The following is a 48,717-nucleotide window of genomic DNA, read 5'->3' on the forward strand; positions in this document are numbered from 1 at the left end:
TCATCGAACGGGGACTCCTGTGGGCAGCACGGTGAACGAAGGGGTGCTCCGCGTCGGTGTCGTCGGCGTCGGGGTCATCAGCCAGCAGTACTTCGAGCACTTCCCGGCGCTGCCCGGGCTGTCGCTCGTGGCGGTCGCCGACCTCGACGTCGCCCGCGCCCAGCAGGTCGGTGCAGCGCAGGGCGTTCGCGGCACCACCGTGGACGACCTGCTCGCCGCCGACGACGTCGACGTGGTGCTCAACCTGACGATCCCGGCCGCGCACGCCGACATCGCCACCCGGGCCCTCGCCGCCGGCAAGCACGTCTACGGCGAGAAGCCGCTCGCGATGTCCACCGCCGAGGCCGCACCGGTGCTCGAAGCAGCCCGCGCCGCCGGTCTGCGCGTCGGCAGCGCCCCGGACACCGTCCTCGGCACCGGCATCCAGACCGCACGGGCCGCCCTCGACGACGGCGCGATCGGCACCCCGGTCGGTGCCGCCGTCGCCTGGAGCGCACCCGGGCACGAGCTCTGGCACCCCGCGCCGGCGTTCTACTACCAGCCGGGCGGCGGACCGCTCCTCGACATGGGGCCGTACTACCTGACCAGCCTCGTCACGTTCTTCGGGCCGGTCGTCCGGGTCAGCGGCAGCGCCACCCGCTCCACCCGCGAACGGACGATCGCGACCGGGCCGAACGCCGGCACGTCGATCCCGGTCGACATCGACACGCACGTCGTCGCGATCCTCGAGCACGAGAACGGCGTGGTCTCCACCGTCACCGTCTCGTTCGAGGTGTGGGCCACCCGCGCCCCGCTGTTCGAGGTGTACGGCACCGCCGGCACCCTCGGCGTCCCGGACCCGAACCGGTTCTCGGACACCGTGTCGATCGCCACCGCCGACGACCGCTCGTGGCGCGACCTGCCGGTCGCCGCCGGGTACGCCGACGCCGGCCGCGGCTACGGTCTCGCCGACATGGCCCACGCGATCGCGACGGACCGGCCGCACCGAGCCTCCGGCGACCTCGCGTTCCACGTGCTCGAGGTCATGGAGGCGGTCTCCGCCGCCGCCCGAGCCCACTCGGTCGTCGACGTGCACTCGCGCGTCGAGCGACCCGCCACCGTCCCCGCCGGGTCCGCACCCGGATCCTGGTGACGGAACCCGACCACCGCGAAGAAGGACGACGACGATGACGACGACGGACGCGAGCGACACGACGGAGACGACCCGGGCCTCCAGGCCGGTCACCCTGTTCACCGGACAGTGGGCCGACCTGCCCTTCGAAGAGGTCGCCCGGCTCGCCGGCGAGTGGGGCTACGACGGGCTGGAGATCGCCTGCTGGGGTGACCACCTGGACGTCCGGCGCGCCGCGACGGATCCCTCGTACGTCGCCGAGCGCAAGGCGATCCTGGAACGCAACGGGCTGCAGGTCTGGACGATCGCCAACCACCTGGTCGGCCAGGCCGTGTGCGACGACCCCATCGACCAGCGGCACGAGGACATCGTCCCGCCGCACGTGTGGGGCGACGGCGACCCCGAGGGCGTGCGGCAGCGTGCGGCCGAGGAACTGCAGTGGACCGCCCGTGCCGCCGCGGCGCTCGGCGTCGACACCGTCACCGGATTCTCCGGCTCGTCGATCTGGAAGACCGTCGCCGGGTTCCCGCCCGTGCCCCCGGGGATGATCGACGCCGGGTACCAGGACTTCCACGACCGCTGGTCACCGATCCTCGACGTCTTCGAGGAGGTCGGGGTCCGGTTCGCGCTCGAGGTGCACCCGTCCGAGATCGCCTACGACTACTGGACCGCTGCGCGGACCCTCGAGGTGTTCCGCGACCGGCCGGCGTTCGGGTTCAACTTCGACCCGTCGCACTTCGTCTGGCAGGACCTCGACCCCGCGGCGTTCCTGCTCGACTTCGCCGACCGGGTGTACCACGTGCACTGCAAGGAGTCGGTGAAGCAGCTCGACGGGCGCAACGGGCGGCTGTCCTCGCACCTGCCGTGGGGCGACCCCCGGCGCGGGTGGGACTTCGTCACCGCCGGCCACGGAGACGTGCCGTGGGAGCGGGTGTTCCGCGTGCTGAACCACATCGGGTACGCCGGCCCGACCAGCGTCGAGTGGGAGGACGCCGGCATGGACCGGCTCGTCGGCGGGCCCGAGGCGCTGGCGTTCGTCCGGCAGCTCGGTACCATCGCGCCGCCGGACGCTTCGTTCGACGCCGCGTTCTCGCAGTCGCGCTGACCGGCCGACCACGACCCCACCCACCACCGAGGAGGACCCATGGCACGGCAGCCCACGGCGACGCCGGGCAACGCCGCGCGCGTCCTCCGGCTCGTCCACGAGGACGGCCCCGTCACCCGCGCCGAGCTCACCCGGCGCACCGGCCTGAACCGCTCGACGATCCTCGCGCTCGTCGGGGAACTCGTCGACGCCGGGCTCGTGCACGAGGAGACCCCCGCCGCGGGGACCCCCGGTGCCGGTGTCGGACGGCCGAGCGGGGTCGTCCGGGCGTCCGCCGACGTCCTCGCCGCCGCGGTCACGGTCGAGATCGACGCCGTCGGGGTCGCCCTCGTCGGCCTCGACGGCACCGTCCGCGACCGGCTGGTCGAGCCGCAGACCACCGTGCCGACCGCGGCGCAGGCGATCGACGCCGTCGCCCGGGTCCTCGCAGCACTCCTCGCCCGCACCGGACCGGCGGCCCGGATCGTCGGGGTCGGCGTCGCCGTGCCCGGCATCGTGCGGGTCGAGGACGGCACCGTGCGCGACGCCCCGCACCTCGGCTGGCGTGACGAACCCCTCGCCGCACCGCTCGCGGAACGCCTGGGGCTGCCGGTCCGGGCCGCGAACGACGCCAACCTCGGTGCCTGGGCGGAACGGCTGTACGGCAGCGCCCGCGGCGTCGACGACCTCGTCTACCTGAACGGTGGCGCGAGCGGCATCGGTGGCGGGATCGTCAGTGCCGGTCGACCCTTCAGCGGCGCCGACGGGTACGCGGGCGAGCTCGGGCACACCTTCGTCGCGGCGAACGGGATCCGCTGCCACTGCGGTGCGGTCGGCTGCCTGGAGACCGAGGCCTCACGCTCCGCCCTCACCGCGGTGACCGGGACCCCGCCGGACGACCTCGATGCGCTCGCCGCGGCGCTCGCCGAGGGCCGCCCCGAGGTCGAGCGGGTCGTCGACCGACAGGTCACCGCACTCGCGACCGCACTGCGGAACGCCATCCACACCGTCGACCCCGAGGTCGTCGTGCTCGGCGGGTTCCTCGGTGCGCTGCTCGGACACGTCGGCGACCGGGTCGAGACCGACGTCCGGGCGCAGACGATGGCCGCCATGACCGATCGGCTCCGGATCGTCCCGGCGGCACTCGGCCGCGACGTCCTGGTCCGTGGCGCCGCCGAGATCGGCTTCGCGGAGCTGCTGCGCGACGCCACGATGCCGGCGGCACCGGCACCGGCGACCATGTCCGCGGCGCCCGCAGCCGCCCCCTCCACCACCCACACGTCCGGCCGCGACGACGCGGCCGAGGAAGCGAGAACCGCATGACCTCCACCCAGCGCACCAGCGTCCTGCTCGGCACCCAGGACCTCACCGTCGAGGACCGCCCCGTCCCGGCCGTCGACCCCGGCGACGTGCTCGTCCGGGTCGCCGCCGTGGGGGTCTGCGGCTCCGACGTGCACTACTACCGCCACGGCCGCATCGGCGACTTCGTCGTCGAGGAGCCCCTCGTCCTCGGGCACGAGCTCTCCGGCACGATCGAGGCCGTCGGCGAGGGCGTCGACCCGTCCCGCGTGGGGGAGCGCGTGGCCATCGAGCCGCAGCGCCCCTGCCACCGCTGCGCGCAGTGCCTGGCTGGCCGCTACAACCTCTGCCCGCACATGCGCTTCTACGCGACGCCGCCGGTCGACGGGGCCTTCACCGAGTTCGTCACCATCGAGGCCGAGTTCGCGCACGTCCTGCCCGACGCCGTCTCGTTCGAGGCCGGCGCGCTCCTCGAACCCCTGTCCGTGGGCATCGCCGCTGTCCGCAAGGCGGGCATCGTGCCCGGTTCGTCGGTGCTCATCGCCGGCGCGGGTCCCATCGGCATCATCTGTGCCCAGGTCGCGAAGGCCTTCGGTGCCTCGCGCATCGTCGTCAGCGACCTGGTGCCGGAGCGTCGTGCGCGGGCCCTGGAGTACGGCGCCACCGAGGTCGTCGACCCCACCGCCGTGTCCGTCGCGTCCGACATCGTCCCCGTCGACGCGTTCATCGACGCCAGCGGTGCACCCCGTGCGGTGTCGGACGGCATCAAGGCGGTCGGTCCGGCGGGTGCCGCGGTGCTGGTCGGGCTCGGCAACTCCGAGATGACGCTGCCGGTCGAGCACATCCAGAACCTCGAGGTCACGGTCACCGGGATCTTCCGGTACACGAACACGTGGCCGGTCGCCATCGAGCTGGTCGCGTCCGGGCAGGTCGACCTCGACTCGCTCGTCACCGGTCGCTTCGGGCTCGACGACGTCCGCGAGGCCCTCGAGAGCGACACCGACCCGGAGTCGCTCAAGTCCGTCGTCTACCCCGGCGGCGTCCCCGCCTGAGCGAGCACGGTGCGGGTTTCGCCGGTCCGGGCCGCGTCGCGCGCCTGGTGCGGCGTTGCCGCCGGGCACGGTGCGTGGAAGCTCGCACGGGGTGGCGACGCACGCACGGTGCGGACGGGAGGCGCGGGGCCGGGCCGCCCCGCGCCTCCCGTCCCGCACGGTGCGCGGCCTGTCGGATGGTGCGGTGTCGGCCGCCTGGTGCGGCGTTGCCGCCGGGCACGGTGCGTGGAAGCTCGCACCGGGTGACGACGCACGCACGGTGCGGACGGGAGGCGCGGGGCCGGGCCGCCCCGCGCCTCCCGTCCCGCACGGTGCGCGGCCTGTCGGATGGTGCGGTGTCGGCCGCCTGGTGCGGCGTTGCCGCCGGGCACGGTGCGTGGAAGCTCGCACCGGGTGACGACGCACGCACGGTGCGGACTGGAGGCGCGGGGCGGCCCGGCCCCGCGCCTCCCGTCCCGCACGTGACCCGGAACGGGGCCACCGCCGCGTCACCGGCACGCGCTACGGTTCGCGCATGACCGCTTCACCGGCCGCCGTCGTGCCGCAGCGCACCGACCGGCGCGCGCTCGTCTCCTGGGCGCTCTGGGACTGGGGTTCCGCCGCGTTCAACGCGGTCGTCACCACCTTCGTGTTCAGCACGTACCTGGCCAGCCGGGCGTTCGTGGACCCGGCGCTCGTCGGCGACACGTCCGCGGCCGGCAAGGCGATCGTCGAACGCGAGCTCGCACACAACGCGGCCGTCGTGTCCACCGCACTGACCATCGCGGGGATCGTCGTGGCCCTGGTGGCACCGGCCATGGGGCGGCTCGCGGACTCGTCCGGACACCGCCGCCGGTCGGTCCTCATCGCCACCATCGGCGTCGCGCTGTCGATCGGGGGCATGGTCTTCGTCGCGCCGAGCCAGCCGTACCTGCTGCTCGGAGCTGCACTGCTCGGCATCGGCACCGTCGCCTACGAGATCGCGAGCGTCGGCTACAACGCCATGATCGGGCAGGTCGCCTCCGGGGAACGCACCGGCCGCGTCTCCGCCATCGGCTGGGCGGCCGGGTACTTCGGCGGGATCGTGCTGCTCGTCCTGCTGCTCGTGCTCTGCATCCAGGACTTCCGGGGCGACGGGGTCGTCGGCGGGCTCCTGCAGTTGCCGGCGACGGTCGCCACCGGGCAGTGGGACGTCCGCGTCGCGATCGGCATCGCCGCCGTCTGGCTGGCCGTCAGTTCGATCCCGCTGTTCCTCACCGTGCCCGAGGCAGTGCCCGACCGCACCCGCGGCGGCGGCGTGTTCAGCGCCTACGCGGACCTCGGCCGGGACATCGCGCGGCTGTGGCGCGAGCGCCGCAACGTCCTCGCGTTCCTGCTCGCCAGCGCGGTGTTCCGCGACGGTGTCGGGGCCGTCTTCACGTTCGGCGGGATCGTCGCCGCGCAGGTGTTCGGGTTCACGCCGTCGCAGGTCATCCTGTTCGCCATCGCCGCGAACGTCGTGGCCGGCATCGCGACGTTCGTCTCCGGACGCCTCGACGACCGGTTCGGGTCGCGTGCGCTCATCATGGTCTCGCTCGTCGGCCTCGCCGTGTGCGGGGTCGGGGTCTTCGCCGCCGGCAACGAGACGCAGTGGTTCTGGGTGCTCGGGCTGACCCTCGCCGTGTTCGTCGGCCCGGTGCAGTCGTCGTCCCGCGCGTACCTGGCGCGGCTGACGACCCCCGGCCGCGAGGGCGAGCTCTTCGGCCTCTACGCCACCACCGGCCGGGCCGCGTCGTTCCTCGCGCCGGCGCTGTTCGGCGTCGCGGTGACCGTCGGTGGGTCGACCCGGTTCGGGATCCTCGGCGTAGTGGTCGTGCTCGTCGCCGGGCTGGTGCTGATGGCGTTCGTCAAGCGGGAACCGCAGGGCGCGCGGGCCTGATCCTCGGCGTGCGGGGTCTGCCAGTGCTCCCCGTCAGGCGGCCTGGAGGCGCGGTTCCCGTCCGTCCACAGGCTGCGGTTGTGCGCACGGTTCCGCACAGGGCCGTGGTCGCGTCGGGCGGCCCGGGTCGCGGTGCGCCAGGATGGGTGCATGACCGACCAGCGCATCGCCGTCGTCGTCCTCGCCGCCGGGCAGGGCACGCGCATGAAGTCGTCCACGCCCAAGGTGCTGCACCGGCTCGCCGGACTGCCGCTCATCGGGCACGTCCTGCGCACGGCGTCGTCGCTCAGCCCCGAGCACGTCGCCGTCGTCGTGCGGCACGAGCGTGACCTCGTCGCGGCCGAGGTCGTCGAGCGCGCCCCCGACGCGATCGTCGTCGACCAGGACGACGTCCCCGGCACCGGCCGTGCGGTCGAGGTCGCGGTCGAAGCGCTGCCCGCCGACTTCGACGGCGCCGTCGTGGTGCTGTCCGGCGACGTCCCGCTGCTCGACGCCGCATCGCTCCGGCTCCTCGTCGACGCCCACGTCGGTGGCGGCAACGGGGCGACCTTCGTGAGTGCGATCGCCCCGGACCCGACCGGCCTCGGACGGATCGTGCGGGATGCCTCCGGCGCCTTCGTCAGCGTCGTCGAGCACAAGGACGCGACAGCCGAGCAGCTGACCATCACCGAGGCGAACGCGGGCATCTACGCGTTCGACGTGGCACGCCTCCGGGCGGCCCTGCCGTCGCTCACCACGGCGAACGCCCAGGGCGAGAAGTACATCACCGACGCTCCCGCGCTGATCAGCGAGCGCGGCGGGCGCATCGACGTGGTCACCCTGACCGACCCGTGGCTCGTCGCCGGCATCAACGACCGTGCCCAGCTCTCCGACGCCGCGCGGGAACTCAACGCCCGCATCGTCCGCCGCCACCAGCTCGCCGGCGTCACCGTGCAGGACCCGGCGACCACCTGGATCGACCTCGACGTCACGATCGAGCCCGACGCAGAGGTCCTGCCCGGCACCCAGCTCATCGGCGCCACCGCGATCGCCGCCGGTGCCGTCGTCGGACCGGACACCACGCTGCGCGACACCGAGGTCGGCGCCCGCGCCACCGTGAACCGCGTCGACGCCACCCTCGCCGTGATCGGGGACGGTGCCTCGGTCGGCCCGTTCGCCTACCTGCGGCCGGGCACGATCCTCGGTGACGACGGCAAGATCGGCACCTTCGTCGAGACGAAGAACGCCCGGATCGGCCGGGGCAGCAAGGTCCCGCACCTGTCCTACATCGGCGATGCCGAGGTGGGCGAGGACTCGAACATCGGCGCGAACACCATCACCGCGAACTACGACGGCGTGCACAAGCACCGCACCGAGGTCGGCTCGAACGTCCGTACAGGCTCGCACAACGTGTTCGTCGCCCCCGTTAGGATTGGTGACGGTGCGTACACCGGTGCCGGGACCACCGTCCGCAAGGACGTTCCGGCAGGATCGCTCGCGATCAGCTACGCCCCACAGCGCAACACCGACGGATGGGTCGAGGAACACCGACCCGGCACACCGGCGGCCGAGGCTGCTCGGCTCGCGAACGGCGAATAGATCCCGGCGACCACCCGTCGCCGACATCGACCCCTCGTGGGTCAGGGAGTGAGCACCGCACTTGTCCGGAATCAAGACAACCGGCCAGAAACGACTCGTCCTCGTCTCGGGGCGAGCACACCCGGCGCTCTCTGCCGAGATCGCGGAGGAGCTCGGGGTCGACCTCGTGCCGACCGATGCCCGGACCTTCGCGAACGGTGAGCTCTACGCCCGCTTCGACGAGTCGGTCCGTGGCTGCGACGCCTTCGTCATCCAGTCGCACACCGCGCCGATCAACGAGTGGCTCATGGAGCAGCTCATCATGGTCGACGCGCTGAAGCGTGCCTCGGCGAAGCGCATCACGGTCGTGGCGCCGTTCTACCCGTACGCCCGTCAGGACAAGAAGGGCCGCGGCCGCGAGCCGATCTCGGCCCGCCTCGTCGCCGACCTGTTCAAGGCCGCCGGCGCGCACCGCATCATGAGCGTGGACCTGCACGCCGCGCAGATCCAGGGCTTCTTCGACGGCCCCGTCGACCACCTGTTCGCCATGCCGGTGCTGCTCGAGCGCTTCCGCCAGATCCTCGACCCGAAGACGCTCACCGTCGTGTCGCCCGACATGGGCCGCGTCCGTGTCGCCGACATCTGGTCCGAGAAGCTCGGCGCCCCGCTCGCCATCATCCACAAGCGCCGCGACCCGCTCGTGCCGAACCAGGTCTCGGTGCACGAGATCGTCGGTGACGTCAGCGGCCGCGTGTGCCTGCTCGTCGACGACCTCATCGACACCGGCCGCACGATCGCCAAGGCTGCCGAGGCGCTCAAGAACGCCGGCGCCACGGGAGTCGTCGTCGCCGCGACCCACGCCGTGTTCTCCGACCCGGCCACCGAGCTGCTGCAGAGCGAGTTCATCGACCGCGTGGTCGTGACGGACACCCTGCCCCTGCCGATGGACAAGCGCTGGGACCGCCTCGAGGTCCTGCCGATCGCCCCGCTCATCGCCCGTGCCATCCACGAGGTCTTCGACGACGGTTCCGTGACGTCGATGTTCGACGGCGCCGCTTGACACATCCCGCGCGTGACGCCCTCGCGGCCCGGCTCCGGGCCGCGGGGAGCGTCTTCGCCGAGGACGAAGCCGACCTGTTGCTCGAGGCAGGTGACGGTGAGCCGGTGCGACTCCGGAGCCTCGTGCAGCGTCGGCTGGCCGGTGAGCCGCTCGAGTACGTGCTCGGCTGGGCCGCCTTCGACGGGCATCGCATCCGGGTGACCCCCGGGGTCTTCGTGCCGCGAGCCCGCACCACCATCGTCGTCGAGCAGGCTGCGCGTCGGCTGCAGCGCTACGACCGCGTGGTCGACCTGTGCTGCGGTGCCGGCGCGATCTCGGTCGCCCTGTTCGGCCGCGTCGGCGCGCTCGACCTCGTCGCCAGCGACATCGACCCGGACGCCGTCGACGTCGCAGCCGAGAACATCGGCGACCGCGGCATCGTCGTCGCCGGAGACCTGTTCGCGCCGCTGCCCGATCGGTTCCGCGGGGCCGTGACGGTCATGGCGGTGAACGCCCCCTACGTGCCGACGGCCTCGATCGAGCTCATGCCGGCCGAGGCCCGCGAGCACGAACACCGCGTCGCCCTCGACGGAGGTGTGGACGGCCTCGACCTGCACCGCCGGATCGCAGCGGGTGCGGGGGAGTGGCTCCGTCCCGGTGGTGCCGTCGTCATCGAGGTGTCCGAGGCCCAGGCCGAGGCGTCCGCCGCTGCGTTCACGGCCGCCGGCTTCTCCGCCGTGGTCGAGCGGGACGCCGAGGTCGACGGCACCTGCGTCGTCGCGACCCTGCACGCCTGACCCCGGTCTGCCCGACTGGTCCTGGTCTGCCTGGCCGTGGTGCCGAGTGGTCACGACATGCCGCTCAGGTTCGTCGAGGCGGCACGAAGTGTCGCCTGCGCGTCCGCGAACCGACACCTTCTGCACCCCCGGCGTGACGCACGTGGCGTGTCGCGCGACCGGGGCGAGGGGCGGGGCGGGCCGGCACCGGGCCTCCAGGCCGTCGGGTGACCGGAGCTCGCCGGCGCCGAGTGGTCACGACATGCCGCTCAGGTTCGTCGAGGCGGCACGAAGTGTCGCCTGCGCGTCCGCGAACCGACGCTTTCTGCACCCTCGGCGTGACGCACGTGGCGTGTCGCGCGGCCGGGGCGAGGGGCGGGGCGGGCCGGCACCGGGCCTCCAGGCCGTCGGGTGACCGGAGCTCGCCGGCGCCGAGTGGTCACGACATGTCGCTCAGGTACGCCGAGGTGGCACGAAGTGTCTCCTGGGCGCCCACGAACCGACGCTTTCTGCCACCTCGACGGCAGTCAGCGGGCGTGTCGCGCGATCCCGCGCCGGAGCGTCAGCGCGCGTCGACCGTCACCGTGTGCCAGCCCGTCGCACCGTTGGGCGCCGGCGGCCGGTCCACGCTCGTCTGCACCTCGCCGTCCGCACTGGTCGCGCGCACTTCGATGCGGTGCGAGCCGGCGGTCGGCGTCCACCGCACCACCCACTGCCGCCAGGTGTCCGCGGAGACCGAGTCGGCGAGTTCGGCGCGCTGCCAGTCGCCGCCTCCGACGCGGACCTCGACGGCCTTCACGCCCTTGTGCGGCTGCCACGCGACCCCGGCGATCGCCACGGGCTTGCCCGCGGTCACCGTCGACCCGTTCCGCGGGGTGTCGATGCGGGACTCGAGCTTGACCGGGCCACGCTCCGACCAGCCACGCGGGGTCCAGTAGCCCTGCGCGTCGGCGAACCGGGTGACCTCGAGCTCGGTGACCCACTTCGTCGCCGAGACGTACCCGAACAGGCCCGGCACGACCATCCGCACCGGGAACCCGTGCTCGGTCGGCAGGGGCTCGCCGTTCATCCCGACCGCGAGCAGCGCCGCGGTGCCGTTGTCCTGCAGCACGTCGAGCGGGGTGCCGGCGGAGAACCCGTCGATGCTCCGTGAGAGCACCATGTCGGCGTCGCCCGTCGGACGCGCCCGGGCGAGGAGCTTCCGGATGGGGTAGCCCAGCCAGCGGGCCGTGCCGATGAGGTCACCGCCGACCTCGTTCGACACGCAGCTCAGGGTGGCCACGTGCTCCTCGAGTGGCAGTGCGAGCAGCTCGTCCCACGTCAGCGTGATCTCGTTCTCGACCGCGCCGTGGATGCGGAGCGACCAGTCGGCGGGGTCGACCTGCGGTACCCGCAGGGCCGTGTCGATCCGGTAGAAGTCGGCGTTCGGCGTGATGTAGGGGGTGATGCCGTCGACGTCGAGCGACGCACCCGCGGGGACCGCCGGTGCAGCGGTCGCCGCGGCGGGCAGCCGGATGGCCCGCCGGGCAGCAGCGGCCGCCTGCATCGCGGAGGACCCCAGCCGGGAGGCGGTGCCCACCACGATCGCGACGGTCGCCGTCGCGACGCCCCAGACCAGGAACGTGCGGCGCTCCGCCGAGGCGGGTCGCGGTGCCGCCGTCGGCACGGTCGCCGCGGCCTCCCACCGGCGCAACCGCTGGAGCAGCAGACGCAGGACGACCACCGCTGCCGCGATGCCGAGGACCGTCGGGGCGCCGTCGAGCGTCCCGCTGCCCGAGCGGGTGCTGACGGCAAGCAGCGCCAGCACACCACCGGCGGCGAACACGAGTGCACCGAAGGGCGGTCGTACACGTTCGAGGACACCGGCACCGGCACTGATCGCGATGACGATCACCGTCATGAGCACGAACAGGGCGACCTTGTCCCCGGTGCCGAACACGGCGACCATGAAGTCCTTCGCACCCGGGGGCGCGAGGTCGATGACGGCGGACCCGACGGCGACCAGGGGGCTGCCCGCTCCGCCGAGCAGCAGCGCGCCGAACTCGGCGACACCGAGGAACGCGGCGGCGGCCACGACGCCGACGATCGCGGCGATCAGCGTCCAACGTCGGGTCGAAGGGGCATCGGGCCCGCCCGGGCCGTCCGACGGACCCGCCGTCGGTCGACCGATCGGTTCGTCCGTCGTCTCGGTGGTCACCGCCCGAGCGTAGGTCGCCCGGCCGCTCGTGGGCTGTGTGTGCGCGCTTCCCCGCGCGTTCATCGGGTTCGGCCAGCAGGTGGCGCGCGGCTCGTGGGAGGATCGGACCGTGCTGCAGCGTCCGGATGGTGTCCCGCGGTCCGGTCGTGCCCGCGGTGCACGGCGGACACCGATGTCTCCAGCACGTCGACTCGCCACCCTGCGCTGGGTCATCGTCGCCGTCTGGCTGGTCCTCCTGATCACCCGGATCGTCGTCGTCTCGACGGCGCCGGGCGTCGACCTCTCCTGGTACGGCATCGTCGAGTTCGGCGCGATCGCGCTCGGCGTCGTGGTCATCGTGGTCGCCGTCGTGCGGACCGCGACGGCACGGCGGCGGCAGGCGGACGAGGCCCTCGCGCTCGCCATCCGGCGGATCGACCCGACGGTGTGGCTCGTCCCGGCGGCGCCGACACCGGAACTCCGTGGCATCGTCGACGAAGTCCGTCCGGACACCCACCTCGGTTCGCGCGTGACCTGGGCCTTCGGTGCCACCGAGGCCTCCCTGTGGGAACTCGACGAACGGCGGGCGACCCGGCTGCTCGTGATCCGGTGGAGTCGTGTCGTGCACGTCGGACTGGAAGACGTGGCGGACGGCGTCGACGGCTCGGACGGCTCGGGGCGAGACGGTGGCTCCGAGCGCCCTGGCGGTTCCGCTGGTGCTCGCCGCGCGTGTGCGGTGGCGATCCACCACGTACGACCGGACGACACCCCCGCGGTGGCGACGTTCTTCGTCCGGACCGCCCCCGGTTCGCGTCGGCTGCTCGGGCGCGGTCCACGGCTGGACCGGCTCGTCGCCGACCTGGCACGGGAACGCATCGTCGCCTGACGCAGCGGAGGGCCCCGGGTTCAGCGAGGCCCTCCTTGCCGAACCCGCACCGACCTCCGTGGTCGGCAGCGGGTGCGGTCGTCAGTGCGTGGACGGCTCCTGCTCGACCTCGCGGCGGTCGTCGTCGGACCACAGCGTGTGGAAGGTGCCGTCCTTGTCGATGCGCTGGTAGGTGTGTGCGCCGAAGAAGTCGCGCTGGCCCTGGATCAGCGACGCCGGCAGACGGTCGGACGCGAGCGAGTCGAAGTACGACAGCGCGGACGAGAAGCCCGGAGCGGGGACGCCCGACGCGGCCGCGATGCCGACGATGCGGCGCCAGGCGGCTTCGCCCTCGGCGACCGCGTTCGCGAAGTACGGGTCGACCAGCAGCGACTCGAGCTTCGGGTTCTCGGCGTACGCCTCGACGATGCGGTTCAGGAACTGGGCCCGGATGATGCAGCCACCCCGCCAGATCTTCGCGACGTTGCCGAGATCGATGTCCCAGCCGTACTCCTTCGCCCCGGCGATGATGAGGTCGAATCCCTGTGCGTACGCGACGACCTTCGAGGCGTAGAGCGCCGCACGGACGTCGTCGGCGAAGGTGTCCGGAACCTCGGCGATCTGCGGACGGTTCTTGACCGACTGCTGCACGGCGGCACGCTGCGTCGGCTTCGACGACACGGCGCGGGCGAACACGGCTTCGCCGATGCCCGAGACGGGGATGCCCAGGCCCACGGCGTTCTGCACGGTCCAGACGCCGGTGCCCTTCGAGCCGGCCGCGTCACGGATGACGTCGACGAGCGGCTTGCCGGTGTCGGCGTCGCGCTGCTTGAGGACCTCGCCGGTGATCTCGATCAGGTAGGACTCGAGGTCGCCCTTGTTCCACTCGTCGAAGACCTGCACCAGGTCCTCCACCGAGAGCCCGCCGACGCGACGGAGCAGGTCGTACGACTCGGCGATGAGCTGCATGTCGGCGTACTCGATGCCGTTGTGCACCATCTTGACGAAGTGCCCGGCGCCGTCGGTGCCGATGTGGGTCACGCACGGTTCACCTTCGGCCACCGCGGCGATCGACTTCAGGATCGGCCCGAGCGTCTCCCAGGCCTCCTTCGAGCCACCGGGCATGATCGACGGACCCTTGAGGGCGCCCTCTTCGCCGCCGGAGATGCCGGTACCGACGAAGTTCAGGCCCTTCTCGCGCAGGTCGTGCTCACGTCGGATGGTGTCGTGGAAGTTCGCGTTGCCGCCGTCGACGATGATGTCGCCCGGTTCGAAGCGTTCGGCGAGCTGTCCGATCACGGCGTCGGTACCCTTGCCGGCCTGCACCATGATGATGGCGGTCCGGGGCTTCGACAGCGAGGCGACGAACCCGTCGATGTCCTCGGACGCGATGAACCCGGCGTCACCGTGCTCCTGGAGCAGCTCCTCGGTGCGGGCGTACGTGCGGTTGTAGACCGCCACCGTGTTGCCTTCGCGCGATGCGAGGTTGCGGGCGAGGTTCGAGCCCATCACTGCGAGTCCGACGACTCCGATGTTCGCCTGACCGTTGTTGTCTGCCACGGGGGCCTCCTTTGTCCTGACGTTGGCGCCCAACCTACGACCGGCGGTCTGGGATCGCACAGGTGTTGCGGGAACTGGGGACCAGAGTTCACCGGATCAATACTGTGGAGGGATGAGCGAGCTCGCTGTCCACCCGCCCGTCCTCGTGATGGGGGTCTCCGGCTCCGGCAAGTCCACCATCGGCCAGGCGCTCACCGACGCCCTGGTCGCGCAGGGCGAACCGTGCGTCTTCGTCGACGCCGACGACCTGCACCCGGTCGCCAACAAGGAGAAGATGCGGCAGGGGATCCCGCTCACCGACGAGGACCGCTGGCCGTGGCTCGACGCCTGCGCCGAGCGGATCGCCGCGGTCGAATCGGACGGCTCCCGGTGCGTGATGGCGAACTCGGCGCTCAAGCGTGCCTACCGGGACCGTCTGCGCGAGTCGGCGCCGGGTCTCGTCATCGCCTTCCTCGACGGGTCGCGCGACCTGATCGCCGAACGGCAGTCCCACCGCCAGCACGAGTACATGCCGACGACGCTGCTCGACTCGCAGTTCGCGACCCTCGAGCGGCCGCAGCCCGACGAGGCCGCCGTCGCGGTGTCGATCGACGGATCGGTCGACGACACCGTGCGGGAGATCCTCGCCGCGCTCGCGGTCACCACCGCCTGACGGACGTCGACGACCTGCGACGGATCCGGGCAGTTCCTCCACAGGGCGCAGCGCGGCCGTCGCCGTCCCCAACCGATCCCCGGTCCCGTCCGCGTCGAGGGGGACGCTCGTACCGTCGCTCCATGACCACGATCACTGCCGCGCGTTCAGATACCACTCTTGATACCATCGACCCCATGGCCATGACCCTCCGACTCGACGACGACGAGGCAGCGGCGTTGCGCAAGCGTGCTGACCTCGAGGAGCGCTCGATGCAGGACGTCGCGCGCGCCGCCATCCGCGAGTACGTCGAGCAGCACAGCCGCAGCGATCTGATCGACGGCATCCTCGACCGAGAACTCCCGCGCTACGCCGAGGCGCTCGAACGACTCGGCAAGTGATCCACCTCACGACCGACGAGGCGTTGCACGTCGCTCGTCGGACCCTGGGAGCTGACTACGCGATCCGCGACGTCGGACTGCTCGAGGCGGCGGTCGCGCGACCCGCCGCGTCGGTGGGCGGGAACGACGCCTACCCGACGCTGGTCGAGAAGGCGGCGGCGCTCGTCCACTCCGCCGTCCGGAACCACGCCCTGGTCGACGGCAACAAGCGCCTCGGGCTCATGCTGCTCGTGGTCTTCCTCGGCGTGAACGGCGTCCGGCTCCACGCCTCGAACGACCAGGCGTACGACTTCATCGTCGCGATCGCCGAGGGGGAACTCGATTCCGTGCCGGAGATCGCTGCTGCTCTGACCTCGATGGTCTCGGACGCCTGATCGACAGCGCGGCGGCCGTCAGCCGTCGGCGATCAGCGGCGCACCGCACTGATCGCCCCGTGCGGCCGGTGCTCCGGAGCCGTGCGGGTGTGGACGTCCACGACGTCGAAGCCCGCTCCGTCCAGCAGCGCCGCCAGGGACGCGACCGGCCAGCGGTAGGCGGTGACGACGGCGTGGTCGAAGGCCTCGACCGCGGCGCCCTCGAAGAACCCGAGCAGCAGCCCACCGCCGGGGGTGAGCACCCGACGGAACTCGGCGAGTGCCCCACCGATCCGCGACGGTTCGTGGTGGATCACCGAGTACCAGGCCAGGACGCCGTCGACGCTGCCGTCCGCGAGCGGGAGCGCGTCGAGCGACGCGACCCGGAAGTCGATGTCCGCGTCCACGGCGCCGTGCGTCCGTCGTGCGTGCTCGACGAACTCAGGCGCCGCGTCGATGCCGCTGACACGGTGCCCCTGCCGTGCGAGGTGCGCCGTCCAGTGACCGGGGCCGCACCCGGCGTCGACCAGGGGACCGCTGCGACCGGCTGCCCAGGCCTCGACGAGGGCTCGGTCGTCGGGATGGACGGCGTCCATCGACCCGAGCAGCGCCGCGTACTCGTCGGCCCGAGCGCTGTACGCCGCCGTCACCCGCTCCGTCATGCGCCCGACCGTACCGCCGCGGCGCCGAAGCGTGCGAGGTTCCGTGTTCCGTGCGACCCGGCAACCCTCGCACCAGGCACGGAACCTCGCACCACGCGGCAGTGCGGCGCCCGCCAGCGTCAGAGCTTGAACGTCGCCTTCGGGATGTCGGACACGATGCGGCGGGCGGTGCGGACGGCGTCCTCCTCGGAGACCTGGTGCGTGACCACGAGCGACGCCAGGTACGCCGCGTCCGCCCGCCGTGCCATGTCGTGCCGCGCGGGGATGGAGCAGTACGCGCGGGTGTCGTCGATGAACCCGGAGGTCTTGGTGAACGACGCGGAGTCGGTGACGGCCGACCGGTAGCGCCCGATGGCCGCCGGGGTGTCGATGAACCACCACGGCGCGCCCGCGTACACGGCGGGGTAGAAGCCCGCCAGCGGCCCGATCTCGCGCGAGAAGACGGTCTCGTCGACGGTGAAGAGCACGAGGTGGAACCCGGGAGCGGTGCCGAAGGACTCGAGCAGCGGCCGGAGCGGCTCGGTGAAGGACCCGACGGCCGGCAGGTCGTGCCCGGTGTCCGGACCGAAGCGCTCGAGCGTCGGCGTGTGGTGGTTCCGGATCACCCCGGGGTGCAGCTGCATGACGAGGCCGTCCTCGACGCTCATCTCCGCCCAGCGGTAGAGCATGTCGTGCCGGTACGCCGTCGCCTCGGCCTCGGTGACCGACGACGCATCGCGCAGTGCCGCGGCGTGGATGCGTTCCCGCTCGTTCGACGGCAGGGGAGCGGAGCCCGCGTCGAGCACCCCGGTGTCCGTGGCGGTCGCACCGTGCTCGATGAAGTAGTGGCGACGTGCGCGGAGAGCCGCCAACAGCCCTGCGTGGGTGCCCGTGTCGATGCCGGCGGCCTCGCCGATCGACGCGACCACGGGCCTCCAGTCCGACCGCGTCGGGTCGAACACGGCGTCCGCGCGGAACGTGGGGAGCACCCGGCCGGTGAAGCCGGGGTCCGCGGCGAGCTGCGCGTGCGCAGCGAGGTCGTCCGCCGGGCCGTCCGTGGTGGCGAGGACCTCGATGCCGAAGGCGTCGAAGAGCGCGCGTGGCCGGAAGGCGGGCGACGCCAGCAGGCCGGCGATGTGGTCGTACTGGTCGTCCGCGTTCGCCGCGGACGGCGCCTGGTCGAGCCCGAACACGTCGTGCAGCTCCGTCTCGAACCAGTAGCGCACGGGGGTCCCGAGGAAGTCGTCCCAGTGCTCCGCCAGCTGCCGCCAGATGGCACGGCCTGGAGGAACGGGGCTGGTTCCCGACCGGTCCGCGCGTCCCAGCGCGGCCAGGTCCACCCCGTTCGCGTGCAGCAGGCGGAGCACGTAGTGGTCGGGCGTGATGAGCAGCGACGCAGGGTCGCTGAACGGCTGGTCCGAGGCGATCAGCGCAGCGTCGACGTGCCCGTGCGGCGAGATGATCGGGGCGTCCTTGACCGCCTCGTACACGGTGCGTGCCACGGCTCGCGCTCCGGGGTCGGCGGGGAACAGCCGGTCGGGGTGCGGTGCGAGCCGGGTGGGGGTGCTGGTGCGGGTCATCATCGACTCCTTCGAGGGCGGCGGGTTCGCCGGTGGCGAGTGCGGGATCAGTCGTTGTGGGCGCGCGGTGCCGGCCCGGTCGACTCGCGCACGGTCAGGTGGGTGGGCAGGGCGACGGCGCCGGACATGTGCTCCCCGGGCAGTTCGTCGGCGGGCAGGGCGCCGAGCCGTCCGAGCAGCATCCGGATCGCGACCCGGCCGGCCCGCTCGATCGGCGAGGTCATCGTGGTGAGCGGCGGGTTGCAGAAGTCGGCGCCGAAGATGTCGTCGCAGCCCACGATGCTCATGTCCTCGGGGACGCGGACCTCGCGCTCCCGCAGCCGGGCGAGCATCCCGATGGCGATCAGGTCGTTGAAGGCGATGCACGCGGTCGCACCGGCGTGCACGGCGGCGTCGGCGGCCGCGGCGCCGGAGTCGACGAAGGGTGCGTGCGGCCCCACTCGGGCGACGCGGATCCCCAGGCGCTTGGCGACCTGCACGAGCGCGCGCCACCGACGCTCGTTCGACCACGAGCTGTCCGGCCCGGCGACGTACAGGATCTCCCGGTGTCCCAGCGACACCAGGTGCTGCACCGCCTGCTCCACCCCGCCGGGGGTGTCGATGAGCACCGATGGCACGCCGGTGGGTCGGCGGTTCACCACGACCAGGGGGATCCGCTCGGCGAACCGTGCGATCTGCGCGTCGGACAGTCGTGACGCCGTGAGCACGACCCCGTCGGCCTTCGCCCCCACGGCGGTGAGTGCGGCCATCTCGGCGTCGGCGGACTCCTCGGTGTCGACGAGCAGCTGCGTCCAGCCGGCCCCGGCGAGCTGGTGCTGGGTGCCGCGGATGACGTCGAAGTAGAAGGGGTTCGTGATGTCGGACACGAGCACGGCGACGGCGCGGGTGCGGCCGGAGGTCAGTGCCCGGGCCTGCGAGTTGGCGACGTAGCCGAGCTCGCGGGCCGCCCGCTGGATGCGCTCCTGGGTGACGGGGTTGACCCGGTCGGGCAGGGACAGGGCCCGGGAGACGGTGGACGCGGCGACCCCGGTGGCGTCGGCGATGTCGCGGATGGTGACGCGACGCGCGGCACCAGCGGCGGTGCCGGCAGCGCGAGCACCAGCGGCGGCAGCGCGAGCACCAGCGGCGCCCGCGCCAGCGGCGCTACCAGCAGCGCCCGCGGCACCGCCCGTGCGCCCGCCGCCGTCCGTCGAGAGGTCCTTCACGAGGCCGAACGTATTCGCGTCTGGCAACAAGTGGCAACCGGTTGCCGCATGTTGCCAACGGCGGAACAGTGGTGCCACCGAGCAGCGCCGCTCGGAGGAGGTCTCGAGGAGGAAACCCCCGTGAAGACGCGAAGACTGCAAGTCCGCACCCTCGTCGGTGCCGTCGCCGTGGTCGCCCTCACCGCACTGTCCCTGCAGGGATGTGCCGTGGTGAACGGCAGCGGCGACGACCCGAACACCCTCCGCGTGATGATGGGCGCGGACACCACCTACCCCAAGGAACGCAAGCAGTGGCAGCGGGACACCGCCGCCGAGTTCAAGCGCACGACCGGTGCGGACATCCAGTGGGAGACCTACTCGTCCGCGCAGGAGGAACTGACCGCGATCCAGACGAGCGTCATCTCCGGCCAGGGCCCCGACGTCTACGCGATCGGCACGACCTTCACCCCGACCGCGTACGCCACCGGTGCCTTCGTCGAGATGGGCACGAAGGAGTGGGACGCGATCGGCGGCAAGGACCAGTTCGACCCCGCGTCGTTCGGCATCTCCGGTCCGAGTGCGTCGAAGCAGATCGGGATCCCGTTCGCCAGCCGTCCGTTCGTGATGGCGGTGAACAAGGACCTGCTCGCCAAGGCGGGGATCACCGACATGCCCACGACGTGGGACGAGCTCACCGCCGACGCGAAGGCCACCACGGGTGACGGTCGCCACGGAATGGCGATCGCCTACGCCGACGGCTTCGACCCCTGGAAGTTCGTGTGGGGGATGGCCCAGAACGCCGGCAACACGATCGTCGACGGTTCGAAGGCCGAGATCGACAGCAAGGCCGTCGAGAACGCCTACCGCACCTACTTCGACTGGGTCACGAAGGACGGCGTCGTCGACCCGGCCGCGATCGGTTGGAACAACGCCCAGGCCCTCGCGCAGTTCATTGAGGGCAAGGCCGCGTTCTTCCCGATGACCACCACCACCGCCATCAACTCCTTCACGGACACCAAGGTCGACGGCAAGTACGAGTTCGCCCTGCTGCCCACCGTCCCGCCGGGGGCGTCCGAGCGGCCGTCCGACGGGATCGAGGCCGCCAGCATCCTGTCCGGCGACAACTGGGTCGTCGCCGACTACGGCACCAAGCAGGAGCTGTCGTTCGCGTTCGTCAAGCAGCTCAGCGCCCCGAAGGCCCAGCTCGAGTACTACGACCTGTTCGGCAACCTGCCGACCAACGCGTCGGCCGCCGCCGACCTGGCAGCCGACAACCCGCAGCTCAAGCCGATCATCGACGCCGGCCGCCTGTCCAAGCCGACCGCGTTCACCGGCGCCTGGTCCGACATCCAGCTCGCCCTGGTCGACGTGGTCGTGCAGTCGATCCCGTCGCTGAAGTCCGGCGAGGTCACCGACGACCAGCTCCGCAAGCGACTGCAGGACGCCCAGAAGGACGCCCAGGCCACCCTCGACCGTCAGAAGAACGGAGGTCTGTGATGACCAGCACGCAGACCAGGCCCCGCACCGACGCGGCGCCGCCCCGGCCGGTCCGCCCGGCCGGCAAGACGCCCCTCTACAAACGCGAGCGCCCGCTGTGGATGCTCCTGCCCGGCGGGGTCCTCATGCTCGCCGTCATCGTGGTGCCGCTCCTGGTGGGCTTCTGGATCGCGATGCTCGACCTCGACCAGTACACGCTCCGCCAGTGGTTCAGCGCTCCGTTCGTCGGGTTCGCCAACTTCACCGAGGCGTTCACGAACTCGCCGCTGCTGCACTCCATCTGGATCTCGGTGTCGCTGTCGGTGCTCGTCACCGCGGTGACCGTGCCGATCGGGGTCGCCGCCGCGATCTCGACGCAGAACCGGTTCCCCGGTCGCGGGCTCGTCCGATCGATCTACCTGATCCCGTACGTGCTCCCGGCATTCGTCGTCGGCACGTTCTTCCGCACGATGCTCCAGCCGCAGGGCGTCGTGAACTCGATCCTGCACACCGACGTGCTGTGGCTGAACGGCTCGGCGTCGTACTGGGCGCTCGCCGGCGTGATGATCTGGACGAGCTGGCCCTTCGTCTACCTGCTGTCCCTGGCCGGACTGCAGGCCGTGGACAACGAGGTGCACGAGGCCGCCGCGCTCGACGGGGTGACCTGGTGGGCGAAGCTGCGGTACATCATCTTCCCGTACCTGCGCGGACCCCTCAGCCTCGCGGTGATCATCTCGATCCTGCACAACATCAACAACTTCACGCTGCCGTTCGTGCTGTTCGGCATCCCGCTGCCGTCCAGCGTCGAGGTGATGCCCGTCCTGACGTACATCGCGAGCTTCCAGTCGTTCCGCTTCGGCCTGTCCGCAGCGATGGCGATCTGCTCGCTCGTGATCGTGGCGATCCCGCTGTTCGTCTACCTGCGGGCGGTCAAGCTCGACACCGGCGACGACGCCGGCCCCAACCGGAAGCAGCGTCGCGCCGACCGCGCCACGCTCGCCGCCGCCCCGACCGCCGCCGACATCGACGGAGCACGCGCATGACCACCCCGAGCACGTCCTTCAGCACCCGCACCCGCCCCACCGCGACGCTCACCGAGAGCATCACGACCGGCAACGGCGGGCGACGGAGCAAGCGTCCCTACGACACCGACGTCACCCGGCTGCTGCCGCGCTGGCTGCTCGTCACCGTCATCGCGGTGATCATCGCGTTCATCGCCGTCCCGGTGCTCTACATCCTGTTCGGCTCGGTCAACTCCGACGTCGCGGTCGCCCGCGGCGAGTACTTCCCGTCCGAGTTCACGCTGTCGAACTACGTGGACATCTGGTCGACGGTCGCCCTCGGCGAGGGACTGGTGAACTCGATGCTCACCGCCGGTGCCGTCGCCGTCGCGAGTGCCGCGCTCGCCGTGTCCACGGCCTACGTGCTCGTCCGGTTCCGGTTCCTCGGGCGGCTGACGATCCTGCGTGGGCTCCTCGCCCTGCAGTCGATCCCCGGCACGCTCCTGCTCCTGCCGGTCTTCGTGGTGTTCTCGAACATCGCCAGCGCCACCGGCGTGCAGATCATCGGCACCCGCTGGGGCCTGTTCGTCACCTACCTGACGTTCGCCCTGCCGTTCTCGACGTGGGTCATGGTCACCTACCTGCGCGGCCTGCCGAAGGAGCTCGAAGAAGCGGCGCGCATCGACGGCGCCAGCTCGACGAAGATCCTGACGAAGATCGTCCTCCCGCTGTCGTGGCCCGGCATCGTCGTGTCCGCGATCTTCGCCTTCCTGCTCGGCTGGAACGACGTCCTGTTCTCCACGATCATGACGACCCCGAACACCCGGACGGTCGCCGTGGTCCTGCAGGTGCTCGGCACCACCCAGGAGGGCGGCGCCGTCCCGATCTACGGCCAGATGATGGCCGCCTCGATCGTCTGCGCCGTCCCCGTCGTCGCCCTGTACCTGATCTTCCAGCGCTACCTGGTCGGCGGGCTCACCGCCGGCTCCGTCAAGTAGCGCTGTGCAGTCTGCCGACTTGTCCACAGACTGCCTGGAGGCGCGGTGCCAGCCCGCCCCGCGCCTCTCCCCACCGGCACGGCCGGTCCGCCGCTGGCGCGTCGCACCGGAACCGGCTGCGGGGGCCCGGCTGCTCCACCTCATGAAGGGAATGCAATGACCCAGCCCAGTTGGGAACTCTCCGGTTTCGGCGACGAGATCGACGCCGATCCGGTCGTCCAGGTCGCGGTCCTCCAGGCGCTCGGCGCGAGCGCCATCGAGGTCCGCAGCGCCTGGGGCGTCAACGTCGTCGACCTCGACGAGGACCAGCTCGCCGGACTCCACCGGCTGCTCGACGAGCGCGGGCAGACCGTGTCCGCGATCGCCTCGCCGATCGGCAAGGTGCCCGTCGACGAGCCCGTCGAGCACGAGGTGTCACGGCTCGCCCGTGCGATCCGTGCCGCGCACGCCCTCGGCACGACGAACATCCGGATCTTCTCGTTCTACTTCGAGGGCCGCACGCCCGACGACGTCCGCGACGACGTCCTCGTCCGGATGCGGGCGCTCGCCGACCTCGCCGAGCGCGAAGGGGTGACCCTGCTGCACGAGAACGAGAAGGACATCTACGGCGACGTCCCCGCGCGGGTGCTCGACATCGTCGAGAGCGTCGGGTCGCCGGCGCTCCGCCTGGCCTGGGACAACGCGAACTACGTGCAGTGCGGCGTCCGGCCCTTCACCGACGGCTGGGAGCAGCTCGCCCCGTACGTCGACTACCTGCAGGTCAAGGACGCCCTCGCCGCCGACTCGTCGGTGGTCCCCGCGGGCGAGGGTGACGGCGAACTGCTCCAGACCCTCACCGCGCTCTGCGACGCCGGCTACTCCGGGTACGCCTCGCTCGAGCCGCACCTCAGCGATTTCACCTCCCTCGGCGGGTTCTCCGGCCCCGCGGCCTTCGGTCGTGCCGGCCGGGCCTTCCGCACCCTCACCGACCAGATCGGAGTCACCCTGCGATGACCGAACCCACCAACCCGCTCCGCCTGGCCGTCGTCGGCGCCGGTGTCATCGGACGCCACCACGCCACCGTCGCCGTCCACCACCCCGACCTGCAGGTCATCGCCCTCGTCGACGCCGTGCCCGAAGCCGCCACGAGCGCAGCCGACGCAATCGAGGCGATGGGCGTCGCCCGCCCGATCACGACGTCCACCATCGAGGAGGCGATCGAACAGACCGACATCGACGTCGTCGCGATCTGCTCGCCGTCCGGCATGCACGTGCAGCTCGCCGAGGCCGCCCTGGCCGCCGGCAAGCACGTCGTCATCGAGAAGCCGCTCGACACCACGATGCCCCGGGCCCGGCAGATCGCGGCGCTCGCCGCAGACGCTCGTGACCGCGGGCTCGTCACGAGCGTCATCAGCCAGCACCGCTTCGACCCGGCGTCGGCAGCCGTCGCCCGGGCCGCGCACGACGGCGGGTTCGGCACCGTGACCTCGGGGCTCGCGAGCGTCGCGTGGTACCGGTCGCAGGGGTACTACGACTCCGGTGACTGGCGCGGCACCTGGGCGCTCGACGGCGGCGGCGCGGTGATGAACCAGGGCGTGCACACCGTCGACCTGCTCGTCTGGGCGCTCGGTCGTCCGGTCGAGATCTCCGCGCAGACCGGCCTGCTCGCGCACGACCGGATCGAGGTCGAGGACACCGCCGTCGCCACCGTCCGGTTCGCCGGCGGGGCGCTCGGGGTCGTTCACTGCACGACCGCCGCGTACCCGGGGCTCTCCGCCCGGTACGCCGTGTACGGCACGCACGGCTCCGCCATCGTCGACGACGACCGGCTCGCGTACTTCCACATCGCCCCGGACACCGCCACGCTCGAGTCCGCGTCCACCACGTCGAACGCCACCGCGGTCGCCGGTGCGGTCGACCAGAAGGACCAGATCGTCCCGCCCGAGCACGTCGTCGGCGGCCCGGCCGAACCCGACCACTTCGCCGCGGGGCACGCTCGGCAGTACACGGACATCGTCGACGCGATCCGGCAGGGCCGCGAACCGGGTGTCACCGTCGATGCGGCCCTCGTGTCGCTCGCCACCGTCCGCGGGCTCTACGTCAGCGCGACGCTCGGACACCCCGTGCGCATCGACGACGTGATCGAGGGGAAGTACGACGATGTGGTGCCGGTCGTCGGCACACCCGCCACCGCCAGCGCGACCGAAGGAGCCACCCGATGAAGTTCTCCGTGTTCACCGCCTCCACCCCCGACTGGACCCCGTCCGAAGCCGCCGAGACCCTGGCCGCACAGGGCTGGGACGGCATCGAGTGGCGCATCGTCGACGACCGCCCGGCCGACGGCGCCGAGGTCCCCGCCGAGCGGTCGTTCTGGGCGGGCAACAACTCGACGTGGCAGTACACCGGCATCCGCGACCGGGTCGGCGAGATCGCCCGGGTCACCGAAGCAGCCGGGCTCGAGTACTCGGGCATCGGCGGCTACCAGCCGGCTGCCGACCACGACGGCGTCGAGACCATGCTGCGCGTGACCAGCGAACTCGGCGCCCGGCAGGTCCGCGTCACGATGCCGCACTACCGTGCCGAGCAGGAACGCACCGGCGAGACCTACCCGCAGCTCTTCGACCGCACCCGCGCCGACCTCGAGTGGGTCGCGTCGCGTGCGTCGGAGCTCGGCGTGAAAGCACTCGTCGAGCTGCACCACATGACGATCACGCCGTCGGCCTCCGCGGCACTGCGACTGATCGACGGTCTCGACCCCGCACACGTCGGCGTCATCCACGACCTCGGCAACCTCGTGATCGAGGGGTACGAGGACCACCTCGCCGCGTTCGAACTGCTCGGGCCGTACCTGGCACACGCCCACGTGAAGAACGCCCGCTGGGTGGACACCGGCGACACCCGTGCCGACGGCAGTTCGATCTGGCAGCACGAGTGGGCACCCCTGCGCACCGGCCAGGCGTCGGTGTCCGAGTACCTCGACGCGCTCCGCCAGGTCGGGTACGACGGGTGGGTCACCATCGAGGACTTCTCCACCGACCTCCCGCTCGAGACCCGCACCGCCGACAACCTGGCGTACCTCCGCTCCCTCGTACCGGTGTCGGCATGACCGATCGGCGTCCGGGCATCGTCCACCTGGGGGTGGGCGCGTTCGCTCGTGCCCACCTCGCCTGGTACACCGCCCACACCACGGGGGAGCCGTGGGGCATCACCGCCTTCACCGGCCGCTCGCCCGCGGCCGCGGATGCGTTGGCCGCGCAGGACTGCCGGTACACGCTCGTCACCCGAGCCGCGTCCGGCGACGGAGCCGAGGTGGTCGACACGATCGTGGCCGCCCACCCGGGCAGCGACGACACGGCCTGGAGGCACGTGGTCGCGTCCCCCGAGACGACCATCGTCACGCTGACGGTCACCGAGCAGGGCTACCGGCCCGGTTCCGACGTGCCGTCGCGGCTGGTCGCGGGGCTCGACGCCCGCCGTGCCGCCGGCTCCGGGCGCATCGCGCTGGTCAGTCTCGACAACCTGACGCACAACGGGGCGGTCCTGCGGGACGCCGTGCTCGACGCCGTCACCGACGACGCCCTGCGCGACTGGATCGAGGCGAACGTCACGTTCCCGAGCTCGATGGTCGACCGGATCACCCCGGCCACCACCGACGACGACGTCGTGCGCCTCTCGGAACTGCCGGGTGCGCTCGCCGGAGACCGGGTCCCCGTCGTCACCGAGCCGTTCGCCGAGTGGGTGCTCGAGGACGCCTTCGACGGGATCGACCGCCCCGCGTGGGAGACCGCCGGGGTGCGCATCGTCGACGACGTCACCCCGTACGAGCAGCGGAAGCTCTGGCTGCTGAACGGCTCGCACTCGCTCCTCGCCTACCTGGGATTGCAGCTCGGCCACGACACCGTGGCCGAGGCGATGGACGACCCGGTCTGCCGCAGCGCCGTCGAGCAGCTCTGGGACGAAGCCGCGCTCGAGCTCCCGCTGCCCGAGGCCGAGGTCAGAGAAGCCCGCACGGCCCTGGTCGAACGGTTCGCCAACCCGCGCATCCGGCACACCCTGCGGCAGATCGCGTCCGGCGGCTCGCAGAAGCTGCCCGTCCGTGTCGTCGACGTCGTGCGGCACCGGCTCGCCCGCGACCCCTCGGCCGGCATCGGCACCGGAGCGGCCACCGCCCTCGCCGCATGGTGGTTGCACGTCACCGAGCAGTCCGACCTGGTGGACGACCCCGGTGCCCCGGGGCCAGACTCGGACGTGCACGACGTCCTGGCCGCCATCGCGCCCGAACTCGACACCACCCCCGTGGTCGCCGCCGTGACGGCGGCGGCCGACCGCATCCGCACCGCCGCGGCACGCGCCCGCGAACGCTCCAACGGAGGAGTCCACGCATGACCGACACGAACACCACGAACCCCGCGGCCCCGGTCCCCGGTGCCACCGACAGCGGGCCGGCCGAGACCACCGCCGGCCGTCCGGACACCTGGGCCTCGGCGGACCGCGGCCAGCTGATCGAGCGGGCCGAGGTCATCGTGACCAGCCCGAACCGGAACTTCGTGACGCTCAAGCTCACCACGGCCGACGGCGTCACCGGGCTCGGCGACGCCACCCTGAACGGCCGCGAGCTCGCGGTCTCCGCCTACCTGTCCGAGCACGTCGTCCCGCTGCTCGTCGGCCGTGACGCCAGCCGCATCGAGGACGCCTGGCAGTTCCTGTACCGGTCGTCGTACTGGCGCCGTGGTCCGGTCACCATGGCCGCGATCGCGGCCGTCGACATGGCCCTCTGGGACATCAAGGCGAAGGTCGCCGGGATGCCGCTGTACCAGCTGCTCGGCGGGGCATCGCGCACCGGGCTCATGGCGTACGGCCACGCCTCGGGCAAGGAGCTGCCCGAGCTGTTCGACTCCATCCGCGAGCACCAGGAAGAGGGCTACCGCTCGATCCGCGTGCAGACCGGTGTCCCCGGCCTCGAGTCCATCTACGGCATCGCGTCGAACAGGACCACCGAGGGCAACGCCGGAGTCCGCTACGACTTCGAGCCCGCCCAGCGCGGGGCGTACCCGGCGATGGAGGACTGGGACACCCGCGCCTACCTGCGCCACGTGCCCACCGTGTTCGAGGCCGTCCGCAACGAGTTCGGCCCCGAACTGCCGCTGCTGCACGACGGCCACCACCGGATGACCCCGCTGCAGGCCGCCAAGCTCGGCAAGTCGCTCGAGCCGTACGACCTGTTCTGGCTCGAGGACTGCACCCCCGCCGAGAACCAGGAGGCCCTGAAGCTCGTCCGGCAGCACACCACGACGCCGCTGGCGATCGGGGAGGTCTTCAACACCATCTGGGACTTCAAGGACATCATCCGCGATCAGCTCATCGACTACGTCCGCGGTGCCGTCACGCACATGGGCGGCGTCACCCCGCTCAAGAAGACGATGGAGTACGCGGCGCTGTACCAGGTCAAGTCCGGCTTCCACGGGCCGACCGACATCTCCCCGGTGGGGCTCGCCGCGCAGATGCACCTCGGGCTCGCGATCCACAACTTCGGCATCCAGGAGTACATGCAGCACGGACCGCAGACCAACCAGGTGTTCCACCAGACGTTCACGTTCACCGACGGCTACCTGCACCCGGGGGACGAGCCGGGCCTCGGGGTCAGCCTCGACGTCGACGAGGCCGGCAAGTACCCCTACGAGCAGGCGTACCTGCCGTTCAACCGCCTGGCCGACGGCACCGTCCACGACTGGTAGTACCCGGCATCCTGGCTGGCACAGTGGTCGCATGGAGTTCGCCGACGTCGCCAGGGAGCTGCTGCTCGTCGCGCCGCAGGACTTCGTCGCCGAGCGCACCGCACGGCAGCGCGCGGTGCGGAAGGACGACCGCGCCCTCGCTACGGCGATCGGGAAGCTCCGGAAGCCCTCACCGGCCGCCTGGGTGATCGACCTGCTCGCCCACGACGGTGCCCTCGACGACGCCGTCGACCTCGGACCGGCGCTCCGGAAGGCGCAGGCCGACGCCGACCCCGACGCGATCCGGACCCTCCGTCGGCAGCGCGCCGAGGTCGTCGACGCCCTCGCGCAGGCCGGTGCGGACCTGGCGTCCGACGCCGGACATCCCGTCACCCCGGCGGTGCTCGAGCAGGTCCGGTCGACGATCGAGGCGGCGATGGCGGATCCGCACGCCGGCGCGGCCGTCCGGTCGGGGCTGCTCGTGACGGCGCTCGAGAGCGTGGGGTTCGACGCGGTTGACCTCGACGGGGCGCTCGCGGATCCGGACGCGGTGCCCGATGCCTGGTCCGGCAGCGATGCCCCACCCATCCCCATCTCCCAGGCGAGGGGTGCGCGGAAGGCGAGCCGTGCCTCCAGGCCCGCGCAGCGTGACGCTCCGGAACCGGACGCCGAACCCGAACCCGAACCCGAACCCGAACCCGAACCCGAACCGAAGCGCGACCCGGCTGCCGACCGGAAGGCCGCGCGCCAGGCCGAGACCGCAGCGCGCACGGAGTCCCGCGATGCCGACGCCGCACTCGACACCGCCGAGGCCGATCTCGAACAGGCGGAGGAGCGCCGCGCGGAGCTCCAGCGTGCCCTCGAGCAGGCCGAGGCCGAGATCACCCGGCTCGAGGCAGCCCGCGACGACGCTGAGGCGGCGAGCGACCGGGCGCGCGACGTCCTCCACGCCGCGCAGGAGCACCGGCGGGAGGTCGGCCGCTGAGCGTCGTCGCAGCCGGAGCGGGCAGATCACGGGACGACACGCCCGGACGGCCCTGCTAGACTCAATCCCTGACTTCGGCGAGGGCTGCGTACGCGCGGCCGTGATCGACGCGGTGGGATACCCGGCAAGACCCTGGGATCGTTCCTCACGCGTGCACGCGTTCGAGTTGCAACACCACAGACCCCCACGATGCCGGCACCCCGGCGTCGTCCCCGACACCAGGAGGCACCATGGCCGACTACACCAAGCTCGCAGCGGAAGTCCGCACCAAGTTCGGCAAGGGCGCTGCTCGCAAGCTCCGCGCGGCCGACAAGATCCCCGCGGTCGTCTACGGCCACGGCACCGAGCCGAAGCACATCTCGCTGCCCGGTCACGAGACCATGCTGCTCGTCCGTACCGCCAACGCGGTCGTCGACCTCGACATCGAGGGTGCTGCGCAGCTCGCCCTCGTCAAGGACGTCCAGCGTGACCCGGTGCGCCAGATCATCGAGCACATCGACCTCGTGGTCCTCCGCCGCGGCGAGAAGGTCACGGTCGACGTGCCCGTCGTCATCGAGGGCGAGTCCTTCTCCGGCACCATCCACGTGCAGGACCTCAACACGATCTCGCTGCTCGTGCTCGCCACCGACATCCCGGAGCACGTCTCCGTGAACGTCGAGGGCCTCGAGGACGGCGTGCAGATCCACGCCGCGCAGCTCGAGCTCCCCGAGGGCGCCGAGCTCGAGACCGACCCCGAGGCGCTGGTCGTCGCGATCGTCACCCCGCGTGGCACCGCTGACGACGACGCTGCGGACGAGGCCTCGGCCGAGGCCGGCGCCGAGTCGGGTGCCGAGGGCGCCGCGGACTCCGAGTAACACCCCTTCGAAGACATCTGGTCGACGCTGTGACGGATCGAATCCTCGTGGTGGTCGGGCTCGGGAACCCCGGGCCCGACTACGCCGGCAACCGCCACAACGTCGGCCAGATGGTCCTCGACGAACTCGCCTCCCGCATGGGAGCGACGTTCAAGAAGCACAAGACGCCGAACCAGGTCGCCGAGGGGCGCCTGGTGCCCGGCGGCACCCGACTCGTGCTGGCGAAGCCCGGGTCGTTCATGAACACCTCGGGCGGACCGGTCTCCTCGGTGCTCGGGTTCTACAGCGCCACCCCGGCCGACCTCGTCGTCGTGCACGACGAGCTCGACCTGCCGTTCGACACCGTCCGCCTGAAGGGCAGTGGCGGGCACGGTGGGCACAACGGGCTGCGCGACATCATCAAGGCCACCGGGACGAACGAGTTCATGCGCGTCCGGGTCGGCATCGGGCGTCCGCCCGGTCGGCAGGACCCGGCCGACTACGTGCTGCGTGACTTCTCCGCAGCCGAGAAGAAGACGCTGCCGATCCTGCTGGCCGACGCCGCGGACGCGGTACAGGCGATCGCCGAGGTCGGGCTGCTCGCCGCACAGCAGCGCGTGCACGCTCCGTCCTGAGCGCTCCGTGCCGGGCGTCGCGCTGTTCGCCCGTCGCGCACGTCGCGGCCGGTGTCGGTGGCGGCCGGTACCATCTCCTGAGTGACGATCTCGGGCATCATCCCTGCGCTCTCGCGCGCCTCCGCCTTCGATCGCGTGCTGCGCGCCGCACCGCGCGACGCCGACTTCTCCGTCGTGGACGGCCTGCGCGTGCCGCTGCTCGGCGCGCTGCTCGCCGAGCGCAACGGCCCGCAGTGCGTCCTCGTCATCACGGCGACCGGGCGTGAAGCCGAGGCGGTCCGCGAAGCGTTCGGCAGCTACGTCCCCGGCGCCGACGTGCTCGAGTTCCCGGCGTGGGAGACCCTGCCGCACGAACGCCTCAGCCCGAGTGCCCAGACCGTCGGCACGCGGATCGCGACGCTCCGGAAGCTCGCGGCGTGGCAGGCGGCGGACCCGGCCGAGCGCCGCCAGACCATCGTCGTCGCGAGCGTCCGCGCCGCGCTGCAGCCGATCGCGAGCAACCTGACGTCCCTGGCGCCCGTGGTGCTGCGGACCGACTCGCGGGGCAACGACCTGGCTGCGATCGCGTCCCAGCTGGTGGACCTCGCCTACTCGCGTGTCGACCTCGTCACCCGCCGTGGTGAGTTCGCGGTGCGCGGTGGCATCCTCGACGTCTTCCCGCCGACGGCCGACCACCCGGCACGCGTCGACTTCTTCGGCGACGAGATCGAGGCGATCAAGGCGTTCTCCGTCGCCGACCAGCGCACGACCGAGGACGACCTCGGCTCGGTCGAGCTGACCGCCTCGCGCGAGCTCCTGCTCAGCGACGACGTCCGGCAGCGGGCGCGCGAGATGCTGCACGAGTTCCCGAACCTGTCGCAGATGCTCGCGAAGATCGCCGAGGGCATCCCGGTCGAGGGCATGGAGTCCCTCGCCCCGGCGCTCGTGCAGGACCTCGTGCCGATGACCTCCTACCTGCCGGACGACGCCACCATCGCGGTGTTCTCGCCCGAGCGGGTGAACGGCCGCGCGAACAGCCTCGCCGAGACGAACACCGAGTTCCTGCAGGCGGCCTGGAGCGCAGCGGTCGCCGGTGCCCAGGCGCCGATCGACCTCGACGCGGGCAACTTCCTGACCGTGCAGCAGCTCAAGAACACCCGGGGGCAGCGCACCTGGTGGACGGTCTCGCCGTTCGACTCCGGCCTCGACGAAGGGGACACCGAGCGCGTCCTCACCGACGCCGAGGCCGCTGCCGAGGCCGGCGAGTACATCCGCGTCCGGGCCGAGGCCGTCCCGAGCTTCGCCGGCAGCGCCGACGGGGCGATCGCGCACGTCAAGTCGCTGACCGACGACGGGTGGGCCGTCGTGGTGACCGCGCAGGGCCAGGGCCTCGTCGAGCGTGCGGTGCAGGTGCTCGCCGACGCCGGGGTCGCCGCCCGTGCCGCAGCGGTCGACGCGCCGCCCGAGCCGGGGTTCGCCGTCGTGACGACCGCGACCGTCGAGCACGGCTTCGCGATCCCCGACCCCCGCATCGCGGTCCTGAGCGAGGCGGAGTTCTACGGCCGCAGCGTCCAGCAGGGCGCCCGCACCGTCAAGAAGCTCGCGAGCCGCCGCAAGAACGTCGTCGACCCGCTGCAGCTCAAGCCGGGCGACGTCGTCGTGCACGCGACCCACGGCATCGGCAAGTTCGTCGAGCTCGTCAGCCGCGAGGTCTCCAGCGGCGGCCGCAACGCCGTGAAGACGCAGCGCGAGTACCTCGTGCTCGAGTACGCGCCGTCGAAGCGCAACTACCCGGGCGACAAGCTCTTCGTGCCGACCGACCAGCTCGACCAGCTGTCGCGCTACGTCGGTGGCGAGTCCCCGACCCTGTCGAAGATGGGCGGATCGGACTGGTCCGCCGCCAAGTCGAAGGCCCGCAAGGCCGTCCGCGACATCGCCGTCGACCTGGTCAAGCTGTACTCGGCGCGGATGGCGTCGAAGGGGCACGCGTTCGGCCCGGACACCCCGTGGCAGCGCGAGCTGGAAGAGGCGTTCCCGTTCGCCGAGACCGCCGACCAGCTCACCACGATCGACGAGATCAAGCGCGACATGGAACGCCCGATCCCGATGGACCGCCTGCTGTCCGGTGACGTCGGCTACGGCAAGACCGAGGTCGCGATCCGTGCCGCGTTCAAGGCCGTGCAGGACGGCAAGCAGGTCGTCATGCTCGTCCCGACGACCCTGCTCGTCCGCCAGCACATGGAGACGTTCCAGGAGCGCTTCGCCGGGTTTCCCGTGCACCTGCGCGCCCTGAGCCGGTTCCAGACCGAGAAGGAGTCGAAGGAGACGATCGCCGGGCTCGCCGACGGCACGGTCGACATCGTCATCGCGACCCACCGGATCCTGTCGCAGGGCATCACCTTCAAGGACGTCGGGCTCGTCATCATCGACGAGGAACAGCGGTTCGGGGTCGAGCACAAGGACCAGCTCAAGAAGTTCAAGACGAACGTCGACGTCCTGGCAATGTCGGCGACCCCGATCCCGCGCTCGCTCGAGATGGCGGTCACGGGCATCCGCGAGATGTCGACCCTGGCCACCCCGCCCGAGGACCGCCACCCGATCCTGACCTTCGTCGGCCCGCAGTCCGACCTGCAGGTGGCGGCGGCGATCCGCCGCGAGCTGCTGCGCGAGGGCCAGGTGTTCTACGTGCACAACCGCGTGAAGGACATCCAGTCGGTCGCCGCGCACCTGGCCGAGATCGTGCCGGACGCCCGCATCGCCGTGGCGCACGGGCAGATGTCGGAGACCGCCCTCGAGCAGGTCATGGTCGACTTCTGGGAGCGCCGCTTCGACGTCCTCGTCTCGACGACGATCATCGAGACGGGCCTGGACATCGCGAACGCGAACACGCTCATCATCGACAAGGCGGACAAGTACGGCCTGTCGCAGCTGCACCAGCTGCGCGGTCGTGTCGGCCGCGGGCGGGAGCGCGGGTACGCGTACTTCCTCTACGACTCCGACAAGCCGCTCTCCGAGACCGCCCAGGACCGCCTCGAGACCATCGCCGCGAACAACGAGCTCGGCGCGGGCATGCAGGTCGCCATGAAGGACCTCGAGATCCGCGGGGCCGGCAACCTGCTCGGCGGGGAGCAGTCCGGCCACATCGCGGGCGTCGGGTTCGACCTGTACCTGCGGATGATCGGCGAGGCGGTGTCGCAGTTCCGTGGCGACGTCGCCGAGGGGCAGACCGAGCTCCGGCTCGAGATCCCCGTCGACGCGCACATCCCCGAGGACTACGTCGAGTCCGAGCGACTCCGGCTCGAGGCGTACCAGAAGCTCTCGGCGGCCTCGGCCCCGACGGCCCAGCCGAACGCGATCGACATGGTGCTCGACGAGCTCACCGACCGCTACGGGCAGCCGCCGCAGGCCGTGCAGACCCTGGTCGAGGTCTCCCGCCTCCGTCGCATGGCGCAGCAGGTCGGCCTGTCCGACGTCGTGGTGATGGGCTCGAACCTGCGGGTCGCCGGCAAGGAACTCGCCGACTCGTCGCAGGTGCGCCTGAAGCGCATGTTCCCGGGTGCGCGCTGGTTCCCGCAGCAGAACGCGACGAGCATCCCGATGCCGCGTCCGCACGACCAGGCGCTGCCGGACGATGCCCTCATCCAGTGGGTGGAGAGCATCCTCACCGCCGTCTACGGGGCGACGACCCCCGCAGAGGCGCCGGCCGCGTAGACGCGAGCGGAGACGGACAGGAGGCACGTTGCGGGCCCGCACCGTGCCTCCAGGCCGTCCGTGGCCACGTCCACAGCGCGCGCGCCGTTCGCGACGATCCACGCGTCGAACGACGCGTGCCCTGTCGCGGAACGGGTGTGAACCCCGGCCCGCGACCCGCTACTCGGTGTCCTCGGCCTCGGACAGCTCGCGGCGCGCGCGGTACGCCCGCGCTCGCAGGGTGACGACGACCGCCGACGCGACGATGGCGATGCCCGAGCCGACGAGCACGGCGAGGACGCCCTCGTCGAGGATCTCCTCGTTGCGGGCGAACGCCAGCTCGTTCATGAGCAGGGACACCGTGAACCCGATGCCGCCGAGCACGCCGACGGTGATGATCGAGAAGAACGACAGCGACGAGCGGCCGGGCGAGCGGAAGATCCGCGTGGCGATCGTGCCGAACAGCGTGATGCCGATCACCTTGCCGACCGGCAGCGCGAGGACGACCGCCCAGAACGTGGGGGAGAGCTCGCTGATGCCGACCGAGGGGATGATGACGGCAGCCGACGCGAACGCGAACACCGGCAGCACGATGGCGTTCGACCACGGCTCGACGTTCTCGTGCAGGGTGTGGCCCGGGCGGCGGGGCAGCACGAGCCCGAGGGCGACGCCGGCGATGGTGGCGTGCACACCGGAGTGGTAGACGAGCCACCAGGTCAGGAGCCCGACCACGACCATCGCCACGATGATCAACGTCTGCCCGCTGCGCCCCGGACGGAGCATCCGGCCGAGCAGCCAGAACACCGCGAGGGTGACGACAGCGCCCGCGAGGGCCAGGAAGTCGGTGTCGTGCGCGAACACCACGGCGATGATGATGATCGCGATGAGGTCGTCGAGCACGGCCAGCGCGAGCAGGAACACCCGGATGCCGCTCGGCAGCCCGCGACCGAACATGGCGAGCACCCCGAGCGCGAACGCGATGTCCGTCGCCGTCGGGATCGGCCAACCGTGCGTGTACTGCGTGCCCGCGGTGACGAGCAGGAAGATGCCGGCCGGGACGAGCACGCCGCCGACCGCCGCGATGGCGGGGATGATCGCGGTCTTGGGGTTCGACAGCTCGCCGTCGACGAGTTCCTGCTTGAGCTCGATCGCGACGAGCAGGAAGAAGACCGCGAGCAGCCCGTCGCTGATCCAGTGCGCGATCGACAGGTCGAGGCCGAGGGCACCGAGCGGCAGGTGCGCGTCGAGCAGCCGTTCGAGGCCGGGGCCGATCGGGGAGTTCGCCACGACCAGGCCGAGCACGGCGGCGGTGAGGAGCGCGATGGCGCTGAAGCGGGGGGAGCGGACGAGGGACGACATGGATCTCCGTCTCGAGGGGTCGGGTGAGTGTCCGTCGACCAGACTTCCCGACACACCACGACCAGTCTACGCGGGTGGCACGATGACCTGATGACCGCCGTACCGGACCTCGTCACCGTCGTCGACCGCCTGCTCGCCGAGGACGGCGGGTGCGTCTGGAACCGGGCGCAGACCCACGCCTCGCTTGCCCGCTACGCCGTCGAGGAGTCGTACGAACTCGTCGACGCCATCGACGACGGCGACCCGGACGACGTCCGCGAGGAACTCGGCGACCTGCTCTACCAGGTGGTCCTGCACGCGGGGATCGCTGCCCGCGCGGGGGACTTCACCCTCGAGGACGTCGCCGCCGGGGTCCGGGACAAGATGACCAGGCGGCACCCGCACGTCTTCGGCGACGAGACCGCGGACACCGTCGAGGACGTCGTGCGGGTCTGGCGTGCGGCCAAGGCGGCCGAGAAGGCGAGTCGGCGGAGTGCGTTCGACGGGGTGCCGCGGGCGATGCCGCCGCTGGAGCGCGCGGTGAAGCTGCTGGAACGCCTGGAGGAACGTGGGGACGCCGACGCAGTCGTCGCGTCCGTCGTCGGGGCCGGTTCCGGCGTCGGGTTCGGGGCTGGGGCCGGGTTCGGCTCCGGCGCCGGCCTGGAGGCCCGTGGTGCGTCCGCCCTGCCCGCTGCGGACGACGGGGTGGGCACGGTCGACGCCGAGTGGGGGCGGGCGGTGCTCGGGGAGGTCGCGGCTGCGGCGGGACGCGGGGTGGACGCGGTCGCGAGTCTGCGTGCCGCGGTGTCGGCGCTCGAGGAGGCCGGTCGCGCCGTGGAGTGATCCCCGGTCGGGAGATCGCTCCGGGCAGGGGAGAACGGGCGCCCTCCCAACCCGAAAAAGAGAGGGCGCCCGTGAGCGGGCGTCGGCTCCACCAGGGAGAGGGGCCGACAGGGAAGCCCGCTCGAACCGCGGGACGCACTGCAGCACGTCGCCCCGCGAATCGGTCCGGAGCGTGGATCAGGCACGATCCGGACCGAGGTTCTGCATGCAGTATGCCAGTGGGTCGGCAGGCGCGCAAGCCGGAGACGCCCGTCTGCCAGAATTGACCGCATGGCAACGACCGTGACGGCACCCCGTGGCATGCGTGACTTCCTCCCGGCGGACAAGGCCCGGCGCGAGCACGTGCTCGGTGTCGTGCGGGACGTCTACTCGCGGCACGGTTTCGACGAGATCGAGACCCCGGTGGTGGAGGACGCTGCGCGGCTGCACTCCGGGCTCGGCGGTGACAACGAGAAGCTGGCGTTCGCGGTGATGAAGCGCGGGCTCACCACCGAGGACCTGCAGGCGGCCGAAGCGCCGTTGGACCTCGCCGACCTCGGTCTCCGGTTCGACCTGACGGTCCCGCTGGCCCGGTTCTACGCCTCGCACCGTGCGGAGCTGCCGTCGGTGTTCCGATCCGTGCAGATCGCGCCGGTCTGGCGTGCCGAGCGCCCGCAGAAGGGCCGCTACCGCCAGTTCGTGCAGTGCGACATCGACATCCTGGGGGAGCCCGGGCAGCTCGCCGAGATCGAGCTCATCCGCGCGACGACCGCGGCCCTCGACGCCCTCGGGGTCCGCGGCACGACGATCCGGATCAACGACCGCCGGATCCTGCTGGCGCTCCTCGCGTCGTGGGGGATCACCGAGCCCGCCGCCGCGGACCGCGCGCTCATCACGATCGACAAGCTCGACAAGATCGGCGCGGACGGCGTCGCGGCGGAACTCCGCAGCACCGTGGGCGCCGACCTGACCGGGCTCGAGGACACCATCCGTGCGCTCGAGGCCGCCGACTGGACGTCGGTCGAGGGGGCGCCGTGGCTCGACGCCGAGGCCTTCGCCGACCTGCTCCGACTGCGCGAGGCGCTCCCCGGGGTGGACCTGCGCTTCGACCCGACGCTCGTGCGCGGCATGGGCTACTACACGGGCACGATCTTCGAGGTCGCGCACCCGGACTTCGGCTACAGCCTCGGTGGCGGCGGCCGGTACGACGGGATGATCGGCCGGTTCCTCGGGCAGGACGTCCCCGCGGTCGGGTTCTCGCTCGGGTTCGAGCGGCTCGTCGACCTCGTGACCCTCCCGGAGTCCGCCGAGGCCGACGCCGTCGTGCTCGTGTACGACAAGGACGTCGACCCGGTCCGGCTCGCCGCGCTGAAGACCGAAGCGCTGGCGTCCCACCGACGCGTCCGGCTCGAGCGCCGCACGAAGAACACGAAGAACCTGCTCGCCGGCCTCGCCGCCCAGGGCTTCACGGCGTTCGCGACCGTCTCGGCGGACACCGCGTCGCTCGAGGGCGTCGAGTTCCGCCCGCTCGACTGAGCACCCAGTCCTCGTTCCAGCACGGACTCGTCCACAGCGGGGCGTCACGGCCGACGTCGTGTTCACCTCCGCTCGCTAGGATCGACACCGCAATCACCACAACCAATGTGTAGGGAGTACCCCGTGGCCCTGATCGATGCCGTAGGCGCACGCGAAGTCCTCGATTCCCGAGGCAACCCGACGGTCGAGGTCGAGGTCCTCCTCGACGACGGCGTCGTGTCCCGCGCGCTCGTCCCGTCCGGTGCATCCACCGGCGCGTTCGAGGCGTACGAGCTGCGCGACGGCGACGCCTCGCGCTACGGCGGCAAGGGCGTGCTCAAGGCCGTCGACGCCGTCCTCGACGAGATCGGCCCGGCGCTCGAGGGCTTCGACGCCACCGACCAGCGCCTCGTCGACGCCGCGCTCATCGAGCTCGACGGCACCGAGAACAAGTCCCGCCTCGGCGCGAACGCGATCCTCGGTGCCTCGCTCGCCGTGGCCCGTGCTGCAGCCGACTCGGTCGACCTGCCGCTCTTCCGCTACCTCGGCGGCCCGAACGCGCACACGCTGCCCGTCCCGCTGATGAACGTCGTCAACGGTGGTGCCCACGCGGACACCAACGTCGACATCCAGGAGTTCTTCCTGGTGCCCTACGGCGCCGAGTCCTTCTCCGAGGCACTCCGCTGGGGCGTCGAGACCTACCACGCCCTCAAGGGCGAGCTGAAGAAGCAGGGCCTGGCCACCGGCCTCGGCGACGAGGGTGGCTTCGCGCCGGAGCTCGCGTCGAACCGCGCGGCGCTCGACTTCCTGCTCACCGCGATCGAGAAGGCCGGCTACACGCCCGGCAAGGACATCGCCGTCGGCCTCGACGTCGCGTCCACTGAGTTCTTCTCGGACGGCAAGTACCAGTTCGAGGGCAAGCAGCTCTCGAGCCAGGAGTTCACCTCCTACTTCGCCGAGCTCGTCGCGAACTACCCCCTCGTCACCATCGAGGACCCGCTGGCCGAGGACGACTGGGAGGGCTGGTCGCACCTGACCGCCGAGCTCGGCGACAAGGTCCAGATCGTCGGCGACGACCTGTTCGTCACCAACCCGAAGCGTCTGCAGCGGGGCATCGACGAGAAGGCCGCGAACTCGATCCTCGTCAAGGTCAACCAGATCGGCACGCTCACCGAGACGCTCGACGCGGTCTCGCTCGCGCACCGTCACGGCCTGACCTCGATCCTGTCGCACCGCTCCGGCGAGACCGAGGACACCACGATCGCGGACATCGCGGTCGCGGTCGACGGTGGTCAGATCAAGACCGGCGCCCCGGCCCGCTCGGACCGCGTCGCGAAATACAACCAGCTGCTCCGCATCGAGGAAGAGCTCGGCGACGCCGCGGTGTACGCCGGTCGCTCGGCCTTCCCGCGCGCCGCGTCGCTGTAACCAGTCGCTCAGCAGTACCCGCACCACCGAGACGCCGTCCTCCTCCAGGAGGGCGGCGTCTCGTCGTCTGTGCCGCCCCGGAGCGCCGAGCGGTCGGGACGTGCCGCGCGCGCTGCGTCGAGTGGTCGCGAGTCGTCGGCTGGCCCGGGCCCGGCCGACAGGACGTGACCACCGGACGTGCGCCGGGCGGTGTGTGGTGACCACTCCGGGTGCGGGGCGGACGGACGGGCCGGAGCCGTGCCTCCCGGCTGCCTCGATCGGACCCGGACCCGCCCGCCGTCGGCGTGACGCCGTCGTGTCAGCCTGACGCCGCGAAGTCCGTGAGACGCCGCCGAATCCGGAGGCGTCTCGAGGAGACGACGGCGTCTTCTGCTGGGCAGCACCGTGGGACGCGAGACGCTGAGAGGGCGCCGAACGGCCGCGTGCCGGGCGGCCCGACCGACCGTGCCGGGTTATCGTCGGACCGTGCCCAGCCAGAAGCCCCGCGTCCGCCGCGTCCCCGTGGCGATGCCCGACGGCAGCACACCCGCGCAGCCCTGGTACCGCTCGATCCACTTCTCCGGGTTCAGCCTGCTCATGCTCGCGATCATCGTGCTCTTCGTGGTGGTGCTCGCGCCGTCGCTCCGGACGCTCATCCAGCAGCAGGAGCAGATCGCCCAGCAGCAGCAGGAGGTCGCGAGCCAGAAGGCCGACGTCACGCAGAAGAAGAAGGACGTCGTACGCTGGGACGACCCGGCGTACATCGAGGCGCAGGCTCGTGACCGACTGCTCTACGTGTACCCGGGCGAGGAGAGCTACCTCGTGATGGGCACCGAGGACAAGCCGGCCGAGAAGACCCCCACCACCGACTCCGGCACCCCCGTGAGCGCGAAGGTGCAGACGCCCAAGGTCGACTGGGTGCAGGCCATGCTCTCGTCGGTGCTGCAGTCCGGGCTCACCGACGAGCGGGCAGCCGACCTCGTCGCCCCCGACGTCTCCGGCACGGGCGACAGCAAGTAGTCCGAACCGCGCGGCGCGGAGCCGTCCGGCCCGACGGTGCGAGGGGTTCCGCTTCTCCGGTAGGCTCACGTTCCCGTGACGACCCCTCCCTTCGACCCGCCCTCCGACCGCGACGTCCAGGTCGTGTCGGCGCAGCTCGGCCGACCGGCGCGTGACGTCATCGGGATCGCGGCACGCTGCGTCTGTGGCAACCCCACCGTCGTCTCCACGAAGCCCCGGCTGTCGAACGGCACCCCGTTCCCGACGTTCTACTACCTGTGCCACCCCGCGGCCACCGCTGCGGTCAGCACCCTCGAGGCCAACCAGGTGATGCCCGAGCTGGCAGCCCTGCTCGAGGACCCCGAAGTCGCCGCGCAGTACCGCGCGGCCCACGAGTCCTACCTGGCCGATCGCGAGTCGATCGAACACGTCGACGAGATCGACGGCATCAGCGCCGGTGGCATGCCCACCCGCGTGAAGTGCCTGCACGCCCTCGTCGGCCACGCCCTCGCCGCCGGACCCGGCGTCAACCCCATCGGCGACCTCGCGCTCGAGCGCGCGGACTGGTCGCCCTCCCGGTGTGAGTGCCGGGCGTATGATGACGGTGCAGACGCTGGAGTCGGGGCGGGTGGCGGCGAAGTCTGACCCGACTCCCGCACACCCCCATCCAAGGAGATCATCCCCCGTGCCCAAGATCCTCGTCGTCGGCGGCGGTTACGCCGGTTTCTACACCGCATGGAAGCTCGAGAAGCACCTTCGCCAGGGCGAAGCCGAGGTCGTCATGGTGGACCCGCTGCCGTACATGACGTACCAGCCGTTCCTGCCCGAGGTCGCCGCCGGTTCCATCGAGCCGCGTCACGCGGTCGTCGCGCACCGTCGTCACCTCAAGAAGACCCGCGTCGTCACGGCGAAGGTCACCAAGGTCGACCACGCCACCAAGACGGCGACGATCACCCCGACCGAGGGCGAGGCGTGGGAGGAGTCCTACGACCAGATCGTCATGACCGCCGGCGCGGTGTCCCGCACGTTCCCGATCCCGGGCGTCGCCGACGAGGCCATCGGCCTGAAGACGATCGAGGAAGCCGCGTCGATCCGTGACCGCATCCTCAGCAACTTCCACAAGGCGGCGAACCTGCCGGCCGGTCCCGAGCGCGACCGCCTGCTCACCGTCGTCGTCGTCGGTGGTGGCTTCGCCGGCATCGAGGTGTTCGCCGAGCTCCGCTCCTTCGTCACCGACCTGCTGAAGAGCCACCCGCAGCTGTCCTTCGACGACACGCACTTCCACCTGGTCGAGGCGATGGGCCGCATCATGCCCGAGGTCTCCCTCGAGACCTCGCACTGGGTGCTCAAGAACCTCGCCGAGCGTGGCGCGACCGTGCACCTCGAGACCCAGCTGGCCTCGGCCGTCGGTGGCGTCTGCGAGCTCAAGACGAGCGACGGCGCGATCGAGACGATCCCGTCCGACCTCATCATCTGGACCGCCGGTGTCATGGCGAACCCGATGGTCAAGGGCACCGACTTCCCGCTCGAGCAGCGTGGCCGCATCCGCGTGCAGCCCGACCTGCGCGTGGTCGACGACAACGGCGTGATCGCCGACGCATGGGCCTGCGGCGACGTCGCAGCCGTGCCGGACCTGACCGGTGGGGGTGTCGGCGGGTTCTGCGTGCCGAACGCCCAGCACGCCGTGCGCCAGGCCAAGCAGCTCGCGAAGAACGTCGTCGCGACCATCCGTGGCGAGGCGACGACCGACTACAAGCACGAGAACCTCGGTGCCGTCGCGGGTCTCGGCCTCGGCACCGGTGTGTTCCAGTCCGGCAAGTTCGCCATGAAGGGCTTCCTGGCCTGGGGCGCGCACCGCGGCTACCACGGCCTGGCCATGCCGTCGTGGGAGCGCAAGTGGCGCGTCATCGGCGACTGGGTCGGTGGCTTCTTCCTGGGCCGCGACATCGTGTCGCTCGACGACCGCGAGACCCCGCGCGCCGCGTTCGAGGCGTTCGCGTCCCGTCCGAAGCCCGCCGCCGAGGCCCCGGCCGCGCCCGCCGCAGCCCCGGCTCCGGAAGAGGGCAAGGTCGCCGGTGCCGCCGGTCCCGTCTACGGCGAGCCCGCGAAGGACGTCTCCAACGCCCCCGAGCCGGTGACGGCCCCGGCCGACGCCAAGTAGCACCACTCGTCACGAAGGCGGTCACCTGCGAAGGGTGGCCGCCTTCGTGCATCGGTAGGCTGTTGCGGCCCGCCCCCGTGGCCCAATCGGTAGAGGCACGCGACTTAAAATCGCTGAGTTGTGGGTTCGAGTCCCACCGGGGGTACCGCCGAGGCTCTGCCGCGGCGCCCGCCGCGCGGCGCCCGCCGCGTGCCGCTGCGAAAGCGACAGAACTCTGCGAACAGTTCGCGTCGTTCTGTCGCTCCGGCCGCACAGTCCGAGCGATGGTCCTGCCATCTGTCGCTTCGACGGTGGGATCGGGTCGCCCTGGGCATCGGACTGGAGGCGCGGGACCGGCCCGCCACGTGCCTCCCGGCCCGCGGACCGTCGCCTTCCCGCGAAGACGGCGCGACTGCACGACCGGCTCGCCGCCCAGTAGCATCGACGATCGTGGTCGGACTCGGAAGCGCACTCGCCAACCTGCAGAACGCCCTCCGCCGACCGGAGGCCCACGTCGAGGTCGTCGACGGCGAGAGCGTCCCGGTCGGCATGCTCCTCGGCACCCTCGGAGCCCTGCTCCTGGACGCCGGCAGCTCCGTCACCGACGTCCGGTCGGCGCTCGAGAAGGCCCGGGACGCCGCCGGGGTCGGACCGACGCTCGCGATCGGCGTCCTGCCCGCCCTGGTGATGGTGAGCGAGGTCTCGACGGGCGCCGCCACCATCGTCAACGCCGAGGGCGTCGAACTGTCGTCCCGCCAGGCCGCCCGCGCCAACCGCGTCGTGCTCGGGCTCGAGAGTGGCTCCATCGCCCTCGCCGAGATCCCCGCCCGCGTCCGGGCCATCCGGGCCGGCACCGTCCCGCCGCCAGCCCTGCCGTGGATTCTCGGCAACGCCCTGACCTCGGCCGGCCTGGCCGTCGTCTTCCGCTGCCCCTGGTGGGCGATCGTCCTGGCGCTCGTCGTCGGCGGCCTGGTCGGCGTGATCGGACTGGTCCTCCGGCGCTTCCGCGAAGCCGTGGCGATCATCCCGTTCCTGGCCGCGTTCGTGTCGACGGCGATCGTCGGCCTGGTCGCCGCGGGCACCGGGTTCGAGCAGGTCCCGCTCTTCGCGGTCTGCGCCCCGGTGGCGGTGTTCGTCCCCGGCGCACTCATCACCAACGCGTTGCTCGAACTCACCGCCGCGGACATCGTCACCGGGTCGTCGCGACTGGTGCAGGGGCTCATCATGCTCGGCTTCATGGCCGCCGGCATCGCGTCCGGCAGCGCCCTGACCGGGTTGCACGTCGACCCGTCGTCGGCCGCGCTCGTCGGCGAGGTCGCGGGGGTCGGCACCGACCTGGCCGGCTGGGAGTCCGTGCCCGCGTACTGGGTGTCGTGGGTGGCCGTCGTGGTGCTCGCGGTCGGGCTCGGTCTGGTGTTCCGGTCCGGGTGGCGCCTGACGCTCGTGTCGGTGGCGGTCATGGTCACCGCCTACGCCGTGGTGAGCACGACGACGCCGCTCTGGGGCAGTGTCGTCGCGACCGGCGCCGCAGCGGCGCTGCTCTTCGTCGCGACCCGGTTGCTCGAGCGGCTGGTGCCGGCGATCCCGGCGACGGTGTCGTTCTTCCCGGCGTTCCTGCTGCTCGTGCCGGGGACGGTCGGGCTGGTGGCGGTGGCCACCTTCGATCCCGAGGCCCTCGCGACCCCGCTCGCGACCTTCGTCAGCCTGTGCATCGGGACGAAGATCGGCGGGCTCCTGCCCGGCCTCTTCGCCCGCAACGCGCCCCGGCGCGCGGTGGACGCGACCAGCTGACGGACGGGAGGCCCGTGGCGGCGCCGCCACGGGCCTCCAGGCCGTCACCGGCCGGGTACCGGGCCCACTACGGCTCGATCAGCCGGCCGGCTGCCTGGTCCGCCGCGGCCGTGTCCTTCGCCAGGTAGTGCACCTTCTTGCCGGTGGCGTTGTAGGGGACGTCCGTGACGAAGCGGTACCGCCGCGGGCGCTTGTACCGGGCGAGGCCCGGGCGGGAGCCGGTCCACTCCTCGAGCACGGCCGCTGCCTCGGCGTCGTCGGTCGGCAGCCGGTCGCCGGCACGGACGACGTACGCGGTGACGACCTCGCCCCACCGCGGGTCCGGCACGCCCACCACGATGGAGTCGGCGACCCCGGGGTGCTCCTGCAGCACCGCCTCGACCTGGACGGGGTGCACGTTCTCGCCGCCGGAGATGACCATGTCGTCCTTGCGGCCCACGATCGTCACCCGCTCGTGCTCGTCCCACGTGGCGAGGTCGCCCGGGTAGAACCAGCCGTTCGCGAACTTCTCGGCCTCGAGCCCGGGGTTCCGGTACGAGTAGCCGGACTTCACGGTGCGGACGGCGAACTCGCCGATCTCGGTGCCGTCCTTCGCCACCGTGTCGGTGGGGTCGGCCAGACGGTCCTCGTGCACGCGGACGACGGCGACGTCGTCGTCGGTCGATGCGCGACCGGTGGAACCGGCGCCGTCCGGGAAGTCCTCGGGGCGCAGGAACGTGTTCCAGAAGGTCTCGGTGGTGCCGTAGCCGTTGAAGATCCGGGGCGACAGCAGCTCCTGGTACCGCAGTGCCGCGGCGCGGTCGAGCGGTGCGCCCATCGTGACGATGCCGTTGAGGCTCGACAGGTCCCGCGCCCGGCGTTCCTGCGCGTCGGCGAGCTGCACCAGGTTCGGCGGGGCCCCGATCAGGAACGTCAGGCGCTCGGACTCGACCAGGTCGAGCACCCGGTCGGCGTCGAAGTGCCGCAGCGTCGTGAGTTCCGCGCCGACGTAGAACACCGGGTTCGGGCCGCCGGAGTAGAGGCCGCCACGGTGGAACAGCGGTGACATGTTGAGCGTCTTGTCGAACGGACTGAGCGGGAAGTGCATGACCACGTCGTGCGCGCTGAGCACCTCGACCAGGCTCGGCAGCGGGACGGGCTTCGGCCGACCGGTGGTGCCCGAGGTGTAGAGCCGGGTGGACTCGTCGTAGGTGCTGCGCGGGCCGATCGCCGCGAGTTCCTCGGGGGAGACGGGATCGGACGCGAGCAGCTCGGCGAACCGGTCGTGGTCGCCGCCGACCGGGACGACGTGGTCCGGCCGGTGCGGCGAGGACTCGATCGCGGCGGCGATCGCACTCGTCCGCTCGGTGTCGTGCACGAGGACGGCGGGCGCGGAGTCCTCGATGATGAACGCGACCTCGTCGGGGGCGAGCCGGAAGTTCGTCGGCGAGAACACGGCGCCGATGCGGTGGCAGGCCAGGTAGAGCATCGCGAACTCGGGTGTGTTGAACAGCTCGACCATCACGACGGAACCCCGTCCGCCACCGTGCCGGATGAGCCACCCGGCGATCCGGTCGACGACGTCGCCGAGCTCGGCGTAGGTCCACGAGCGGTCCGTCTCCGGCTCGCGCAGCGCGGGTCGGCCGGCGAAGCGGTGGGTGTTGCGGGCGAAGCCGTTCGCGTAGGTGAAGCTGCCCTCGAACACCTCGCGGAAGCGTGTCGCGTCGTAGTCGGACCGGGTATCGGCGTGGGGTTCCGAATCGGGTCCGGTGTCGGTGCGGGGTCCCGGGTCGGACCGGGTGTCGGCGTGGGGTTCCGAATCGGGTCGGGTGTCGGTCATCATCGCTCCTACCGCGGTCGTGCGGTGCACACCGTCGGTGCTGCGCGGGCACCGGTCGCGCGGCACTGCTGCACCGCTGGTCCGGCGCGGCGTCGGTCGTCCGTGCGGGACGGCGAGCGTCCTCCGTGCGGTGCGACCAGCACCGATCGTCACACTAGCCCGCTGTCCGCGAACCGGCCCGGAAGTGCGTCTTCTGTCCCGGGGGCGGTGCGGTGCGCCGCTCTGGAGGCCCGGCGCGGGTCAGACGCGGGCCGCGCGCCGGTCGGTGCGCAGCCAGACCAGGGCCGCGATCGCGGCCGCCACGCAGGCCGCGGCGATGCCGACGAGCAGGGCCGGTGCGGCGTGCGTGCCGGTCGTCCCCGAGTAGACCGCGGTGGTCAGCGCGACGGCGACCACCGCGAGCGCGACGTACCGACCGCGGGAGGCGGCGAGCAGCGCGCTGCCTGCGGACCCCGCGACGGGCAGCAGGGTCGCGACGACGGCACCGAGGCCGCCGACGCACAGCGTGATGGCGAACTCCGAACCGAGTGACACCCAGAAGCCACCGCCCGCGAGCAGGCTGTGCAGCACCCAGCCGGCCGCGGCGAGTCCGAGGAGAGCCAGCACCCGCCAGGTCGCACCCCGGGCGCTCGCGGCGATCCCGGTACCGAGGCGGAGCGGTCCGGTCCCCAGCCCGGGGCGGACGGACGGCACGAGGACGACCCCGACGATGAGTGCGGGGGACAGGTCCGCCGCGCGGGTGACGCCGCACGCCACGAGGGCTGCGAGCACGAGCCACGGCGACACCCGGAACCCGACCGTGCGGTGGTCGCTGCCGGCTGCCCACCGCGTGGCGAACACGACGGCGGCGGTCAGGACCCCGGTCCCAGCGAGGACGGCGATCGCCAGACGGGCGTAGCGGGCCTCGAGCTCGACGCCGACCCCGAGCAGGGTGCACAGCGCCGCGACGGACACCGCGATGGTGATCGACGCCCAGGTCGGCAGGACGTCGTCGCCGCCGGTGCGGTCCGACCGCGAGCGGTTGCGTCCGAGCAGCCCGGCGAACGGCGAGCGGAGGCGACCCCGGGTGACCGCGGCCACGAGGGCGAGCGGCGCCGCGATCAGCAGGAGGAACCCGGCGGCGACGGCGGTGGCGACCAGGACGGTCCGCCACGAGAACGCGGCCTGGATGGTCGGGACGGTGCGGTCGTACGTCGTCGCCGCGGTCCAGTCGCCGGCGGGGCCGGACCAGTCGGGGTGGCCTCCGGCGCTGCCGACGCCGGCCGGGGTGCTGCCGGTGCCGTCGCTGGGGCCGTTGCCAGTGCCTGCTGCGCCGCCGCTTTCGTTGCCGTTGCCGCCGTCGCCCCCGTGACCGGCGGCGTTCGTGCCGATCCCGGTTCCACCGTGGCCGGTCGCGCCGGGGGTGCCCGCCGTCGAGCCGGATCCCGGCGTCGACGTGCCCGGCGTCCCCGGGGTGTCCGTGGCGCCCGGGGTCGGTGTGGCGGTCGGGGCCGTGGTGGTGGACCACACCGTGACCCGGACGGCGGCCGACGACCGGGAGTAGTTGCCAGCGACGTCGTGCTGCGTCGCGGTGAGCTGGTGCCCACCGGCGCGCAGCGTCGACCCCGCGGTGGAGCACGACCACGAGGCGTCCGGCGCGACCACCACGCCGCACACCGGCGCACGGTCGACGTACACGGTCACGCGGGCGCCCGGCTCACCGGTCCCGGCGACCGTCGTCGAGCGGGTGCCGATCCGTTGGCCGTCGTCCGGCGTCGTGATGCGCGGGGCAGCGGGCGCCGTACGGTCGACCGTGATCGTCACGGGAGCGGAGGCCGCGCTCCGCAGGTCCGACCGGTAGCCGCGCGCCGTGCTGGCGGTCTGCGACGCGGTGACGGTGAACCGGCCGTCGGCGAGCGACCCGAGGGCGGCGACCCACCGACCGTCCGCACCGACCCGGGCGGTCTGCTGGGCCGAGGAGCCGGACACCGACAGCAGCACCGTCGATCCGGGGTACCCCGTGCCGGAGACCGTGCCGCCGGTGGGCCCGGCGGCTGCCAGGGTCGGCGGGACGATGACGTCCGAGGCCGGTGCACTCGCGACGGGCAGTGCGGCGACGAGGTCGCGCACCGTGAAGACCTGTTGCGGGCCGGAGCGGACGGTGCCGAGGCAGGCCCAGGAACCGTTCGGGTCCACCCGGGTCGTGCACCCGGACGAACCCGTCGCGGCCGGGCCGGTCACCCGGACGGTGTGCCCGGGGGTGCCGGTGCCGTGGAAGCGCGTCGTCCCCGTCGTGACGTCACCCGGGTCGGCGATGGTGGGCCGAACGGCGGGACGCGTGGGGGTGGGCGTCGGGGCGCCCGGCCGGCCGGGGCTCGGCGGAGCGACTGTCTCTTATACACATCTCCGAG

General features: G+C 72.0%; 40 protein-coding genes and 1 tRNA gene (1 of these 41 running past the window's edge). 33 read left to right on the forward strand and 8 right to left on the reverse strand.

Annotated features, from left to right (window positions below):
- From DEI98_RS14140 to DEI98_RS14180, 9 genes are all read left to right on the forward strand, one after another.
- Positions 1-35: the final stretch of a ThuA domain-containing protein gene (locus DEI98_RS14140; RefSeq protein ID WP_110865025.1), read on the forward strand. It extends 673 nt beyond the left edge of the window; the window shows 35 of its 708 coding nt (coding positions 674-708); its start codon lies beyond the left edge, outside the window; the stop codon is at positions 33-35.
- Positions 20-1,132: a Gfo/Idh/MocA family protein gene (locus DEI98_RS14145; RefSeq protein ID WP_111101086.1), complete on the forward strand. Its 1,113-nt coding sequence runs from the start codon at positions 20-22 to the stop codon at positions 1,130-1,132. The genes DEI98_RS14140 and DEI98_RS14145 overlap by 16 nt, the downstream gene beginning before the upstream one ends.
- A gap of 34 nt (positions 1,133-1,166) precedes the next feature.
- Positions 1,167-2,216: a sugar phosphate isomerase/epimerase gene (locus DEI98_RS14150; protein ID WP_110865026.1), complete on the forward strand. Its 1,050-nt coding sequence runs from the start codon at positions 1,167-1,169 to the stop codon at positions 2,214-2,216.
- A gap of 39 nt (positions 2,217-2,255) precedes the next feature.
- Positions 2,256-3,518, forward strand: coding sequence for an ROK family transcriptional regulator (locus DEI98_RS14155; RefSeq protein WP_111047435.1), 1,263 nt, complete (start codon positions 2,256-2,258; stop codon positions 3,516-3,518).
- Positions 3,515-4,546 (forward strand): NAD(P)-dependent alcohol dehydrogenase, encoded by a 1,032-nt coding sequence (locus DEI98_RS14160; protein WP_111088870.1) that lies wholly within the window; start codon positions 3,515-3,517, stop codon positions 4,544-4,546. The genes DEI98_RS14155 and DEI98_RS14160 overlap by 4 nt, the downstream gene beginning before the upstream one ends.
- A gap of 514 nt (positions 4,547-5,060) precedes the next feature.
- Positions 5,061-6,443, forward strand: coding sequence for an MFS transporter (locus DEI98_RS14165; protein ID WP_111101087.1), 1,383 nt, complete (start codon positions 5,061-5,063; stop codon positions 6,441-6,443).
- 150 nt (positions 6,444-6,593) lie between these two features.
- Positions 6,594-8,021, forward strand: coding sequence for a bifunctional UDP-N-acetylglucosamine diphosphorylase/glucosamine-1-phosphate N-acetyltransferase GlmU (gene glmU / locus DEI98_RS14170; protein WP_111095811.1), 1,428 nt, complete (start codon positions 6,594-6,596; stop codon positions 8,019-8,021).
- Positions 8,022-8,082: 61 nt separating this feature from the next.
- A complete protein-coding gene (locus tag DEI98_RS14175; protein ID WP_027464468.1) occupies positions 8,083-9,060 on the forward strand; it encodes a ribose-phosphate diphosphokinase in 978 nt (325 codons plus the stop codon).
- The gene (locus tag DEI98_RS14180; RefSeq protein WP_111101088.1) at positions 9,057-9,836 is read left to right on the forward strand and encodes a putative protein N(5)-glutamine methyltransferase; all 780 of its coding nucleotides are present in this window, start codon (positions 9,057-9,059) and stop codon (positions 9,834-9,836) included. Before DEI98_RS14175 ends, DEI98_RS14180 begins: the two co-directional genes overlap by 4 nt.
- Before the next feature lie 541 nt (positions 9,837-10,377).
- Here the strand turns inward: DEI98_RS14180 and DEI98_RS14185 are convergent.
- A complete protein-coding gene (locus tag DEI98_RS14185; protein WP_111101108.1) occupies positions 10,378-12,012 on the reverse strand; it encodes a molybdopterin-dependent oxidoreductase in 1,635 nt (544 codons plus the stop codon).
- A gap of 172 nt (positions 12,013-12,184) precedes the next feature.
- On the opposite strand from DEI98_RS14185, the gene DEI98_RS14190 reads away from it, so the two are divergent.
- On the forward strand, positions 12,185-12,877 hold the full coding sequence (locus DEI98_RS14190) for a hypothetical protein (RefSeq protein WP_146243532.1): 693 nt from the start codon (positions 12,185-12,187) through the stop codon (positions 12,875-12,877).
- A gap of 81 nt (positions 12,878-12,958) precedes the next feature.
- Here DEI98_RS14190 and gndA read toward each other — a convergent pair whose 3' ends face one another.
- Positions 12,959-14,416, reverse strand: coding sequence for an NADP-dependent phosphogluconate dehydrogenase (gene gndA, locus DEI98_RS14195; RefSeq protein WP_027464472.1), 1,458 nt, complete (start codon positions 14,414-14,416; stop codon positions 12,959-12,961).
- A gap of 112 nt (positions 14,417-14,528) precedes the next feature.
- Here gndA and DEI98_RS14200 point away from each other — a divergent pair, with 112 nt between their 5' ends.
- The 3 genes from DEI98_RS14200 (at position 14,529) to DEI98_RS14210 (ending at position 15,822) form a co-directional block, all read left to right on the forward strand.
- On the forward strand, positions 14,529-15,068 hold the full coding sequence (locus DEI98_RS14200) for a gluconokinase (RefSeq protein WP_111054909.1): 540 nt from the start codon (positions 14,529-14,531) through the stop codon (positions 15,066-15,068).
- 176 nt (positions 15,069-15,244) lie between these two features.
- Complete coding sequence (locus DEI98_RS14205) at positions 15,245-15,448, forward strand: ribbon-helix-helix protein, CopG family (RefSeq protein WP_175330845.1); 204 nt, start codon at positions 15,245-15,247, stop codon at positions 15,446-15,448.
- Entirely contained in the window at positions 15,445-15,822 is a 378-nt protein-coding gene (locus DEI98_RS14210) for a type II toxin-antitoxin system death-on-curing family toxin (RefSeq protein WP_110865036.1), read from the forward strand. Before DEI98_RS14205 ends, DEI98_RS14210 begins: the two co-directional genes overlap by 4 nt.
- A gap of 32 nt (positions 15,823-15,854) precedes the next feature.
- Here the strand turns inward: DEI98_RS14210 and DEI98_RS14215 are convergent, their stop codons facing one another.
- From DEI98_RS14215 to DEI98_RS14225, 3 genes are all read right to left on the reverse strand, one after another.
- Positions 15,855-16,463 (reverse strand): class I SAM-dependent methyltransferase, encoded by a 609-nt coding sequence (locus tag DEI98_RS14215; RefSeq protein ID WP_111101090.1) that lies wholly within the window; start codon positions 16,461-16,463, stop codon positions 15,855-15,857.
- Between the two features lie 119 nt (positions 16,464-16,582).
- Positions 16,583-18,022: a glucuronate isomerase gene (uxaC, locus tag DEI98_RS14220; RefSeq protein ID WP_111101091.1), complete on the reverse strand. Its 1,440-nt coding sequence runs from the start codon at positions 18,020-18,022 to the stop codon at positions 16,583-16,585.
- A 47-nt stretch (positions 18,023-18,069) separates the two neighbouring features.
- On the reverse strand, positions 18,070-19,227 hold the full coding sequence (locus tag DEI98_RS14225; protein ID WP_181438048.1) for a LacI family DNA-binding transcriptional regulator: 1,158 nt from the start codon (positions 19,225-19,227) through the stop codon (positions 18,070-18,072).
- 120 nt (positions 19,228-19,347) lie between these two features.
- Here DEI98_RS14225 and DEI98_RS14230 point away from each other — a divergent pair, with 120 nt between their 5' ends.
- The 12 genes from DEI98_RS14230 (at position 19,348) to mfd (ending at position 34,517) form a co-directional block, all read left to right on the forward strand.
- Positions 19,348-20,703, forward strand: a complete 1,356-nt coding sequence (locus tag DEI98_RS14230; protein WP_181438049.1) for an ABC transporter substrate-binding protein — start codon at positions 19,348-19,350, stop codon at positions 20,701-20,703.
- Positions 20,703-21,725: a carbohydrate ABC transporter permease gene (locus tag DEI98_RS14235; protein WP_027464479.1), complete on the forward strand. Its 1,023-nt coding sequence runs from the start codon at positions 20,703-20,705 to the stop codon at positions 21,723-21,725. Before DEI98_RS14230 ends, DEI98_RS14235 begins: the two co-directional genes overlap by 1 nt.
- Complete coding sequence (locus tag DEI98_RS14240; protein ID WP_220037083.1) at positions 21,722-22,681, forward strand: carbohydrate ABC transporter permease; 960 nt, start codon at positions 21,722-21,724, stop codon at positions 22,679-22,681. Before DEI98_RS14235 ends, DEI98_RS14240 begins: the two co-directional genes overlap by 4 nt.
- Positions 22,682-22,837: 156 nt before the next feature.
- Entirely contained in the window at positions 22,838-23,674 is an 837-nt protein-coding gene (locus tag DEI98_RS14245; protein WP_111101092.1) for a sugar phosphate isomerase/epimerase, read from the forward strand.
- A complete protein-coding gene (locus DEI98_RS14250; protein WP_111101093.1) occupies positions 23,671-24,882 on the forward strand; it encodes a Gfo/Idh/MocA family protein in 1,212 nt (403 codons plus the stop codon). The genes DEI98_RS14245 and DEI98_RS14250 overlap by 4 nt, the downstream gene beginning before the upstream one ends.
- The gene (locus DEI98_RS14255) at positions 24,879-25,766 is read left to right on the forward strand and encodes a sugar phosphate isomerase/epimerase (protein ID WP_111101094.1); all 888 of its coding nucleotides are present in this window, start codon (positions 24,879-24,881) and stop codon (positions 25,764-25,766) included. The genes DEI98_RS14250 and DEI98_RS14255 overlap by 4 nt, the downstream gene beginning before the upstream one ends.
- Positions 25,763-27,046, forward strand: a complete 1,284-nt coding sequence (locus tag DEI98_RS14260; RefSeq protein WP_110865041.1) for a mannitol dehydrogenase family protein — start codon at positions 25,763-25,765, stop codon at positions 27,044-27,046. Before DEI98_RS14255 ends, DEI98_RS14260 begins: the two co-directional genes overlap by 4 nt.
- Positions 27,043-28,395, forward strand: coding sequence for a D-mannonate dehydratase ManD (manD, locus tag DEI98_RS14265; RefSeq protein WP_246521547.1), 1,353 nt, complete (start codon positions 27,043-27,045; stop codon positions 28,393-28,395). Before DEI98_RS14260 ends, manD begins: the two co-directional genes overlap by 4 nt.
- 31 nt (positions 28,396-28,426) lie before the next feature.
- On the forward strand, positions 28,427-29,359 hold the full coding sequence (locus tag DEI98_RS18755; RefSeq protein ID WP_181438050.1) for a hypothetical protein: 933 nt from the start codon (positions 28,427-28,429) through the stop codon (positions 29,357-29,359).
- Between the two features lie 230 nt (positions 29,360-29,589).
- Positions 29,590-30,213 (forward strand): 50S ribosomal protein L25/general stress protein Ctc, encoded by a 624-nt coding sequence (locus tag DEI98_RS14275; RefSeq protein WP_071405234.1) that lies wholly within the window; start codon positions 29,590-29,592, stop codon positions 30,211-30,213.
- Between the two features lie 29 nt (positions 30,214-30,242).
- Positions 30,243-30,827, forward strand: a complete 585-nt coding sequence (pth, locus tag DEI98_RS14280) for an aminoacyl-tRNA hydrolase (RefSeq protein ID WP_111101095.1) — start codon at positions 30,243-30,245, stop codon at positions 30,825-30,827.
- An 81-nt stretch (positions 30,828-30,908) separates the two neighbouring features.
- A complete protein-coding gene (gene mfd, locus DEI98_RS14285) occupies positions 30,909-34,517 on the forward strand; it encodes a transcription-repair coupling factor (RefSeq protein WP_111101096.1) in 3,609 nt (1,202 codons plus the stop codon).
- Positions 34,518-34,676: 159 nt separating this feature from the next.
- Here mfd and nhaA read toward each other — a convergent pair whose 3' ends face one another.
- Positions 34,677-35,855: a Na+/H+ antiporter NhaA gene (gene nhaA / locus DEI98_RS14290; protein ID WP_110865048.1), complete on the reverse strand. Its 1,179-nt coding sequence runs from the start codon at positions 35,853-35,855 to the stop codon at positions 34,677-34,679.
- 90 nt (positions 35,856-35,945) lie between these two features.
- Between nhaA and DEI98_RS14295 the strand changes: the two genes are divergently transcribed.
- From DEI98_RS14295 to DEI98_RS14330, 8 genes are all read left to right on the forward strand, one after another.
- Positions 35,946-36,677 (forward strand): MazG family protein, encoded by a 732-nt coding sequence (locus DEI98_RS14295; RefSeq protein ID WP_111101097.1) that lies wholly within the window; start codon positions 35,946-35,948, stop codon positions 36,675-36,677.
- Positions 36,678-36,947: 270 nt separating this feature from the next.
- Positions 36,948-38,192 carry a histidine--tRNA ligase gene (gene hisS, locus DEI98_RS14300; RefSeq protein ID WP_111101098.1) on the forward strand — a complete coding sequence of 415 codons (1,245 nt, stop codon included), beginning with the start codon at positions 36,948-36,950 and terminating at the stop codon, positions 38,190-38,192.
- 123 nt (positions 38,193-38,315) lie between these two features.
- A complete protein-coding gene (gene eno, locus DEI98_RS14305) occupies positions 38,316-39,599 on the forward strand; it encodes a phosphopyruvate hydratase (protein ID WP_027464494.1) in 1,284 nt (427 codons plus the stop codon).
- Between the two features lie 465 nt (positions 39,600-40,064).
- The gene (locus DEI98_RS14310) at positions 40,065-40,598 is read left to right on the forward strand and encodes a septum formation initiator family protein (RefSeq protein ID WP_111101099.1); all 534 of its coding nucleotides are present in this window, start codon (positions 40,065-40,067) and stop codon (positions 40,596-40,598) included.
- A 75-nt stretch (positions 40,599-40,673) separates the two neighbouring features.
- Positions 40,674-41,222 (forward strand): DUF501 domain-containing protein, encoded by a 549-nt coding sequence (locus tag DEI98_RS14315; protein WP_071406119.1) that lies wholly within the window; start codon positions 40,674-40,676, stop codon positions 41,220-41,222.
- Positions 41,223-41,262: 40 nt separating this feature from the next.
- A complete protein-coding gene (locus tag DEI98_RS14320; protein WP_017886746.1) occupies positions 41,263-42,738 on the forward strand; it encodes an NAD(P)/FAD-dependent oxidoreductase in 1,476 nt (491 codons plus the stop codon).
- A gap of 71 nt (positions 42,739-42,809) precedes the next feature.
- Positions 42,810-42,883: transfer RNA gene (locus DEI98_RS14325), tRNA-Leu, on the forward strand.
- A 284-nt stretch (positions 42,884-43,167) separates the two neighbouring features.
- Positions 43,168-44,508, forward strand: coding sequence for a threonine/serine exporter family protein (locus DEI98_RS14330; RefSeq protein WP_027464496.1), 1,341 nt, complete (start codon positions 43,168-43,170; stop codon positions 44,506-44,508).
- A gap of 67 nt (positions 44,509-44,575) precedes the next feature.
- Here DEI98_RS14330 and DEI98_RS14335 read toward each other — a convergent pair whose 3' ends face one another.
- Both DEI98_RS14335 and DEI98_RS14340 read right to left on the reverse strand, forming a co-directional pair.
- Entirely contained in the window at positions 44,576-46,327 is a 1,752-nt protein-coding gene (locus tag DEI98_RS14335; RefSeq protein WP_111101112.1) for a class I adenylate-forming enzyme family protein, read from the reverse strand.
- A 240-nt stretch (positions 46,328-46,567) separates the two neighbouring features.
- On the reverse strand, positions 46,568-48,547 hold the full coding sequence (locus DEI98_RS14340) for an Ig-like domain-containing protein (RefSeq protein WP_111101100.1): 1,980 nt from the start codon (positions 48,545-48,547) through the stop codon (positions 46,568-46,570).
- Between the last annotated feature and the right edge of the window lie 170 nt (positions 48,548-48,717).

Source organism: Curtobacterium sp. MCLR17_034 (assembly GCF_003234485.1).
Classification (GTDB): Bacteria; Actinomycetota; Actinomycetes; order Actinomycetales; family Microbacteriaceae; genus Curtobacterium; species Curtobacterium flaccumfaciens.

Excerpts from the sequence above, each read along its gene's own strand:
- DEI98_RS14150 (WP_110865026.1), top strand. The coding sequence starts at position 1,167 with ATGACGACGACGGACGCGAGCGACACGACGGAGACGACCCGGGCCTCC.
- DEI98_RS14155 (WP_111047435.1), top strand. The coding sequence starts at position 2,256 with ATGGCACGGCAGCCCACGGCGACGCCGGGCAACGCCGCGCGCGTCCTC.
- DEI98_RS14160 (WP_111088870.1), top strand. The coding sequence starts at position 3,515 with ATGACCTCCACCCAGCGCACCAGCGTCCTGCTCGGCACCCAGGACCTC.
- DEI98_RS14165 (WP_111101087.1), top strand. The coding sequence starts at position 5,061 with ATGACCGCTTCACCGGCCGCCGTCGTGCCGCAGCGCACCGACCGGCGC.
- glmU (WP_111095811.1), top strand. The coding sequence starts at position 6,594 with ATGACCGACCAGCGCATCGCCGTCGTCGTCCTCGCCGCCGGGCAGGGC.
- DEI98_RS14190 (WP_146243532.1), top strand. The coding sequence starts at position 12,185 with ATGTCTCCAGCACGTCGACTCGCCACCCTGCGCTGGGTCATCGTCGCC.
- DEI98_RS14200 (WP_111054909.1), top strand. The coding sequence starts at position 14,529 with ATGAGCGAGCTCGCTGTCCACCCGCCCGTCCTCGTGATGGGGGTCTCC.
- DEI98_RS14205 (WP_175330845.1), top strand. The coding sequence starts at position 15,245 with ATGGCCATGACCCTCCGACTCGACGACGACGAGGCAGCGGCGTTGCGC.
- DEI98_RS14215 (WP_111101090.1), bottom strand. The coding sequence starts at position 16,463 with ATGACGGAGCGGGTGACGGCGGCGTACAGCGCTCGGGCCGACGAGTAC.
- uxaC (WP_111101091.1), bottom strand. The coding sequence starts at position 18,022 with ATGACCCGCACCAGCACCCCCACCCGGCTCGCACCGCACCCCGACCGG.
- DEI98_RS14235 (WP_027464479.1), top strand. The coding sequence starts at position 20,703 with ATGACCAGCACGCAGACCAGGCCCCGCACCGACGCGGCGCCGCCCCGG.
- DEI98_RS14240 (WP_220037083.1), top strand. The coding sequence starts at position 21,722 with ATGACCACCCCGAGCACGTCCTTCAGCACCCGCACCCGCCCCACCGCG.
- DEI98_RS14245 (WP_111101092.1), top strand. The coding sequence starts at position 22,838 with ATGACCCAGCCCAGTTGGGAACTCTCCGGTTTCGGCGACGAGATCGAC.
- DEI98_RS14250 (WP_111101093.1), top strand. The coding sequence starts at position 23,671 with ATGACCGAACCCACCAACCCGCTCCGCCTGGCCGTCGTCGGCGCCGGT.
- DEI98_RS14255 (WP_111101094.1), top strand. The coding sequence starts at position 24,879 with ATGAAGTTCTCCGTGTTCACCGCCTCCACCCCCGACTGGACCCCGTCC.
- DEI98_RS14260 (WP_110865041.1), top strand. The coding sequence starts at position 25,763 with ATGACCGATCGGCGTCCGGGCATCGTCCACCTGGGGGTGGGCGCGTTC.
- manD (WP_246521547.1), top strand. The coding sequence starts at position 27,043 with ATGACCGACACGAACACCACGAACCCCGCGGCCCCGGTCCCCGGTGCC.
- DEI98_RS18755 (WP_181438050.1), top strand. The coding sequence starts at position 28,427 with ATGGAGTTCGCCGACGTCGCCAGGGAGCTGCTGCTCGTCGCGCCGCAG.
- DEI98_RS14275 (WP_071405234.1), top strand. The coding sequence starts at position 29,590 with ATGGCCGACTACACCAAGCTCGCAGCGGAAGTCCGCACCAAGTTCGGC.
- nhaA (WP_110865048.1), bottom strand. The coding sequence starts at position 35,855 with ATGTCGTCCCTCGTCCGCTCCCCCCGCTTCAGCGCCATCGCGCTCCTC.
- DEI98_RS14295 (WP_111101097.1), top strand. The coding sequence starts at position 35,946 with ATGACCGCCGTACCGGACCTCGTCACCGTCGTCGACCGCCTGCTCGCC.
- hisS (WP_111101098.1), top strand. The coding sequence starts at position 36,948 with ATGGCAACGACCGTGACGGCACCCCGTGGCATGCGTGACTTCCTCCCG.
- DEI98_RS14335 (WP_111101112.1), bottom strand. The coding sequence starts at position 46,327 with ATGACCGACACCCGACCCGATTCGGAACCCCACGCCGACACCCGGTCC.